Genomic DNA, 57,671 nt, shown 5'->3' with positions numbered 1-57,671 from the left:
TATTCGATAAATATAATCTGCAATTTCCTAAAAACTTTGATGAATTAGTAAGTGATGTAGCAGTATTTAAGAAAAATAATGTTATTCCTATAAGTATGGGGGATAAAGCTCCATGGCTAGCACAATCTTGTATTATGAGCAGTTTAGGCGATCATATGACAGGAACTGATTGGACAAAGAGTGTGGCAGCTAATAAAGGTGCAAAATTTACAGATCCTGAATTTATTAATGGACTAAAGAAATTAAAGCAGCTTGTGGATATTGGTGCATTTAATGAAGATTTTAATACTATTGATGCCACTCAGCAATTAGATAATTTTTGTGCTGGAAAGGCTGCAATGGTAATCGATGGAACATGGGCAGTAGGTGACATCGCAAAAAAAGCTGGTGACGATATGGTGAAAAACTTTGAAGTAGCTTCAATCCCAGGTTTTACTGATGGCAAGGGAGATCAGACTACTATGTCTGGAGCTACAGGTATAGGCTTAGAACTAAATTCAAATCTTACAGCAGAAAAGAAAGCAGCAGCAGAAAAGTTTATTCAGTATATTTTAAGTAAGAGCTCTTTTGAAACAGCTGTAAATAATAGCATAATTGTACCATATGATGTAACCCCTGATGAAAGCAAATTGAATCCACTTTTCGTAAAGTTATTGAAGTTAACTAAAGAGCATACAATGTCTCCAGTATATGATGGTATTTTCGGTGCCCAAACTGCAGATGCAATGAATACTGGTTTGCAGAGCATGATGATTGGACAGGTTAAGCCAGAAGATCTTGCAAAACAAATTCAAGATACAGTAGGAAGTAAATGATTTAACAGAAAATGAAGTAGAAGGATATGTTTTAAATCAGTGTTTTAGCTAAACACTGATTTAAAACAGAACCTAATAAAAAGAAAGGAATGATTTTGTGGATATAATCAGAAGAAATAAAAAATATATTATTGCAGGCTTAGGTCCCGCTTTAATTATTTATATGCTGTTTGTTATAATTCCGATTTTCAGATCATTTTATTATGGATTTATGGATTGGAATGGAATTGGAGTAGCAAAATATATAGGACTTGAAAATTTTAAACAAATTCTAGTTGATCCTTATTTCTGGAAATCATTTAAAAACAATATCTATGTAGTTATAGCATCAATACTTGGACAAATTCCTATTGCTCTTGTACTTGCGATTATTTTAAGTAGAAAACTTAAAGGCGTAAAGTTCTTTAGGACAGTATATTTTCTTCCTATGGTAGTTTCAACTGTTGTAGTAGCTTTACTCTGGTCAAATATTTTTAATTCCCAAATAGGTATTTTAAATAATTTTTTAAAATTTATAGGACTCAAAAGTTTAGCTCAAAATTGGCTTGGAAATCCAAAGATTGCAATATTTTCAGCGTGCATACCAATTATTTGGCAGTTTGTTGGCTTATACTTTATTATTTTTCTTGCAGCAATACAAAATATTTCTGAATCTTTATTTGAAGCTGCTGAAATTGACGGAGCTACAGAAACACAAAAGTTTATGTCTATAACTTTCCCAATGCTATGGGATACAATTAAAGTAGCTGTGGTTTTATGTATATCAGGAAGTATGAAAGCTTTTGACTTAATTTATGTTATGACTGGCGGTGGACCGGGACGTTCTACAGAACTAATGGCTATTTATATGTACAATAAGACCTTTACTGTTTATAAATATGGCTATGGAAGCGCAGTTTCTCTTGTTATTTTTGTAATTAGCTTATTCTTTATATTATTGAGTCAAAAATTAATGAAAACCAAGGATGTAGTTTAAAGGAGGGTGGGAATTATGCAAAATAATATAACTCATAAAAATATAGATAAAGAAAATGAAAGAAGTAGAATAAAAAATAAAATTGTAAAATTACTTATGTATGCTGTTTTAATAATATTTGGAGTACTTAATATCTATCCTTTAATATGGATGCTTTTTACTTCATTTAGGACAAATCGGGAAATTTCAAGAAGTACTTTTGCACTACCTACTGAATTACATTTTGAAAACTATGTACATGCATGGAAAACTGCAAATATTGGAGAGTATTTTATAAATAGTGTAATCGTAGCTGTAATTTCTATCATAATCACCATATTTATAGGTGCAATGGCGGCCTATGTCCTAGCAAAGTTTAAATTTAAATCAAGCGGATTTATATATGCACTTTTTATTTTTGGTATGATAATACCGGTGCATGCTTTATTGGTGCCTTTATTTATTCAAATGAGATCATTGGGTTTGCTGAATACTAGATGGGCGTTAATAATGCCTTATATAGCTTTTGGATTTCCCATAACTGTATTTATTTTAGTGTCTTTTATGAAGGCTTTTCCTGATGATATTGAAGAAGCAGCAGTAATTGATGGCTGCGGAATACCAAGGCTTTTTCTTCAGATTATTCTTCCTATGACTAGGCCAGCAATTGCAACGGTTACTGTATTAAATTTCCTTACTAATTGGAATGAATTTTCTTTTGCATTAGTGCTCATATCTAACGAAAAATTAAAAACTCTCCCTATAGGACTTGTTAATTTCGTAGGTGGATATTCCAGTGATTATTCTCAGATGATGGCTGCCATGGTAATAGCGGTAGTACCTACTATAATATTATATATATTCTTACAAGAATATATAATTAAAGGTATGACTCAAGGTGCAGTAAAAGATTAAAAAAGCTGCCGCATCAGTGAAATTGCATGATATAATAAAATAAAAATATTCACTTAAGGATTTGATACTTATGAAAAAAATAATTGGACTTAGGACTGTAAAAACTGCAGTTGGAGCAAGTATATCAATTATAATAGCCGAATTTTTTGGCTTAAAATATGCAGCAGCGGCTGGAGTTATAACTATACTGAGTCTTCAAAATACTAAAAAAGCATCTATAACTATAGCTTTTCAAAGAATTTGTTCCACAGTGCTGGCGTTATTTATAAGTTCTATTTTATTTGTAATTTTGGGATATAACGCTGTTACCTTCGGAGTATACCTTATTATTTTTATTCCAGCCGCTGTATATCTTAAGCTTACAGATGGTATTGTGGTGAGTTCGGTTTTGGTTACTCATTTGTTAGTAGAAAAATCCATAGCTCTCTTCTGGATGAAAAATGAAATGCTGCTTATGGCTATAGGAGCTGGGAGTGCAATATTATTAAATTTTTATATGCCAAACACAGAGAAAAAAATAAAGAATATACAAAAGGAAATAGAGGAATTAATAAAAAAAATACTGCTTAATATGGCCTATACTCTAAGAAACAAGGCTGTTAATATAGAAGAAGAAAAAATGTTTCGAAATCTAGAAGATAAGCTTAGAGAGGGCAGTGAACTAGCTTATAGAAATGTTAATAATTATATATTAAATGATGCAAAATATTATCTTAAGTATATGGAAATGAGGAAGCTTCAGTTTGATATATTAAAATATATGAGAAAACATTTTACTAAATTTTATATGACCTTTGATCAAACTGAGCTGGTAGCTAATGTAACAGAAAAAATAGCAGCTGAGCTTCAGGAATATAATAGAGGATATGCCTTGATAGAGGAATTAAATAAGCTGCTGAAGGAATTTAAGCTGCAAGGACTTCCAAAGACTAGAGAAGAATTTGAAAATAGAGCCATGCTTTATCAGTTCTTAAATGACTTAGAGTATTTTTTAGAGATAAAAATTAATTTTGCAGAGGATATGCTAGAAAAAGACAGTGACAAAGCATAGCATATATGATAGAATTTACGTGAAATAAATAAAAATTAATAATCTGTGCTAGGGGGGCTGATGTATGTCAGCTGAGATAGGGGACGGTATCCCTTGACTCTTACACCTGAACTGGTTAAGACCAGCGTAGGGAAGCAATGGTGTTTAAAAAATGCAGCTTCTGGCTGCATTTTTCATTAATATAACCTTTTGTTAAAAATAGAGCTGAGAATAAACAAAGCTCCCCTTCACAGATTTGATGAGGGGGATTTTTTATGCACAAAAACAGTAGAATATTTACAGCACTTACTATAGCAGGTTCAGATAGCTGCGGAGGAGCAGGAATACAGGCTGATTTAAAGTCTTTTTCAGCAAATGGGGTTTTTGGCATGAGCGTTATTACAGCTATAACAGCTCAAAATACTCAAGGCGTGTTTGCGATTCAAGATATAACTGCGGATATGATAGAGAAGCAAATTGAAGTGATTTTTGATGATATAAAAGTTGATGCTATAAAAATAGGAATGGTATCTAAGATAGAATCAATTAAAGCAATAAGCAATTCTCTGAGAAAAATAGAGAATTTGCCTCCAGTGGTTTTGGATCCTGTGATGGTATCAAAAAGTGGATTTAAACTTCTTTCGGAAGACGCAAAGGAAACATTGATAAAAGAACTATTTCCTTTAGCAAAGCTTATAACTCCTAATTTGCCAGAGGCAGAAGAAATTTTAAATTTAAAAATAGAAAACATACAGAAAATGAAGAAAGCTGCCGAGGAATTAAAAAAATTAGGACCTAAAAATATATTGGTTAAAGGTGGGCATCTTGAAGATGCGGCTACAGATATATTTTTCGATGGAATAGATTTTATAAGCTTTAAGCAAGAGAGAATAAATACTAAAAATACCCATGGAACTGGATGCACTCTTTCTTCAGCTATAGCCGCAAACCTAGCTAAGGGAATGAATATTAAAACAGCGGTTACTGAAGGAAAAAAATATATAACTATGGCTATAGAGCATAGCATTGAATTAGGAAAGGGAGTAGGTCCAACTAATCATTTTTATGACTTATACAGAAAGGCGGGCATGTTAAATGAATAAAAAAATAGGATTTTTTAATATGACAGCTCTTTGGTTTGGAGCGGCCATATCCTTATCTGAAATGATGACTGGAGGACTTTTAACAGATGCTGGATTCAAAAAAGCTGTTATGGGCATATTGATTGGTCATGCAATAGGTGCGGCTATATTAGCCGCTGGAGCATATATAGGAGCTAGTTCAAAGCTTGCCGCTATGGAATCTACTTCTAGATCCTTTGGAAAGCTTGGAACAAAATTATTTGCATCTCTAAATGTGATTCAGCTTATAGGATGGACCACAATTATGATAATAGTTGGGGCAAGAGCCTTTGGGGATGTGAGCAATGGATATTTTGGTATCCAAACTAATCTGGTTTGGGTATTTGTTATTGGAGCTTTGGTATTTTTGTGGATCTTTATGGGCATGAATGGAATGAAATATATAAATACAGGAGCAGTAATTCTTTTGCTTTTTATGACCTTGGTTATGACCATTCAAATTTTTACTGGAAAAAGCGATATAATTAATGCTGGAGGAAAGGGCATGAGTTTAGGAAGTATAATAGAACTCAACGTATTGATGCCTTTATCTTGGCTTCCATTAGCTGGCGATTATACTAGATTTGGTACCAGTAGAAAATTTTCAACTTTAGGATGCTTTTTAGGATATTTTATAGGAAGTTCCTGGATGTATATTGCAGGAGTAGCTTCAAGTTTGGTTACTGGGGACAGCGATCCTACTAAGATATTTACTACTATGCATTTTGGAATAGTTGCGCTTTTGATAATACTTTTGTCAACTATTACAACTACTTTTATGGATGCTTATTCAGCAGGGGTAAGTATTATCAATGTGAGTGATAAAATAGATGAAAAATTAGCTGCGTTATTCATTACGGTGGCAGCTACATTAATGGCTTTATTTTTCCCTATGGAGCAGTATGAAAACTTTTTATATTTTATAGGGTCTGTATTTGCTCCGCTTTTTTCAATAGTTTTTGCAGATTATTTTATATTTAAAAAATATTCTTCAGAGGATAATAAAATATTTAAAATAGATTTGCTGGCAATAGTTTTCTGGGTACTCGGAGTGATTTTGTATTATGAAATAAAAGATATGGACATATTCCTTGGAGTAACAGTTCCAGTTATGCTTGTTACTGCTGCAGTGTACTCTTTATTTAGGGTAATATTAAAAAGAAAGTTTGAAAAACAAATATAAAAATATTTTAAATATATCATTTATCAAAAAAACTCTGCATATCTTTATAATGATAAACTGTTTGTTCATTGAAGGAGGTATGCTATGAGTTTTAAAGATATTATACAAAGTGACAGAAGCAACAGAAATCATGGCAAATTTGAAGGAAGCTTTCTGGAATACCTAGATATAGTAAAAGATAATCTAGACTTAGTTAAGCTTGCTCATAAAAGAATGTATGATATCATCATGGAAAGTGGCTTTGAGATAATAAAACCTGAGGAAAATCCGAGGATTAAAAAGATATACGGAAACGACATAATAAAGAAATATAATTTTTTTAAGGAAGACTTTTTTGGAATAGATAAGATACTTATGAAAATAATGAATTACCTGTATTCGGCATCTATGAGAGGTGAGGAGTCGAGGCAGGTTTTATATCTAGTAGGACCAGTAGGAGCAGGCAAATCTTCCTTAGTGGAGGCTCTTAAAAAAGCTTTGGAACTAAGCGAACCTGTATATACCTTAAAAGGATGTCCTATGCATGAAGAACCGCTTCATCTCATTCCAAAACATCTCAGAAAAGATTTTGAGCAATTGCTTGGAGTAGAGATTGAAGGAGACCTTTGCCCAGCCTGCAAATACAGATTGCTGCATGAATTTAATGGTGAATATGAGAATTTTCCAGTTACCACTACTTCTTTTTCCATTAGATCAAGAAAAGGAATTGGCGTGGTGCCGCCTGTAGATCCCAATAATCAGGATACCTCAGTGCTTACAGGTTCTGTAGATATTTCTAAAATGGATATGTATTCAGAGGACGATCCTCGTATATTTTCATTAAATGGAGCTTTTAATGTAGGCAACAGAGGAATGGTTGAATTCATAGAAGTATTTAAAAATGATGTGGAGTATTTGCACACCATAATAACTGCAACTCAAGAGAAATCAATACCTTCGCCAGGAAAGGGCTCCATGATATATTTTGATGGAATCATTGTAGCTCACTCCAACGAAGCTGAATGGAATAGATTTAAGTCTGACCATACTAATGAAGCTATACTAGATAGAATAGTGAAAGTAGAAGTACCTTACTGTACGGAATTAAATGAAGAAATAAAAATATATGAAAAAATATTAAAAAAGAGTAATTTCAAGGCTCATATAGCTCCTCATACTTTGGAGATAGCAGCTATTTTTGCTATACTTTCACGTTTAAAACCTTCCAATAAGGTTGATCCGCTGACAAAACTTAAAATTTATAACGGGGAAGAAATAGTGGAGAAAGGTACTACTAAAAAGATAGATATTATGGAACTCAAAGAGGAAGCAGGGCTTGATGAAGGTATGAATGGTATTTCCACTAGATTTATAATCAAGGCTATTGACAATGCGATATCAAATTCTGAGTACGATTGTATAAATCCAATAAGCATGATGGAAAGTATAATTAAATCTGTGAAGGAGCTTGATATATCTGAAGATGACAAGAAGCGATATATGGGATTTATTCAGGATACTATAAGGAAGCAGTACAATAAAACCTTGGAAAAAGAAATAACCAAAGCATTTATACACAGTTATAGAGAGCAGGCGGAAACCTTATTTAATAATTATATAGATAATGCGGAAGCCTTTGTGAATAAAACAAAGTTAAAGGATAAATCAACAGGAGAAGAGCTTCAGGCAGATGAAGCTTTTATGAGATCTATAGAAGAGCAAATAGGAGTTTCTGAAAGTTCTGCTAAAGGCTTTAGAAGTGATGTTACCTCCTATATGTTTTATGTGGTAAGAAATGGAGGAAATATAAATTTTGCTACTTACGAGCCACTAAAAGAAGCTATTGAAAAGAAGCTGACTAATTCAGTTAAGGAGCTTTCTAGAGTAATAACTAAATCCAGGGTTAGAGATAAGGACCAAGATAAAAAATATAATGCCATGGTGGAGGAAATGAAATCCTATGGTTATTGTGACAAGTGCTGCGATGTTATTTTGAAATATGCAGCTAACAATTCGTGGAAGGATTAATTCATGGCAATATTTAGAGATTACAGAACTTCACCAATAGAAAATGATAGAGCTGTGGAGGATATAAGAAGGCACAGACAATTGGTGGAAAAATCTATAAAAGAAAATCTTGGAGATATTATATCTGAAGAAAGCATAATCGGGCAAAGTAAAGATAAAAAAATTAAAATACCCATAAGGGGAATAAAAGAATATCAATTTATATATGGTAAAAACATGCCTGGAGTTGGCAGCGGAGACGGTTCTGAGGAAAGAGGGCAGGTAATCGGCAAGGAAGATGAAAAATCAGGTACAGGGAATATGGGAGCCGGCAATGCTGAAGGAGAAGACGTGTATGAGACTGAGATTACATTAGAAGATGTATTAAATTATCTCATTGAAGACTTGGAACTTCCCGAGATGAATAAAAAGAAGCTTTCAAATATGCTTGTAGTTAGCGGAATAAAAAAGTATGGTTATCAGAAGCATGGAATTAAACCAAGGCTTGCAAAGCGAAGGACTGTAGTTGAGAAAATAAAAAGAACTCAAGGAAAAAAAAGAATACTTAAAGAAGAAAATCAAGAGGAACCCTTAGAAAGGGTTCCCTTTAAGGAAGATGACTTAAGATATTATAGAATAAAAAAGACCTTTAAGAAAGAATGTAATGCGGCTATATTGTGCATAATGGATATCTCTGGATCCATGGATGCTACCAAAAAGTATTTGGCTAGGTCTTTTTTCTTTATTTTGTCTCAATTCATAAAAAGAAAGTACAATAACGTCGAAGTAGCCTTTGTTTCTCACACTACCACTGCAAAGGAAGTTAATGAAATGGAATTCTTTCATAAGGTGGAATCTGGCGGAACATATATTTCCAGCGGACTTAATAAAGCCTTAGAAATAATAGAAAAAAGATTTAATCCGTCTTACTGGAATGTATATGCCTTTTATGTTAGCGATGGAGACAATTGGACCGGTGATGATGAACCCACTATAGAGGCAGCCAAACAGTTATGCGAAAAGTGCAATATGTTTGGATATGCAGAAATAATGGGTGGTTACTATTTCAGCAATTCTATAAAAAGTAAGCTAGAAAAGGAAGTAAAAGCGAAAAATTTTGTGCCTGTAGAGATAAAGCAGAAGCAGGATCTATGGGAAGCTTTAAAAGAAATGCTGCGTAAGGAACAAGTGGGGTGAATTCATTGCAACATGAGTACGGATTTAAGGATTTAGAAAGATGGAATGAGACTATTGAAGCCATAGCTAAAGATATGGGACTGGATTATTATGATCAGGAATTTGAAATGGTAAGCTATAAGGATATGCTGGCTAATGAGGCGTATTTAGGTATGCCTTCAAGATATCCTCATTGGAGTTTCGGAAAGGCCTACGAAAAAAACAGCACCATATATAAATATAATTTAACAGGTCTCCCTTACGAAATGGTAATAAATTCTGATCCCTGCATCGCTTATCTGATGCAGGAAAATACTTTGCTTTTGCAGATACTTACCATGGCGCATGTGTATGGTCATAATGATTTCTTTAAGAATAATAGAATGTTTAAGGAAAGAACTAAAGCAGATTACACAGTAGAAATGTTCAAAACTCACTCGCAGATAGTCAGAGGATATATAAACGATCCAAGTATAGGATATGAGAATGTAGAAAGAGTGTTGGATTCTGCACATGCTATAAAGCTTCAAATCTCTAGAGTGGCAGATAAGAATAGATTAGACGACAATGTGCTAAGAAATAGAATTATTGAAAAATATGCTAAAGAAAATGAAAATTATGATATATTAGGTCAAAAGAAAAAAACAGAATTACCTGATTTGAATAAGATACCCTTAGAGCCGGAAGAGGACATTTTGTATTTTATCATAAAATATGGCGAGCTTATGGATTGGGAAAAAAATCTATTGCAAATTGTAAGGAAGGAAACAGAATATTTTATACCTCAAATAGAGACAAAGATAATGAATGAAGGATGGGCAAGTTTTTTTCATTACAATATTCTAAAAAAATTAAATTTAGAAGAGGGGCTATATTTCGAGTTCGTAAAAAGGCATAATGACGTAATAGCTCCTGGATTTGGCTCCATAAATCCATATTTTATTGGATTTAAAATGCTGGAGGATATAGAAAGAAGATATGGCAGAGAAAAGCTATTTGAAGTGAGAGCACTGGAAAGGGATGAATCCTTTATTAGAAAATATTTAACTCAAGAATTATGCTATGAGTTAAATTTATTTCAATACGCTAATGATAAAGGAAGCTATGTGATAAAGGAAGTTTCAGATGAGGAAGGTTGGAAAAATATAAGGAATACCTTAAGCAGTTCCTGCGGCATGGGCTCAATACCAGTAATAAGAATAATGGATATGTCCAAAAAAGACGGCACACTTTATATGGAACATGTTTATGATGGAAGAGAACTTAATATGGATTATGCTAAGGCTACATTAAAGCATGTATTTAAGCTTTGGGGACATAATGTTATATTAAGAACTAAGCAATCAGAAAAAAATGTAGAATTGTCCTGTGAAAATGGAGATAGGGTTACAATAAAATAAATATTTAGGAGCTGTCTCAAAAAGATTATTTATTTTAAGACATTAAGCTAAGGTTCGTAAGGTACAATTTAAAGTAAGAAGTAAGAAGTAAGAAGTAAGAAGTAAGAGGTAAAAATTAATAGTTATTGAGGAAATCGTCTCTTTATGAGTCGATTTCTTTTGTTTGCTCTCCAATATTTTTACTCATTAACTTGTCCTTATCTATTTCTCTTTAAAATAACTTTATATTCATTGTGAGACAGCTGCTTTTATATATCGTATATACTATAATATTGTGTATATTGACTAGTTAATTTAAATATGAAATAATTAGTAAAATGTTTATGTGAATTATTGTAAGGTGGTATTTGGGTGAAAAAGGATTGTCATAAAGGTGAAAAAACAAGAAAAAATAAAATAGTAAAAAAGGTTTTAATTATGCTTTTGTTTTTTTTGTTATTTAATGCAGTAACATTTCCTATTTACACATTCTATGGTCCCTTTAAAAAAGTAAGAAATATGCTGGTAGGGTTATCAATGGCTACGGGAAATCATCAATATATTGCCAAGTTTTTCTTTAGTGAAAAAGAAATACAGGAGATAATTAAAGAGAATAATAATAAATTAAATTCTGAATCTAATGCAGATAGCAGCGAATCTAAAGCAACTGAAGCGCAAGTGGATATAAAATATACGGATAGCAACATAGAAAGAATCGATATAAGCAACAATAAATTTGATGGAATAGCTTTAATAGTAAAGGATCCCAGCAAGTTAAAAATAGGATATTCAGACAAATTAGGAGAAGTTGGACAAACTGTGACTCAGATGGCTAAAAGATATAATGCATCTGCAGCAATAAATGGGGGCGGTTATTCAGATGTTTCACCTACTGGCAGGACTGGAGGCGTTGGTGGAGTTCCACTGGGAATAATCATATCTGATGGGAATGTGATATTTCCGACCGAAAAGCAAGATTACTATAAAAGCGAAACCTGTGTATTTTATATAGATCCTAATAATGAAGCTCATGTTGGACCAGCTAATGTAAGTGAGCTTATAAAAAAGAATGTAAGACAAGCTATATCTTTTGATCCATCATTGGTAGTTGATGGCAAAGCTTATATATCCGAGACTTCCTTAACGGGACTTAATCCTAGAACTGCTATAGGGCAGAGAAAAGATAAAAGTATAATACTTCTAGCTATAGATGGGAGAAGAGGCATCAAACTAGGTGCAGATTTAAAGGATGTACAAAAAGTAATGATGGATTTAGGTGCAAATAATGCTATGTGTCTTGATGGAGGCGGATCTACGGCTATGTATTATGAAGGAGAGGTAATAAATCATCCATCGAATGTAACTGGCGAGAGGTTCATACCAGATATAATATATGTTCAGCCTTAGGAGGAAAATCATGAGAAAAGCTTTTAATACAATAATTATTATAGCTATCATAGTCTTAATTTCTCTTGGAATGCAAACAGCGGCTTTATACTATGTGAATAATTACTATTTAGCAGATAATACAAAGATACAGTATAAGCAGGTTGTAAAAAATAACGCTAAATCTAACAAAATTCAAATAACAGTTGAAGGTGCCGCATCAAATTTTAAATTATCGCCTAGCGGAAAGTACTGCTTTTATTATGCAAATGATAAATTAAATGTTGTTAATCTAGAAGATGGAAGTAAAAACACTGTACAACTAGATAATCCTTTGGAAAGCTATTTTATTAAATGGCATGATACAGAAGATTCTATTGTAATCATAAGCAATATAGCAAAAGATAATGCTATAAAGGTGTATAAATATGAAGCTGAGGGAAAAAATTTGCAGCAAGCATTAGATTATAATAATAAGGCAAGAGAATATGAATTATATTCAAGCGATTCTAGAGTGATAGACATGCAGCTTAATATAATGAATACCATAATTTATCTCAACACAGCCGATGATGAAAAAAATAATACTTTAATGAGGCTTGATATTTCTGATGGAATAAGCAAACTGCCTATAAATACAAGCTCTATTGGAAAATTTTTTGTAGTTAAGCAGAAGGATGAGATAGTTTATGAAAATACGGTAAATAATAAAATTTATATATATAACGGATATGCAAGCAATCCTTTGAATTTAGATAAGAGTAAAAAATTTAAGCTTTTATATGTAGATGAGAATGATGCTGTGTACCTTGGACAAATTGGAAATGATAACAAAATAAATACCATTTTAAAGAGCAATCTGAATACTGATTCCAAAGATTATCAATGGCAAAGCATTTCTCTAAATTCATACATAGACGAAGAAAATATTTTTATAGCTCCTTCTGGTGAAATCTATGAGGTGAACAGTGAAAAAAATCAGGTTGCAGATATAGCTCAGAACAAGAATATTTCATATGTGGGCCAGTTTTTAGATATGAATGAGGAGGAAGTGATATCAGTAAAGAATAATCAAGTAAATATAGTGAAATTTTAGTATGCTGCCTTATAAATTATACAATTAAAGTTAGTTTTAATCGTACTATAAAGCCTAAAATAAATGTGGTAATAATTTGATGAATAATGTAGAATGTAAGTATGATAGCTAATTTCAGAGAAAATAAAAATATACTTTGTAAGGAGGGCATTTATGAAGCTAAAAGGCAAAATTATTTCTGCATTTACTATTGTTTTGATTTCGTTTTCACTTATTATGTTTTTTCTAGTATTTAAGAGTATAAACAGCATGGTAAACGATAGTTTTAAAAGTGATGCCATGAATAATGCCAAGATTGGATATAATCTCATCGATATCAAATATCCTGGGGAATGGAAAATAGATTCTGGCAAGTTGTATAAGGGTGATACTCTAATAAATGATAATTTTGATGTTGTGGATCAAATAAAAAAAGATACAGATTACTTATCTACTATATTTATGAATGACACGCGAGTGTCCACCAGTGTAGTATCGGAGGATGGAAAAAGGGCTATAGGGACTAAAGCATCTGCAGAAGTAATTAACACAGTGCTTAAACAAGGAAAAGAATACAGCGGAAGTGCTGTAGTTGCAGGGAAAAATGTAGTTACCTATTATATGCCCATTAAAGATTCTGCTGGGAATATAGTGGGCATGTGGTTTACTGGAGTTGAAGTCAGCAAGGTGACTGCTAAAATAAATAGTATGCTTTTAAATATAGCTATAGGAGCTATAGCGGTGCTTATCATAGGAATAATTATTTCTGTAATAATTTCCAGAAGTATAGCAAAACCTCTTGCTGGTGCGGTGAAACATCTATCGGTTATTTCTAAAGGGGATTTTACAATGGAGGCACCTTCAAAGCTTAAGGCAAGGAAAGATGAAGTTGGACAAATAGTTAGAGCCATTGATGAGCTTCAGATATCCCTTAAAAATTTAATAAATAATATAATTCACGAAAGTACAAACATAGGAGAAGCTGTAATCAGCACAAATGAGAGCGTATTTGAACTTAATGGTAATATAGAACAAGTTTCTGCAACTACTGAAGAGCTTTCTGCCAGTATGGAAGAAACTGCAGCTTCATCAGAGGAGATGGCAGCTACTTCTCAAGAAATCGATAGAGCTATCCAAGGCATAGCAAAAAAATCTCAAGAAGGCGCTGAGGAAGCAGCTAAAATTAGCGAGAGAGCTGAAAAAACAAGAACATCTGTGAAAGAAGCTCAGCAGAAATCTATTAAAATTTTAGATGAAACGCGAAATGATGTATTAGAGGCTATGGAAGCGGCTAAAGTAGCAGAAGATATAAAATTCCTTTCTGAAACCATAATGGGTATTACAGATCAAACAAACTTGCTTGCATTAAATGCAGCTATAGAAGCATCTAGAGCTGGGGAAGCTGGAAAGGGATTTGCGGTTGTAGCCGACGAAATTAGAAAATTGGCGGAGCAGTCAAAAGACACTGTGGTTAAGATACAAGATATAACTAGTAAGGTAACTGAAGGTGTGAAAAGATTATCCTTGAGTGCTGATAAAATGCTTGTTTATTTATCAAATGATGTGAACAATGATTATAAGAAAATGATTAATCTTACGGATGCTTACAGCAATGACTCTAAATTCATGGATGAGCTTGTTACAGATTTTAGTTCCGCTTCCCAGCAGCTATCGGCATCAATACAGGAAGTTTTAAAAACTATCGATGGTGTTGCACAGGCTTCTGAAGAATCAGCTGAAGGTACTGTGGAGATTGCTGATAAAATTTCTAAAGTAAGTGAGAAGTGCAGTGAAGTTTTAACACAAGCCACATTGACTAAAGAAAGTTCAGAGACATTAAAAAATGAAATTAGTAAATTTAAAATATAGATAACTATTGACTTAATTTTCTAAAAATAATATAATTTTATTGTCATGTAAAGCTATTATGTATGTGAAAGGAGATGTGTTTTAATGAAAGTTTTAGTAAAGGTGATTTTCATTTAAAACTAAATATAGGCATAATGAAATCTATGTTAGTCTTTTGAGCTGATAGGATTTTGTATGCAATGTATTTGTAGCCTTTTATCACATACTGCATTTAAAGCTGGGAGTATAATTTCCCGCAGAGGGCAGCTCGTTTTGGGGTTGCTTTCTGCGGGATTTTTATGCTCTTTTTGTCTTAAAGAAAATATTAATTAGGAAGGAGAGATGTTTTATGATAAATATATATTTTCAGTTAGATAGACATTTATTAAAATTGGAGGAATTGGATGAATAATAATAAATTACAGGAATATGGTTATGATGACTTTTTTAAAAGTCAACTAAAAGAATTAGGTATAGATGAAGAGGAATTTTCAATAGCTAGAGTGTTGGAGGTTCAGAAGGACAGATATAAGATACTAACAGAATCAGAGGAGAAATGGGCAGTATTAAAGGCTTCTATTTTCTACGATAACAGCAGCGAGATATATCCAGCCGTAGGAGATTTTACAATTATTAAAAATAATGAATTTGGTGATGATGTTATATATCATGTTCTTAATAGAAAAAGTAAATTTTCTAGATTAGATAGTTTTCATGGAAAAGAACAGGTAGTAGCAGCTAATTTTGACTACGTATTTATAATGACTTCCTTGAATTATGATTTCAATGTAAAGCGAATTGAAAGATATTTAACTGCAGCGTGGGAAAGCGGTGGAATGCCTGTACTTGTTCTGACTAAAGTTGATTTATATCCAGATTATTCGGAACAAAAATCTCAGCTTCAAGAGATTGCTCCGGGAGTAGATTTGATAGCCATAAGTTCTCATACCGGAGAAGGAATCTCAGAATTAAAAAAATATATTTCTCCTAAGAAGACAATTGTATTCTTAGGATCATCAGGTGTAGGAAAATCATCTCTTGTAAATGCACTTTTAGGAGAAGATAAAATGCTTGTAAATTCTGTGCGTGAAGATGACAGTAAAGGAAGGCATACCACCACCTTTAGACAGCTTTTAAAGCTTGAAGATGGAGGCATGATAATGGATACTCCTGGTATGAGAGAGCTTGGAATGTGGGATGTATCAAAAGGGATTAGTATAACTTTTTCTGATATAGAAATTTTTTCTGAAAAATGCAAGTTTAGAAACTGCAAGCATGAGAGTGAACCTGGATGTGCTGTTAGAGCAGCCTTGGAATCAGGAGAATTATCCGAAGATAGATGGAAAAATTATAATAAACTTAAAAGAGAAGCTGCTTTTGCTGAAAAAAAAGAAATGCTTAATACGAGAATGAAAAATAAAGCTCTGGAAAAGAGCATGAATAAGTTTCACAGAAAATAGTGCATGTTTTAAAGCAAAGTCCGAGAATAAAATTTTGGGAAAGTAAAATGTGATTTTTAATTTCATGAATAAATGGGAGAATTATCATTAAATTCATATTAAAAAACCATATTTACCTAATTGATTCGCAATAAAAACTTTGATTTATAAATAATATCTGTTTATTCGTTGATAAACAGATATTATTTTGCATTAAAACAATAAATATTTTGATATTGCAATAATAAATAACGTTTACACATATAAAAATAAGAAATAATTCATTATATATATTTTCGAATTGTTAAAATACATTTAGCGTTGTATTATATTAATAATTAAACAAGAAAATTTAGATAAGCGTAAATATTACATAAGTTTATGTGAATGGAACATTTAGGGGAGTTTCATAGCATGAAGAAAAATATATGATTTATGTGATTTTACCTAAATAAAAAGGGGGAAATTTAAATGGTAAAGAAAAAAATAGCTGTAGTTATGACATTAGCATTAATGGTTACAGCGGTGGCTACAGGATGCAAAGCTAAGGGAAGCTCATCAGATGTAATAAAAATAGGCGTAGTTACACCTCTTACAGGCTCAGTAGCAGCATATGGTAAATCTGCTCAAAAGGGTCTCAACTTGCTTCAAGATGAGGTAAATAATGGTGGAGGAATAAATGGTAAAAAAGTTCAGTTTGTTTATGAGGATGATGAAGCTAAAGCTCAATCAGCTGTAAATGCTGGAAATAAACTTATAAATGATGAAAAGGTAGTGGCTATCGTTGGACCTCTTACTAGTACAAGTGCAAATGCTTTAGCACCTATCGCTCAGCAAAATAAAATACCAATGGTTACTGGTACTGCCACTAACGCAAAAGTAACTCAGGCTGGAGATTATATTTTTAGAACTTGTTTTATAGATCCTTTCCAAGGAAAAGTTCTTGCAAATTTTGCAACAGGTACTGACTTAAAGGCTAAAACAGCAGCAGTATTGTATAACAATGGGGATGCATATTCAAAAGGACTTGCAGATACATTCGTAGAATCCTTTAAGGCTAATGGCGGAACTATAGTTTCAACCAAAACTTACAATACAAATGATACTGATTTTAGTGCACAGCTTACAGAAATAAAGGGAACAAATCCTGATGTTATACTGTTGCCAGATTATTATGGTACTGTAGGTATGATTGCTAAACAAGCTAGACAGCTTGGAATAAAATCAACTTTCTTAGGTGGAGATGGTTGGGATTCAGCTGATTTGTTCAAGATCGGAAAAGAATATGTTGAGGGATCCTATATTTCAGACCACTACTCATCAAGCGATACCTCTGATGAAGTTAAAACATTTATAGACAGCTTTAAGAAAAAATACAATAATGAAGTTCCAGATTCAATGGCTGCTCTTAACTATGATGCAGGTAAAGTATTGATTCAGTCTATTCAGAAAGCAGGAAAAACAGACTCTGAAAGCATAAAAAATGCTTTGAAAGCATATGACGGTACTGTTGTATCAGGTCACATAACTTTCGATAAAAATAGAGATGCTGTTAAAGCCGCTGTTGTATTAAAGGTAACAAATGGAGATTACCAGTTCGTTAAAAAAGTAAATCCTTAGTAATTTAAATTCATACAGGTTTAAGCGCCTGTATGAATTTATAATTTATTATTACTTATACCTAGTGAAAATCTTATATGTAGAAAGCAAGAATGGGGGAAAAAATATGGATATATTACAGCAGGTTATAAATGGACTTGCTTTAGGAAGTGTATATGCAATTATAGCACTAGGCTATACCATGGTTTATGGTATAATAGGACTTATAAATTTTGCTCATGGGGACATATATATGATGGGAGCTTATTTTGGCTTTTTTGCATCTACCAGCTTTGGTTTGCCTTTTATACCAACATTAATTGTTGCGATGATTGGTTGTGCAATACTTGGTATGCTAATAGAAAAAATAGCATACAAGCCACTTAGAAATTCCCCTAAAATATCTCTTCTTATAACTGCTATAGCAGTATCTTTATTGTTAGAAAACGGCAGCAGATTGGATATGATTTTTGGACCTAACTTTAGAAATTATCCATCAAATTTATTACCAGCTAAAGAAATTCCAATAGTTGGCTCGCTAAAAATAAATTCTATATATCTTATTATAATATTTGTATGTATAATACTTGCTTCATTACTTCAATTTGTAGTATATAAAACAAAGGTTGGCAAAGCCATGAGAGCTGCTTCTCAGGATAAGGATGCAGCTGAGCTTATGGGCATAAATGTAAACAACATTATCTCTGTAACTTTTGCTATAGGATCTGCATTAGCAGGAGCAGCAGGAGTTTTGGTTGGTATTTTATATTCTACCATCAATCCTTACATGGGAATAATGCCTGGATTAAAAGCCTTTGTAGCTGCGGTTCTAGGTGGTATAGGTATAATACCTGGCGCTATGTTTGGAGGAATAATAATGGGAATTGCTGAAACCTTCACTAAAGCATCGCCGCTTAGCAGCTATTCTGATGCTATTGCATTTGTAATACTTATCATAATATTACTTATAAAGCCTTCAGGAATCCTGGGCAAAAAAGTAAATGAGAAAGTGTAGGTGACAGAAATGAAGGAAAAATTGAAGAAAACGGCTATAGCCTTTGCAGCTTCAGTTATAGTATACATTATTTTGTCTATTATAATTGACCAAGAGATAATAAATAATTACACTGCAGGAATAATAAAGCTTATATGTATTAATATTATAATGGCTTTGAGTTTAAATTTGATTACAGGTTTTACAGGGCAGCTCGCTTTAGGGCATGCAGGATTTATGGCAATTGGAGCGTATACTGCAGCTATGTTAACCATGAAAGCTAATTTTCCTTTTCTTTTAGCACTAATCGCTGGAGGCATTTTTACAGCAGTTATAAGCTTTGTAATAGGTGTACCTACACTAAAGCTTAAAGGAGATTATTTAGCTATAACTACTTTAGGATTTTGCCAGATAATTTCTGTAATCATACAAAACATACCAGCTACTGGCGGTGCAGCTGGATTAGTAGGAATACCTCCTAAAGCTTCGCTAGCTTGGGTATATTTTTCAATGGTAGTAACAGCTATAATAATTTATAATGTAGTAAACTCTTCTCAAGGGAGAGCGATGATATCTGTTCGTGAGGATGAAATTGCAGCAGAAGCTATGGGAGTTAATACTACAAAGTATAAGATAATGGCATTTGTAATAGGGGCTTTCTTCGCAGGATTTGCTGGAGGGCTATATGCTCACTATATAATGTTCTTAGATCCAAAACAGTTTGACTTCTTAAAATCAACAGATTATGTGGTTTATGTAGTTTTAGGCGGACTAGGAAATATCCCAGGAAGCATAATTTCAGCTTCAGTGCTTACTTATCTTCCAGAAGGTTTAAGAGGTTTTGGCGATTTTAGAATGGTAGTATATCCAGTACTTCTTATTGTAATAATGTTACTTAATGCTAAAGGACTTTCTCTCAATAAGCTATTAAAAAGAAAAACTTCTGTAAAAGGAGGGAAACCAAATGGCGCTGCTTAAAGCTGATAAACTTACTATAAAATTTGGAGGGCTTACAGCCGTATCGGACTTTTCACTTTCAATAAATGAGCATGAGCTTGTTGGACTTATAGGACCTAATGGTGCTGGAAAGACAACTGTATTCAATATGCTTACAGGAGTATATGCTCCAACCAGTGGTACTATCAATTTTAATGGTGAGAAAATAGAAGGAATAAAACCTTATGAAATAACAAAGAAAAAAATAGCAAGAACTTTTCAGAATATAAGGCTTTTTAAAAAATTAACTGTACTGGAGAATGTAAAAATATCTTTTAATTATAATGTTAAATATAATATTTTTCATTCTATGCTTAGGTTACCTAAGTTTTTTAAAGAAGAGGCAGAAATAGAAGCTAAGGCAATTGAGCTTCTTAAAATATTTAGCTTAGATAGTAAAAAAAATGAGCTTGCAGATAATCTTCCTTATGGAGAACAAAGAAGATTAGAGATTGCAAGAGCGCTCGCAGCTCGGCCAAAACTTTTACTTTTAGATGAACCTGCTGCAGGGATGAACCCCCAGGAAACACAGGAATTAATGGAATTAGTAAAATGGATTAAAGAAAAGTACGAAATTTCTATACTTTTGATTGAACATGATATGAAGTTTGTAATGGGACTTTGTGAAAAAATTGTGGTTTTAGATTATGGAAAGATAATCGCAGAAGGAACTCCTGTGGAAATCAAAAACAATCCTAAGGTTATTGCAGCATATTTGGGAGGAGAGGATTCGGATGCTTAAAATTGAGGGGTTAAATGTTTTTTATGGAGCTATTCATGCACTTAAAGATATAAGCATGGAAGTAAATGAAGGAGAAATCGTTACTTTGATAGGTGCAAATGGGGCTGGAAAAACTTCTACTCTCAGAGCTATATCTGGGCTTGCTCCTATAAAGTCAGGAACTATAGAATTTGAAGGAGTTTCACTTACTAAACTACCAGCACACAAGCTAGTATCTTTAGGAATATCCCATGTACCAGAAGGAAGAAGGGTATTTTCTAAGCTTACTGTTATGGAAAATCTGGAAATGGGAGCTTATTCGAGAAAAGATAAATCGGAAATTGCAAGTGACTATGAAATGGTTTTTGAAAAATTTCCGAGATTAAAGGAAAGAATGAAGCAGCAGGCAGGAACATTAAGCGGTGGAGAACAACAAATGCTAGCTATGGCAAGGGCATTAATGTCAAGGCCTAAGATACTTCTTATGGATGAGCCTTCCATGGGATTGGCACCTCTTGTAGTTAAAGATATTTTTTCTATAATACAGGAGATCAATAAGGCAGGAACTACCGTCTTATTGGTAGAACAAAATGCTCATATGGCTCTTTCTATAGCAAATAAAGCTTATGTAATTGAGACTGGAAATATAGTTAACCAAGGCGACGCAAAAGTTTTATTAAACGATGATTCCATAAAGAAAGCTTACCTAGGAGAATAGTATTTATCTTTATATAGGGCTTTAAGTTAATTTATTAGCTTAGGGCCCTATATTTGTCTCTTAAATTTCTCCAATAAAATTATACATAAAATTAAAAAATATATAAAAAAAGGAGGAATTGTGTTTTGTTTGGAGAATATATATTGCATAGTTACCGATATAGTTTTCTGAAAATTCTGCATTAATAAGGGGGTATTTGATATGGAACAATTAAGATTTAAAAGAAAAATACTTACCATTTTGAAGTTTGGCATCCTTTTTTTATTAATATTTATAATGGCATATGTACATTTATATCAGAAAAATGTTACCTACATTATAAGATCACCCATTGAAATCAAAGCATATACATTAATGTTTTTACATTTTGCTGTATGCATCCTGTATTTATTTTGGATTTTAGAAAGCATTAGGATAAATAAGAATTCAAGGATAAGCAAGCTAAGGTTTACAGTTGAAAGCATGACTTATATTGTAATCAATTTTTTTACTATTTATTTATTTCAATTTTATAAAGAGAATTGTAAATATATATTTTTATTACTAATAGTAATATCTATAATTAAGTATGGCTTAAAAGCCGGAATAATCGATTCTTGCTTGTTTTCTTTTATATTAATAATTGAAGATATAATACATTTTCAAAGTTATGATGCAATATATGAATTTTTAGAACAAGATTTTATCACTGTTATAGTTTATATGTTTATTGCATTAGTTCTAGGGTATTATGTGAATAATGAAAATAAAAAATATAAGGAAAAAGATAAGGAAGTAAATGCTTTAAATAGCGAATTAGCTATGCAAAGCTGCAAAAGGAAAAAAATAGAGATAGCTCTTTTAAAAAATGAAGTATGCTATGATATACTTTTTGAAAACTCCATAAATGCTATTATAATCCATGAAAGCGGAAGAATAATATATGCCAATGAAAGTGCAGCAAAATTATTAGGTTATGAAAGTCATGAAGACCTAAATAAGAAATCTTTATATAACTATTATAATTCGAAAAATATTGAGCATATTAAAACGAAATATGAAAAAATACTTACTTATGGAGTATCTAAGTTTATTGAAGATGAAAAAATATGCAATACTGCTGGAGATATTATTGAGGTGAGAAATACCTCATCCTACTTTACTTACAATGGAAAACCAACTGTATTGACTTTAATTTTGAATATAACCCAGGAAAAAGAATTGGAAAATTTGAAAAAAGATAGAGAAAGAGAATTAAAACTTTACAATGACACCAAAGAATTTAATATAATGATAACTGAATTTTTTACCAATATATCTCATGAACTTAAAACTCCGGTAAATGTCATATACGCTGCAGTGCAGACTATGGAACTATATTTAAAAAATGAGAGTATAGACAAATGCAAATTTTATTTAAAAACTATGAAGCAGAATAGTCTTAGGATGATAAGACTAATAAACAACCTTATGGATATTACAAAGGTGGACTATGGATTTGTTAAGCTTAAAAAGAGTAAAGCAGACATTGTAGAATTGGTAGAAGATATAAGCAATTCAATAATTGATTATATAAAAACAAAAAATATAGAATTGGTATTTGATACAGAGGTAGAAGAAAAAATAATGTCTTTTGATTGTGATAAGATTGAAAGAATAATGTTAAATTTGCTTTCCAATGCATTTAAGTATTCTCCAGCTGGAGGGAAAATATATGTAAATATTTTGGATAATGAGGATAGCATTGAAATTAAGGTTAAAGATGAAGGAATGGGCATACCTCAGGATAAATTGAATCTTCTTTTTAAGCGATTTGGTCAAGTTGACAGGTCTCTTTCAAGAAATTCAGAAGGTACAGGTATAGGCCTTTATTTAGTAAAATCCTTTGCTGAAATGCATGGAGGAAAAGTAACAGTAAGCAGCCAAGAAGGAAAAGGGAGCGAATTTACTGTAACTTTGCCAGTAGTGTTAGAAAGTAATAGTGAGGATATAGATGAGGAGTTATATAAAACAAATGTGGAGAGAATAAATATTGAGTTTTCTGATATATATTCTCTTCAAATATATACCTAACCCTATTGACAAATAAAAGTAAAATATATATTATTAATCTAATGTATGCGCATACTAAAACTAATTAGGATACTAAAGCTTTGAAAAGAAATAGTAGAATCAGTGTAGTTTTACAGAAAGTTTCCGGGTGATGAGAGGAGCAAAATGAACTGATTTGAATACATCTTGGAGCTGAACCCCAAAAGATAACAACCAGTAGGCGGTTTCCCAGTTGCATAGGTTATAATGCAAGGTATTACTAGATGCTTAAATTATTATGCTATCTACGATACTTTATGAGATTATTATTGAGAGATAATGATAAAAAAAGGTGGTAACACGTGGATATACCTTCGTCCTTTCTATGGGGCGAAGGTTTTTTTATTTTATTGTGAGGTGAATTAAATGAAAAATTTATTTGAAACATTGAGAGATAGAGGATATATTTATCAGTCAACTGATGAAGAGAATATAAAAAACACATTGAATGGGGAACCTGTAACATTTTATTTGGGTATAGATCCTACAGCAGATAGTCTTCACATTGGACATTTTTTTGCACTTATGATGTTTAGATATCTTCAAGATGCAGGGCATAGAGGAATACTCGTAGTAGGCGGTGCTACTGCTTTAATAGGAGATCCCACAGGAAAAAGCGATATGAGAAAGATGCTTTCAAAGGAGCAGGTACAGCATAATGTGGAGGAAGTTAAGGATATAGCAAAAAAATTTATAAAGACTGAAGGGGAAAATGCAGCTATAATATTAAGCAATGAAGAATGGATGAAAGGCTATGACTTCATAGATTTTATGAGAGATATAGGAGTACATTTTAATGTGAATAAAATGTTATCCTCAGAAGTATATGACAGCAGGCTTAAAGAAGGAGGATTAACCTTTTTAGAAATGGGATACATGCTTATGCAGTCCTATGACTTTGCAGTTCTAAATAAAAAATATGGATGTACTCTTCAGATTGGCGGTAGTGACCAGTGGGGAAATATAGTAAGCGGAGTAAATTTGATAAGAAAATTAAATTTAATTAATGAAAATGTTGGCAATAATGTATATGGAATAACTTGCCCGCTGCTCACCACAAAAGAAGGAAAGAAAATGGGTAAAACGGAGAATGGAGCACTTTGGGTAGTTAGAGAAAAAACCTCTGTGTTTGATTTTTACCAATACTTTTACAATGTAAATGATGAGGACGTTGAAACTCTTTTAAGGTTATTTACAAGACTTTCGTTAGAAGATATAAAAAATCAGTGTAACAGTGATATAATTAATGCTAAGAAAACCATGGCTTATGAAATAACAAAAATAGTTCATGGTGAAGAGGAAGCTAAAAATGCAAAAGAAGCATCAGAAGCATTATTTAGCAAAAATTCTGTTACAGAGGATGTTCCCACAGCAGAAATTAGTAAAAATGCTTTGGAGGCTGGAATAGCTATAGTGGATTTAATGACTTCTATTAAATTTACAGCTTCAAAGTCTGAAGCTAGAAGACTTATTGATCAAGGCGGAATAAGTGTAAACAATGAAAAAGTAAATGATAGCTCCATGGTGATTGATGAAAAGTTTTTTGAAAAGGGTTATGTGCTTTTGAAAAAAGGGAAAAAGAGCTATATAAAAGTAGTAGTAAAATAAGCATTATAAATATAAGGCGAAGAGGTGTACATTTTTGTTAGACAGAGCTTTAGAGATATTAAAGGAATATTATGGATATAAGGAGTTTCGAGATGCACAAAAGGGTGTGATAGAAAGCGTTTTGGAAGGCAAGGATACTTTAGCGATAATGCCTACTGGAGGGGGAAAATCCATATGCTATCAGGTACCTGCTCTCTTATTTGAGGGAATAACTATAGTTATTTCCCCTCTCATATCCTTGATGAAGGACCAAGTAGACAGCATAAAAGATTTAGGTATTGAAGCTGCTTACATAAATAGTACTTTATCCTCTGAGGAGATTCGGGTTAATATTGAAAATTTAAAGCAGGGGAATATAAAACTCTTATATCTTGCACCAGAGAGACTTGAATCTCTAGAGTTCTGTAATATGCTGCAAAGTTTAAAAATAGCTCAAGTGGCAGTGGATGAAGCTCATTGCATATCACAGTGGGGACATGATTTTAGAACAAGTTACAGATATATAAGCAAATTTATAAATCAACTTACTGAAAAGCCTATAGTATCAGCTTTTACAGCCACAGCTACAGAGGAAGTCAGGGAAGACATTATAAATCTCATGGGACTTAAAAATCCCAACATATATGTTTCAGGTTTTGATAGAAAAAATCTTAAACTTACAGTGCTAAAGGGCGCAGATAGATTAAATTATATTTTAAGCTATATAAAAGAAAATATAGATCAGTCAGGTATCATATATGTAGCTACAAGAAAAGAAGCAGATAATTTGTATGAAAAATTATCAGATAAAAACATATCTGTAGCAAGATATCACGCAGGACTTTCTGATGAAGAAAGAAGAAAGAATCAGGAAAATTTTGTATATGATAGAACTAATATAATGATAGCTACTAATGCTTTTGGAATGGGTATAGATAAATCTAATGTAAGGTTTGTTATTCATTACAACATGCCTAAAAATATAGAAAGCTACTATCAGGAAATAGGCAGAGCTGGCAGAGATGGAGAAAATAGCGAATGTATCTTGCTATTCGCACCTCAGGATGTAATGACACAGAAGTACTTAATAGAAGTAGGTACACAGAATCAAGAAAGAAAAATTAATGAATATAAGAAGCTTCAAAATATGCTGGATTTTGTACATCATAATGGCTGCCTAAGAAAATTTATTTTAAACTATTTTGGTGAGAATGTTGCTTATGAGGAATGCAATAATTGCAGTAATTGCCTCATCGAAGGAGAGCTGATAGATAAAACTGTAGATGCTCAGAAGGTTCTATCCTGCGTATACAGAATGAAAAGGGACTTTGGTATAACTACCATAGTTGATGTGCTTCGAGGTTCTTCCCAGAAAAAAATACTTCAATACAAATTTAATGAATTATCCACCTATGGTATTATGAAGGATTATTCAAAAGACAAATTGTCTAATTTTATTAATACTCTCATTTCTCATGGATATATCTCTTTAAAAGATGGAGAGTTTCCCACAGTGATTTTAAATAATAATTCTGTTAAGATACTAAAAGGAGAAGAAAAGGTGGTTTTTAAAGAGGCTGTTAAAGCTAAGAAAATTACTCAGAACAATGATCTTTTTGAGCGCCTAAGAGCCTTAAGAAAAGAAATTTCATCAAAGGAAGGCGTGCCTCCTTATTTTATATTTCAAGATAATACTCTAAAAGAAATGAGTAATGAATATCCTTCCAATACTGAGGAATTGCTTGGCATATCAGGAGTGGGAAAAGTAAAATGCGAAAAATACGGAGAGGCATTTTTACAAGTTATAAAAGAATACCTGGCTGAAGGTAAAGAATAGCCAGCTTTACTAAAACATCGCTACCGCACTAAAGGAATGTTTTAAATCAGTGTAAAAATCAACACTGATTTAAAGCAGAACCAAATAATAAATAAAATTAAGGAAGTGAATTAGAGTGCTAATTAAAAATGGAAAAATATTTACTATGGCTGGAGAAAATTATGATAATGGACAAGTACTTATAAGAGATGGAAAAATAATAGAAGTAGGAGAAAAAATTAATGCACCGGAAAAGGAGGAAGTTATTGATGTTCACGGAGCTTGGGTGCTTCCTGGGATAATAGATGCTCACTGCCATTTAGGCATGGAAGAGGAAGGAATGGGTTTTGAAGGCGATGATGTAAATGAAAGAGTTGACCCTATTACTCCTCACTTGAGAGCTATAGATGCTATAAATCCTATGGATGAAGCTTTCTATAGCGCAGTAAAGGGTGGGATAACCTGTGTCATGACAGGACCCGGAAGTGCTAATGTTATAGGAGGACAATTCGCGGTAATAAAAACTCATGGAATAGCTATAGATGATATGGTGGTTTTGGCACCTGCAGCTATAAAAATAGCTTTTGGTGAAAATCCTAAAAGAGTATATGGAAATAAAGGTAAAACGCCCTGTACTCGTATGGGAACAGCTGGCTTGCTTAGACAAACTTTAACGGAAGCGGTAAATTATAAAAATAAAAAAGAAAAAGCAGAGGCTAAGGGCGAGTATTTTGAAACAAATATAAAAATGGAAGCATTAATTCCAGTGTTAGAGAGAAAAATACCGCTTAAAGCACATGCGCATAGAGCTGATGATATATTGACCGCTCTTAGGATAGCTAAAGAATTCAACTTGAAGATTACTCTTGATCACTGTACAGAAGGACATCTTATCGCAGATCATATAAAAAGAGCAGGGGTTCCTGCCATAATTGGACCAACAATGACCTTTAAAACTAAAGTAGAGGTTAAAAATAAGACCTTTAAAACCGTTAAAGAATTGCAGGATAAAGGAATAAAGGTAGCTATTATGACGGATCATCCAGTAATTCAGCAGCATTATCTTCCTATTTGTGCAGGGCTTGCGGTAAAGGAAGGCTTGGATATTGAAGATGGCTTGAAAGCCATCACAATAAATGCTGCTGAAATAGCAGGAGTAAGCGATAGAGTTGGAAGCTTGGAACCTGGAAAAGATGCGGATTTGGCTATATTCACAGGAAATCCTATGGAGACACTAACTAAAACTCTATATACAATAATTGACGGCAAGATAGTTTATAGTTATAAATAGGTAAGAAGTAATAAGTAAGATTTTCACTTAAACTTTTGATTTTTCATTCTTACTTATTATTTGTAAATTATGTGTTGACTATAAACATGTAACATGGTAATATACACAATAAAGGGGAGTAGCTTACAAGCTATAAAGCCAACAACCGGCGAGTGCCTGGCTTTATACTCCAGAGAGAAAGCAAGACCTTTAACCTAGTTCATTTTAAGAGCTAAGTTAAAGGTCTTGCTTTTATTTTTGGCTCTGTTTCAAAAAAATGTAAAAATCAACACTGATTTAAAACAGAGCCTTATCTTTAAAAGAATATTTATTTTGAAAGGAGTTTTTACATTGACAACAAAAAAAGCTTTAAAATGGGTAGGATTTTGGATATTGTTAGCATTGATCTTTAATGCGGGTATATATCTGTTTTTAGGTCCTCAAAAAGCAACAGAATTTTTAGGAGGGTATATAATTGAGCAAAGTCTTAGTATAGACAACCTGTTTTTGTTTATAATAGTTTTCTCTAGCTTTGGAATTCCATCGAAATATCAGAGAAGAATATTAAATTATGGTATATTTGGAGCTATAATTCTTAGACTTATATTCGTATTGCTTGGGGTTACCATTGTTAATATGTTTCATTGGATATTATATATTTTTGGCATAATCCTTATAATAAGCGGAATAAAGATGATGGTGAAGAAAGAGGAAGTCAGTCATTTTGAAGACAGCAAAATTATTAAGCTTTTGGGTAAAATAATTCCTATAACCAAGGAGTTTCATGGTGAGAAATTTTTTATACGAAAAGATAAAGTCCTTTATGCTACACCGCTTTTCGCCATATTAATACTTATAGAATTTACAGATATATTATTTGCTATAGATTCCATACCTGCAATTTTTTCTATAACTACAGATGCATTTATTGTTTATACTTCTAACATATTTGCCATAATGGGGTTAAGAAGTATGTATTTTGTGTTAGGAAGCTTACAGGAAAAATTTAAATATGTTAAATATGGAGTGGCTTTAATACTTACCTTTACTGGAGTAAAGCTAGCATTGTTGTTTTTCCATGTTGAGATTCCAATACTTATTTCATTAATAGTCATATTTGCTATATTAATAGGAAGTATACTTGCATCTTTAGCCATAAGTAACTATGAAAGAGAAGAAAAGAAGGTAGTGTAACGAAAAAAAATAAGTTTAAAAAGGTTCTTGTTAAAAATTGCATAAATAAATTTTCATATGTTATAATAATCCATGAAAAAACTTCTTAAGGAGAATAAGAAAAGATATGGGAAATTTACTTTATCCAATTAAAATCAAAGGAAAATACGGGTATATAGATGAAGAAGGAAATATAAGAGTAGAATGCAAATATGATTTTACAGATGACTTTTATGAAGGCTATTCTATAGTTGCAGTGGGAGATAAATACGGAATTATAGACTTGGAAGGAAATGAAGTTATAGCTATTGAATATGATGACATTTATAATTTCAGTGATGGAATCGCAATTTTTGAAGCTGAAGGTAAGAGAGGTTATGTAGAAAAAAATGGAAAGATTATTGCAGAAGCTAAATATGATGATGCAATAGGTTTTTCAGAAGGTTTAGCAGCTGTTAAAAAAGGATATAATTGGGGATACATAGATAAAAGCGGTAATGAAGTGATAGAACCTCAATTTTTAGATGCTGCGGATTTTAATGAAGGTATTGCACTAGTTCAATATGGAGGCAAAATCGGATATATTGATAAGCAAGGAAAATTCATAATAGAACCTAAATATTCTTATGCAAATAATTTTTCAGAAGGGTTAGCATCCGTTTTAAATAATAAATATGGATATATAGATCTTAAGGGAAGTATGATTATTAAACCAGCTTATGATTCAGCAGGATTATTTAATGAAGGGCTTGCAGCAGTAGAGATAAATGAGAAATATGGTTTTATTGATAAAAATGGAGAATTAGTTATAGCTTTAAAATATGATTGGGTAGATGACTTCAATGGCGGATTGGCAACTGTAGCTGTAGGAGATAAATATGGTTTTATTGACAAAGAAGGTAAAGAAGTTATAAAGGTAGTTTATGATAACGTAGGTAACTTAAGCAATGGACTTATAGCAGTCCAAATAGAAGATAAATTTGGTTTTATGAATGAAAAAGGTGAAATAGTGATAAAACCTGCCTTTGAAGAAGCTTTTGATTTTCAGGGGGATTTAGCAAAAGTATATTTTGAAAAAAGAGAAAGATATATAAACAAAAAGGGTGAGTTTATAAATCCAAAATCAAATTCCTGACTTATGCAATTTCCAAGATAAAAAGCATATAATGAACTATAATAATGAATTTGGAAGGATATTATGTTAGATATAATAGTACAATATATTCTAATTCTTGTTATGGTTTTATGTGTTGGATATTTAATATACTTTTTAAAAGAAAAAGGCATAATACGTCACAATGATTATTATGGCATAACATACACTATACTGGCGCAGCTTGAGAATCATGAAGCCTCCCAGGAGTATGTGAAAAAAGTATTGAATGCGGTGGGTAAAGCTGTAGAGTTTGTGGAAATTAACTATAAAGATTATCCTAATGAGGAAAAAGAAGAGAGAGCTTTGGTTTTATCTAAGGAATTGATACGAGAGCTTGAGCTGGATAGTCAGATAGGAGAAAAGCCTATTCGTTATATAATCAGGCTTGCTTGTGGCTTGAGAGGAAAATATTAAATAGTCTGAAATCGATAAATTGTAAGCAATGTAGAAAAGTTATTCTAAGGAATAACTTTTCCTATTTTTGTAACTTTCTTTCGTGAGTATTGACATTATTCTATTTATCTGTAATTATAGATTTTATGATGAGTATGTGACAATAAGCGCATGCTTATGTTTTGGCGGAATTATTATAGATGTTGCTATGGAGGAAAAGATGATTAACGAGAACATTGAAAATAAAAGTTATGATGTTACCGACCTAACTTCTCTAGAGAAGCTTGAACCGGTAAGAATAAGACCAGGAATGTACATAGGCTCCACAGGAACTAAAGGACTGCATCATTGCATATGGGAAATACTTGATAATGCAATAGATGAAATTTCTAATGGCTTTGGTGATAGAGCTTATGTAATATTAAACAAAGATAAAAGCGTAACTGTTAAAGATAATGGAAGAGGAATTCCAACAGGGATACATCCTGTTAAGAAGAAATCTGGAGTAGAGATGGTGTACACTGAACTTCATACTGGAGGAAAATTCGATAATAAGAATTATAAAACTTCAGGAGGACTTCATGGAGTTGGAGCTTCAGTAGTTAATGCACTATCTAAGTGGCTTGAAGTAGAGGTATGTCAGAACGGAAAAATTTACAGGCAGAGATTTGAATATGCATTTGACAAATCAATGAAAAAAATTATGCCAGGTACTCCTGTAACAAAGCTTGAGGTTATAGGTAACAGCGACGAAACTGGTACAAAGGTAACCTTCATGCCTGATAAAGATATTTTTACATCTACAGAATTTAAGTCTGATACAATAGATGAAAGATTGCAGGAACTTGCCTTTCAAAATAAGGGAATAACCCTTGTTTTTATAGATGATAGAGGAGAAGAAACTATTCAGAAGGAGTATCATTCTCAGAGGGGCTTATTAGATTTTATAGATTATTTAAATGAAAGTAAGACTCCTCTTCATGAAGTACCTATCTTATTTGATGGAGAAAAAAATATCAATGGAATAGATATGTACGGAGAAGTGTGCATTCAGTTCACAGATTCCACTACTGAATATATAGCAAGTTATGTAAATAATATTCCTACTACTGAAGCAGGAACTCATGAAGCTGGCTTTAAAACGGGTATGACCAGAACTTTTAAGGAATGGGCAAAAAAACTCAATATACTAAAAGATAAGGATAAAGAATTTGAAGGTGACGATTTAAGAGAGGGAATGACAGCTATAGTTAGAATAAAGCTTTCAAATCCTATGTTCGAAGGGCAGACTAAGACCAAGCTTGGTAATAATGAAGCTTATACCATGATGAATGAACTTTGCTATATTAAGTTCTCAGAGTGGATAGAAGATAATAAAGAAGTTGCTACTACTATAATATCTAATGCTGTTGACGCAGCTGCCAGAAGAGAAAAGATTAAAAAAATTAATGATGCGGAAAGAAAAAAAATAGGTAAGGGAACGGCTCCCTTAGCTGGAAAAATAGCAGTATGCACCTTTAAGGAAGCTGAGGTAAATGAATTTATAATCGTAGAGGGAGATTCAGCTGGAGGAAGTGCTAAACAAGCTAGGGACAGACGTTTCCAAACTATAATGCCCTCAAAAGGTAAAATAATGAACACGGAAAAACAGAAGCTTGAAAATGTGCTTTCCAGCGAGGAACTTAAAATTTTTAATACTGCTGTAGGAACTGGTGTGCTGGATAATTATAATGAAAAAGATTTAAAATATCATAAAATTATAATATTAAGCGATGCGGATGTGGACGGATACCATATAAGAACCCTGTGGATGACTTATGTTTATAGATATATGAGACCTCTAATAGCAAATGGTCATTTATTTATAGCTCTTCCTCCTTTGTACAAAGTATATAAGCAAGGGAAAAAAGGAGAAATAATAAAATACGCTTATAGCGATGAAGATTTAGAAGCAGCTAAAAAAGAAGTTGGGAAAGGAGCACTTATCCAAAGATATAAAGGACTTGGAGAGATGAACCCTGATCAGCTTTGGGAAACCACTCTAAATCCGGAATGCAGAACTCTTCAGCAGGTTACTATAGAAGATGCTTCAAAGGCAGAAAAGATGGTTTCTCTGCTTATGGGAGATGTGGTGGAACCTAGAAAAAATTATATGTATAAGTACGCTGAGTTTTAAATTGGAGGTAAATTGTGGCGAAGAAGATAGAAAAGATACCTAAGGATAATAATATTATAAGAATACCTATAGAAGAAGCTATGCCTGAAAACTATCTGCCCTATGCGGTAGAAGTTGCTAAGGAAAGAGCACTTCCAGATGTTAGGGACGGTCTGAAGCCTGTTCATAGAAGAATAATATATGGAGCATATATGCTTAGAGCTTTTCCAGACAGACCTTACTATAAATCAGCTAGAATAGTGGGAGATATACTTGGTAAATATCATCCTCATGGAGATGCCTCTGTTTATGATTCCATGGTAATACTTGCACAAAATTTCACCACTAGGAATCCCCTTATAGACGGACATGGAAACTGGGGGTCCATAGATGGTGACAGCGCTGCAGCAATGCGTTATACGGAAGCAAGACTCACACCTATTGCCTTGGAAATGATAAGGGATATAGATAAAGATGTAGTAAATATGGTGCCAAATTATTCTGAAACAGAAGATGAGCCAAGTGTGCTTCCAAGCCGCTATCCTAATATATTGGTAAATGGAGCTTTTGGTATAGCAGTAGGATTGGCTACTAATATACCACCCCATAATTTAAGAGAAGTAATAGAAGCTTTGCTTCATTATATAGATAACAAGGACATGACTACTAAGGAGCTTATGAACTATGTTAAAGGACCGGATCTTCCTACAGGAGGAATACTCATTGGAAGAAAATCCATGCTTAATGCTTATGAGAGCGGAGAAGGTAAAGTAACTTTAAGAGCAAAAACTTCTATTGAAAAGCTGGAAACAGGAAGATTAGGTATAGTTATCACTGAGTTTCCTTATAGAAAAAATAAAGCCAAACTATTGCAGAGCATATCTGAGATGACTGGAGATAAAAAGCATTCAAAAGCTCTAGAAGGTATAATGGACATAAGAGATGAGTCTGATAGAAATGGTATAAGGGCTGTAATCGAATTTAAGAAAAGTATAGATTATGATGCAGCAGATAAGGTGCTTAAATATCTTTACAAGAAGACGGATCTGCAAAGCAATATCAATTTCAATATGGTGGCTTTAGCGGATGGAAAGCCTCAGACCATGGGGCTTAAAACTATATTATATCATTATCTAAACCATCAAAAAGAGATAGTTACAAGAAGAACTCAAAAGGAATTAGTTATAGCAGCTAAAAGATTTCACATAGTTGAAGGCTTCATTAAAGCTATAGACATCTTAGATGCCATAATAGAAACTATAAGAGCATCAAAATCTAAAAAAGATGCAGGAGAAAATTTAGTGTCAAAATTCGGCTTTACTGAAATTCAGGCAGAAGCGATATTAGAATTGATGCTTTATAGGCTTACAGGCTTAGAAATAAAGGTTTTTGAAAAAGAATACAAAGAATTAGAAAAGTTGATTGCTAAGCTTAAGAAAGTTTTAGGCAACGAAAAAGAATTATTAAAGGTTATAAAAAATGAGCTTCAGGAAATTTCAGATAAATATGGTGATGATAGAAGAACTGAGATAGTAGAAGATGATGCTGAAGCTAAGATTGATATTGAAGAGATTCTAGTTGTAGAGGACATAATAGTAACTTTATCTAAGGAAGGATATATAAAACGAGTTCCTCTAAAATCTTATACTAGATCTGTTACCAATGTGGAGGATATAGAATATAGAGAAGGGGACTCCATAAAGCAGCTTTTCTCATCTAACACTAGAGATACTATAATGTTTTTTACCAGCAGCGGTAATATGTATCAAGTAAAAGGCATAGATATACCCGAATATAAATGGAAAGAAAAAGGCGATAAGCTGGATAATATAATTAGAGGATTAAACTTAGAGAATGAAAATATAGTAGCAGCCTATAGTGTACCAGCCGCAGAGAGCAAAGAAAGCTTTGTATTTGTAACTAGTGCAGGACTTGTAAAGAAAACTTCTTTAGATAAATTTGCAACAAATTATAGTAAAATTATGGCTCTCAAGCTTAGAGATGGTGAAAAGCTTATATTTACAGAAAAAATCTCATCTGAGCGAAAAGATATTTCTATTAATTGTACTACAGAAAAAGGATTAGTATTTGCAGTGAAGCGCAGCGGGCTTGAGAATTCGGACAGAAGTGTTCTTGGCATAAGTGCAGCAGTTTTAGGAGATATGGACAAAATAGTTTCTGTAGAAATCACAGATAAAGAATCAAATAATCATTTTAAAATAGGACTTAGCTCCTCAGGAGATATAAGAATTTTAAAAGATGGCAGAAGTAAAGCTGAGTTTGAAATAAGCACAAATTCTAAGGAAGAGCTTCTTATATTAACAAATAAGGGAATCGCTTATAAGCTTCCAGCTTATTTATTTGAAAATGTGGAGGGAAGTATAAAACTAGGAGAGTTACTTCAAGGCTTTAGTGAAAATGACGCTAAAATATTAGAGGCTGCCGCTGTAAAAGAATATTCTGATAAATATTATATGATGTTTATGACTAAGAACGGAATGATTAAGAAAACTTCCTTAAAGGACTTTGAAGGAGCCTATATAAATACTCAAGCTTATAAATTTAAAGGCGAGGACGAATTGGTCGCAATAAAACTTTCATCCGCAGAAAATCATAGTGTAATTATGGTAACCAAAAAAGCTATGTGCATAAGATTTGATGCAGAAGCTGTAAGTATCATGGGTAAAGTGGCTTCCGGAGTAACTGGCATAAGCCTTAAAGAAGATGATGCAGTAGTATATTCAGATGTTATGGAAAATTCTGCTTTGGAAAAGGGCATAATAAAATTAACTTCAAGCAAAAGTATAGAAAAGGATGTTAATCTATCTGAAATAAGACTCCAAAACAGAGCTGGAAGAGGAAACAGCATAGTGCTTATAGTATTTGACGATTATATTAAAGATGTTAAAATTGTATGAAATAATCAGTGATATTATTGAAGATAGATAGAAATGAGACTATAATATGAGGGAATCGGTGACGAGCCGATTCCTATTTAAAATTTACATCAAAACGTTTTCAAGACTTTTAATTGGGGAGTGATTTTGTGAATAAAGTATTATTGTTTTTAGTGGATGGCTTTGAAGAAATAGAAGCCCTTACTATAGTTGATGTTTTAAGAAGAGCAAATGTTCAATGCGATATATGCTGTGTTAAAGATTATGAAGTTACAGGCTCTCACGGCATTGCGGTAAAAGCAGATATAAATATAGATGAAATAGATGAAAGAGAGTATAATGGAGTTATACTTCCGGGCGGTCCTGGAACTGAAAACCTAAAAAATAACATAAGAATCGTAAATCTAGTTAAGGATTTTTACATGAGCGGCAGACTGACAGCAGCTTTGTGTGCAGCACCTCAAGTATTAGCAGAGGCCGGTATAGTAGATGGAAAAAACATAACCTCCTATCCAGCAGTAAAAGAAAGGCTTAAAAATTGTATTTATCAAGAAGAAGTTGTGGTGCAGGACGGCAATATCATTACAAGCAGAGGTCCAGCAACCAGCCTTCCTTTTGCCTATGCTATTTTAGATTATCTTGGAGAAGGAGAAAAAGCAGAAGAGCTTAAAGAAGGAATGATGTATAATTTTTTAAAGCAGAATATTCAATAAAGCAATAAAAAATATAAAAACTTTGATATAATAAAAGCGGATACATAGTTTAGCTAGCTATAAATCCGCTTTTTATTTTTATTAGAAATGGGGACTTTTATGGAGTGTTGCTTTTTAGATAATGGAATTAAATTTATATATATGCACAGAGATACAGAACTTTCTTCCTTTTGCATAGGGTATAATGCTGGTGCCTTGGAAGAAAAGGATTATGAGTTAGGTACAGCCCACGCAGTAGAACACATGCTGTTTAAAGGAACTAAAAAGAGAGATGAGCAGCAGATAAATGAGGAGTTTGATAGATTATTTGCCTTTAATAATGCTATGACTAACTATCCTTATGTAATATATTATGGCACATTAAGAAGCAGGGATTTTGCTGCAGGCTTTGAACTCTACAGCGATATATTGCTCAATGCTGATTTTAAGGCAAAAGGCTTTGAGGAAGAGATGGATGTAATAAGGCAAGAGCTTGTGGATTGGGAAGAAGACTATAATCAGGTATGTGAAGATGAATTATTTTATAATTCTTATAAAATGAGAAGAATAAAAGAGAAAATAATAGGAACTAAAGAATCAATTGATAAAATAAGTTTATCTTCAATGGAAGAATATTACAATAGATATTATTGTCCAGGAAATTGTGTTGTAAGTGTAGTTTCCTCTCTTGAATTTAATGAATGCTATAATGTGGTAAATAAAATTTTTGGAAGCTGGGGAAGACCCTTTAAAGGAATATACCCATTGCAGGAAGAAAAAAATATACCAGGTATATATAGCAAAGGTAAAGGGATACAGGGAGCTAAGATTAAATATATATTCGATATACATAATTTAAATCCAAAAGAGCTTTGTGCATTACACATATTCAATATGATCTTTGGAGAAGGGGTAAGCTCTATGCTCTATGATGAGGTGAGAACTAAAAAAGGAATGGCTTATGAAGTAGGAAGCCGAATTAAAAATGAGCGAGGGATAAAATTATTTTCTATAGATGTAAGCACTTCCAAGGAAAACTTGAATCAGTGCCTAAAAAGCATAGATGAATGCATAGAAAAAGCTAAGAATATGTTTTTTGAAGATAACAGAATAGCTGATACCAAAAATAGACTTCTATTAAAGAATCTATTAACTGAAGAAAGATCAGTGGAGCTCTGTAAAAAAGTAACAACTTATGAACTTATGTATGGAGATTTTAATGTTTTTAAGGAAGAGTTCAATTACAATGTTACTGGAGAAGATATAAAAAATGTGATAAACACAGTATTGCAAAAACCATCAATACAATTGATATTATAGGAGTGAAACAATGGAAAAGAGATGGATGCTCAAAGGAAGCAGCTTGGATATAAAAAAACTGGCATCCGAAGCCGATATTGACTTAATACTAGCCAATATATTAGTGCATAGGGGGATAAAAAATCCAAAGGAAATGAAGATGTTTCTTAATGTAGATACTTCTGAGTTACATAATGGAAGCAGCATGAAGGACATGGATAAAGCCGTAGCTATGATAAAAAACGCCATATTTTCTAAAAAGAAAATATACGTATATGGTGATTACGATGTAGACGGAGTTATGAGTACCTATATATTATATAGAGGGCTTAAAGAATGCGGGGCAGATGTAAGATTTCACATACCTCATAGAGAGAATGAAGGCTATGGCATGAACACCGAGGTGGTAAAAAGAATAAAGGAGGAGGGCTGCGATTTAATAATTACCTGCGATAATGGTATTGCTGCTTTTGAACAGGTAGAAGAAGCTAAAAAATTAGGCATGGAAGTTATAATAACAGATCACCATGATATACCCTTTGTAGAAGAGGGAGAGGATAGAAGATATGTTATTCCAGCTGCAGATGCAGTAGTTAATCCTAAACAAAAACAGTGCGAATATTCCTTCAAGTATTTATGCGGAGGAGGAATTGCCTATAAATTTATTGAAAAACTTTATGAGCAAATGGATATAAGCAAGCTAAAAACCTATGAATTGATGCAATATGCAGCTATTTCTACAATATGCGATGTGGTGGATTTAGTGTCTGAAAATAGAGTTATTGCTAAAACAGGACTAGAAATGCTGAATACCACAGAAAATATGGGGCTTAGAGCCTTGATAAAGGAATGCGGACTTGAAGATAAAAGGATAAGCGCCTATCATATAGGTTTCATAATAGGACCTTGTATAAATGCTACTGGAAGGTTGGAAACTGCTAAATTATCCTTGGAGCTTTTGCTTAGTCAAGATGAAGAAGAAGCCGCAGAGCTGGCTAAAAAACTTAAGGAACTTAATGAAGAAAGACAGATAATGACTAATAAAAGCGTAGAGAGAGATATAGATATAATAAACAGAGAAGGTATGCTCAAAGATAGAGTGCTGGTTATATATGATGAGGAAATACATGAAAGTATAGCTGGAATTGTGGCGGGAAGAATTAAAGAAAGATATAATCTTCCGGCTATAGTGCTTACTAAAGGTAAAGAGATGGCTAAAGGTTCCGCAAGATCCATCGAGGAATATAATATGTTTGAGGAGCTAGTTAAATGTAAAGAGCTCCTGTCAAAGTTCGGAGGACACCCTATGGCAGCAGGAATGTCTATTGAACAGGGAAAAATACCAGCTTTAAGAAATATGCTTAATGAAAACTGCAGTCTGAAAGATGAGGATTTAATTCCTAAGGTAAGAATAGATCAAAAGCTGCCTTTAAAATATGTATCTTTTTCACTGATTAATGAGCTGAAGCAATTGGAGCCTTTTGGAAAGGGAAATCCATCTCCAATATTTGCAGAGAAGAATATTATTTTAGAGAAGATATATCTTTTGGGGAAAAATAAGAATGTTATAAAATTTATATTTAGGTTTAATAACAATAGAAACTCTATAAACGGTATCTACTTTGAAGGGGAAGAATTTAGAGAAATGATTGAAGCTGCTCATGGAGAAGAATATTATAAAAAATTTATAAACGGATATATAAATGGAGTGAAAGTAGATATAATATATTATCCCGAAATAAATGAATACAATGGCAGCAGTACACTTCAGCTTATAATAAAAGATATCAGGTTATCAGTGAATATATAATTTGAAAATTATTTTTGGAGGGGAATAATGAAGAAGTATAAAATTATAATGACAGGCGGAGGTTCTGCAGGTCATGTTACACCTAATCTAGCAATAATTCCAAAGCTTAAAGAGAAGGGCTTTGAAGTACAATATATAGGAACCTTTGACGGTATAGAAAAGAAGATAATATCTGATGAGAATATAAAATATCACGCTATTTCCAGCGGTAAACTTAGAAGATATTTTGATGTGAAAAATTTTACAGATCCCTTTAAAGTGGTAAAAGGCATATTCGAAGCTAAAAAAATAATAAAAAGAGAAAAGCCGGATGTGGTGTTTTCAAAAGGCGGATTTGTAGCTGTGCCTGTGGTAATGGGTGCTTTCTTTAACGGTGTGCCAGTGGTAGCACACGAATCTGATATTACTCCTGGACTTGCCAATAAGCTTTCGCTGCCATACTGCACCAAAATATGTGTAACTTTTCCGGAAACTTTGGAGCATGTTAAGAAGAATAAAGGAGTGATAACTGGAACTCCCATAAGAGAAGAGCTTCTAAAGGGAAGTAAATTGAAGGGAAAAGAAATATGTGGATTTGATTCAAATAAGCCTGTTTTATTGGTAATAGGAGGAAGTCTAGGTTCCAAGGTTATAAATGAAGCTTTAAGAGGGCATATTAGTGAGGTAACTAAAAACTTTTCTGTGATTCATATATGCGGTAAAGGAAATTTGGATAAATCCATAACCAATAAAAACTATGTACAATTTGAATATGTAAATGATGAACTTCCTCATCTGATGGCTTATGCTGACATAGTTTTATCTAGAGCTGGGGCAAATTCAATATATGAACTTTTAGCATTGAAGAAGCCTAATCTGTTAATTCCTCTATCCAAAAAATCCAGCAGAGGGGATCAAATCTTAAATGCTAGATCCTTTGAAAAGAACGGATATAGTATGGTGCTGGAAGAGGAACAGGTGAATGGTGAAGTATTGCTGAAAAATATAAATAAATTATATGAAAATCGTAATAAATTTATTCAAAATATGGCTAAAAGCGATTTGCAAAACAGTGTGGAAAAGATCGTGGATATAATTGCAAATTCTATCAAGTAGCATCAACTATATAACTAGATATCTAGTTATATAGTCATGTAGTTGAAATGAGCAAAAATAATTTAAAAAGGGGAAGAGATACTATGAAGATAAGGTGCTTGGGAGCAGCTGAAAATGTTACTGGTTCTTGTCATATGCTGAATATTATGGGTAAGACAATCCTTCTAGATTGCGGAATGTATGTAGGCGAAGATGAAAATGAAGTTAATAATAGTGAATTTAGCTTTGATCCTAGCAGTGTGGAATGCGTTATTTTATCTCATGCCCATATTGATCATAGCGGTAGAATACCACTTCTTTATAAAAAGGGGTATAAGGGAAAAATTATATCCACAAAAGCTACAGAAGATCTCTGCACAGCCATGCTTCCGGATAGCGGTCATATAGCAGAAATGGAGACAGAATGGAAGAATAGAAAAAGAATAAGAAGAGGACAAGAACCTCTTGAACCCTTATATACAGCTAAGGATGCTGCAGAATGTATAAAAAATTTCGAAGGGCATAGCTATGAAGAATTTATAGACATCTTTGAGGGTGTAAGGATAAAATTTAGAGATGCGGGGCATCTTTTGGGATCAGCCTTTACAGAAATATATGTAAAAGAGATAGGGAAAAAAGAAATTAAATTAGTATATAGCGGAGACATAGGAAATACTAATATTCCTATAATAAAGGATCCAACATATATTGACAGTGCGGATTATGTAATTATGGAAACTACCTATGGCGATAGGGTCCATGAGGCTTTAAAAAATGAATTTGAAGCTCTATCTGATATAATAAAGGACACCTTTAAAAGAGGAGGGAATGTTATAATACCTTCCTTTGCGGTAGGAAGGACTCAGGAAGTATTATATGCTTTAAACAAATTTGTAGAGGAGGATATGACAAATTTAAAAGTTTATGTAGACAGTCCCCTTGCATACGAATCCTCCGTGGTGTTTCAAAAGAATACAAATATATTTGATGAAGATGCTGCAAGAGCTCTAAAAAATGGCGATAATCCCATAGATTTTAAGGGACTTGTATATACAAGAAATGCAGAAGATTCCATGGAAATAAATAAAATAAAATCTGGAGCCATAATAATATCCTCCAGCGGTATGTGCGAAGCAGGAAGGATAAAACATCATTTAAAGCATAATCTTTGGAGAAAAGAGTGCTCTGTTGTATTCGTTGGATATCAGGCAAATGGAACACTTGGCAAAAGCATATTGGACGGAGCTAAAAAAGTAAAAATATTTGGAGAAGAAGTGGCGGTAAATGCAAAAATATACAATCTTCACGGGTTGTCTGGTCATGCTGATAGAAATGGTCTTTTAAAGTGGATTTGCGCCTATAAAAATAAACCTAAAAAAGTCATACTGGTGCATGGAGACAAAGGGGCCCAGGAAAGCTTTCTGAAGGAATTAATTAGAAAGGGATTCAATGCTGTTATAGCGAAAAAAGATGCTGTTATAAATATAAATGAAAGTGTTGAAGAAAATGAAGCACTTAAAAATAAACTTATGAAATATATTCAGTCCATAGACGATTACTCAAATATCAGCAAAGAAGAAGTTATTAGGCATATAGAAAATATATTTAAAGAAGCTTAGCTAAATAAAGCTAAATGGATAAAAATAAGCTAACAATCAAATAAATTATATGAAACAGGCTCAAAGAACTATTGAAAAAATTAAATAATAGTTTATAATTGTATATGATTACTTCTTAAATAGATGTAAGAAAGGGTGATTTTGTGAAAAAAGTTAGTATTATTTATTGGAGTAACGGCGGAAATGTTGAAGTATTGGCTGATGCAATCTTCGAAGGAGCTAAGGAAGCTGGAGCAGATGTATCTATAAAACTAGTTTCTGAAGCAGAGGTTGAAGATGTTACAAAAGCAGATGCAGTGGCATTTGGAAGCCCATCTATGGATAATGACAGGATTGAACAACAAGAGTTGGAGCCCTTTATAAACAAGTTTAAACTTCTCCCTAATAACGGAAAATCTTTGGTGCTTTTCGGTTCCTATGGCTGGGACAATGGAAAGTTTATTGAAGATTGGAAAACCAAAATGGTTGACTATGGCTTTAACGTTGTAGGTGAGCTAGCTGTAAAAGAATCACCAGATGAAGCTCAACTTGCTAAAGCAAAGGAATTAGGAAAGTTGCTATCAAAATAATAACAAATTTTTAGAAAGAAGGAATTTGTAATGAGAAAAATGAAGACAATGGATGGAAATACCGCAGCAGCTCATATATCTTATGCATTTACTGATGTTGCAGCAATCTATCCTATAACTCCATCTTCTCCAATGGCTGAACATGTTGACGAGTGGAGTTCTCAAGGAAGACTTAACGTTTTTGGACAAAAAGTTAAGGTTATGGAAATGCAGTCAGAGGCAGGTGCTGCTGGAGCAGTTCATGGTTCACTACAGGCTGGAGCATTGACTACTACATATACTGCATCACAGGGTTTACTTTTAATGATTCCAAATATGTACAAGATTGCTGGAGAATTGCTACCAGGAGTATTCCATGTAAGTGCTAGAGCATTAGCAACTAATGCGCTAAATATATTCGGAGATCATCAAGATGTTATGGCTGCTAGAGCAACTGGTCTTGCAATGCTTGCAGAAAGCAGTGTTCAGGAAGTTATGGATCTTTCAGCAGTTGCACATTTAGCTGCTATAAAAGGAAAAGTTGGATTTATAAACTTCTTCGATGGTTTCAGAACTTCTCATGAAGTACAGAAAATTGAAATGCTTGAGTATGATGAATTAAAAGAGCTTCTTGATATGGATGCTGTTAATGAATTCAGAAGAAAAGCTTTGAATCCTGAACATCCAGTAACAAGAGGTACAGCACAGAATGGTGATGTTTACTTCCAGAGCAGAGAAGCATCTAATAAATACTACAATGCAATTCCTGAAATTGTAGAAAATTATATGTCTGAAATAAGCAAGCTAACTGGTAGAGAATATCATTTATTCAATTACTATGGTGCTGAAGATGCAGAGAGCATAATAGTAGCTATGGGCTCAGTATGTCAGACTGTTGAAGAAACTATTGATTACTTAAGTGCTAAGGGAGAAAAAGTTGGACTATTAAACGTACATCTTTTCAGACCATTCTCATTAGAACATTTCTTTAAGTATATACCAAAGACAGTAAAGAAAATCGCTGTTTTAGATAGAACTAAGGAACCAGGATCAGCTGGAGAACCATTATATCAGGATGTTAGAAATGCATTCTACGATGCAGCAGAAAAGCCAGTTATAGTTGGTGGAAGATATGGATTAGGTTCTAAGGAAGTAACTCCAGGAAGCATACTTGCAGTATTTGACAACCTTAAGAGCGAAAGTCCAAAGAATGGTTTCACTTTAGGAATAAATGATGATGTTACATTCTTATCATTACCTATAACTGAAGAAATAGATGTTACTGTTCCAGGAACAACTGCTTGTAAGTTCTGGGGACTTGGATCAGATGGTACTGTTGGTGCTAACAAGAGTGCTGTTAAGATCATAGGTGACCATACAGACATGTATGCTCAAGCTTATTTCCATTATGATTCAAAGAAATCTGGTGGAGTAACAATTTCTCACTTAAGATTTGGTAAGTCACCAATAAAATCACCTTATCTAATAACTAAAGCTAATTTCATAGCTACTCATAATCAGTCATATGTTTATAAGTATGATGTATTAGCTGGATTAAAGGATGGAGGAAGCTTCTTACTTAACTGTATATGGGATAAAGAAGAAGTTGAAAAGCATCTGCCAGCAAGAATGAAGAGATATATTGCTAAGCACAATATAAACTTCTATACATTAAATGCTGTTAAGATAGCTCAAGAAATAGGTCTTGGCGGAAGAATCAACATGATAATGCAAGCTGCTTTCTTTAAGATAGCTAACATAATTCCTGTTGAAGATGCTGTTAAGTACTTAAAGGATGCTGTTGTTCAGTCCTATGGTAAAAAAGGTGAAAAAGTTGTTAACATGAACAATGCAGCTATAGATAAAGGAATAGATGCTTTAGTTAAGATAGAAGTTCCAGCAAGCTGGACAGATGCTAAAGATGAAGAAGTTGTTAAGAAGGATGTTCCTGCATTCGTAAAAGATGTATTGGAACCAATGAATGCTCAAGAAGGAGATAAACTTCCTGTAAGTGCATTCTCAACTGATTTAGTTGATGGATCTTTCCCAAGCGGAACAGCTGCTTACGAAAAGAGAGGAATAGCTATTAATGTACCTGAATGGCAGATTGATAACTGTATCCAATGTAACCAATGTTCATATGTATGTCCTCATGCAGCAATAAGACCTTTCTTATTGAATGAAGAAGAAGTTAAGAATGCCCCAGAAACATTCAAGAGCAAAAAAGCTGCAGGCGGAAAGACATTTGAAGGCTTAAACTACAAGATACAGGTAACTACTTTAGATTGTACAGGATGCGGAAACTGTGCTCAGGTATGTCCAGCTCCTAACAAAGCTCTTATAATGAAGCCAATTGAAACACAGGAAGAACAAATTGCAAACTGGGATTATGCTCTTAAGCTTTCACCAAAGGCTAACCCAATGGGCGAAGGCAGCGTTAAGGGAAGTCAGTTCCAGCAGCCACTTCTTGAGTTCAGCGGCGCTTGCGCAGGTTGCGGAGAAACTGCATATGCTAAGCTTGTAACTCAATTATTTGGTGATAGAATGATGATTGCTAATGCTACTGGATGTTCATCAATATGGGCTGCTAGTGCACCAGCAACAGCATATACTCACAACCATGAAGGAAAGGGTCCAGCTTGGGCTAACTCATTATTCGAAGACAATGCTGAATTTGGACTTGGTATGTATCTTGGAGTTTCTCAGTTAAGGGACAAATTATTAGATACTGCTAAGAAGATAGTAGCTGGAGAAGCTCCTGCTGATCTTAAGGAAGCATTAGAAGCTTGGGTTGCTGGAAAAGAAGATGGAAAAGCTTCAAAAGCTGCAGCATTAAAAGCATTACCACTTCTTGAAGCAAACAAGGATAAATACGAAGATGTTGCTTACATCTACGAAAACAGAGATTTCTTAATAAAGAAATCACAGTGGATATTCGGTGGAGACGGTTGGGCTTACGATATCGGATACGGCGGATTAGATCACGTACTTGCTAGCGGTGAGGATATAAATGTTCTTGTATTTGATACAGAAGTTTACTCAAACACTGGCGGACAGTCTTCTAAATCGACTCCAACATCTGCTATAGCTAAATTCGCTGCTTCTGGTAAGAGAACTAAGAAGAAGGATCTTGGAATGATGGCTATGAGCTATGGATATGTATATGTAGCTCAGATATCTATGGGTGCTGATAAGAATCAGACACTTAAGGCAATAGCTGAGGCTGAAAGCTATCCAGGACCATCACTTATAATAGCTTATGCTCCATGTATCAACCATGGACTTAAAGCTGGTATGGGTAAGAGCCAGTTAGAAGAGAAGAAGGCAGTAGATTCAGGATACTGGGCATTATATAGATACAATCCAACTTTGAAAGAAGATGGAAAGAATCCATTTAGCTTAGATTCTAAGGAACCAACTGAATCCTTCAGAGACTTCTTATTAGGAGAAGTTAGATATGCTTCACTTGCTAAGGCATTCCCAGAACAAGCTGAAAGCTTATTCGAGAAAACTGAACAAGATGCTAAGGAAAGATTGGAAGGCTACAAGAAGTTAGCTGGAAAGTAATTCCTAGTTATGGGAGGACACGTCATTAGACGTGTCCTTTTATATTAAAAATAATTATTTTTTAATAAAGTTTTCAAAAAAAGCTTTTATTATTTACGGATTAAGGGTAAAATGTTAACATGAAGCTTTAAAGGAGGTGCAATTCGTATCTGCTTAGATGCGAAGAAATATATGGAAAAAGAAAAATTACACAACTGTGGTTGTGAAGACGAAGGTTGCGGTTGCAACGAAAACTCAGCTAATAGCTGCGGATGTGGTGACAGTGAAGAATCCAGTTGTGGATGCGGACACGATCATGCACATGAAGAAGATGGATGTGGCTGCGGTCATGATCATGGTCCATTACTAGTAGAACTAGAGGACGAAAATGGAAACACAATTCAATGCGAAGTCGTTGATGGTTTTGAATACAAGGACAATGAATATGCTTTGGTTCAGAATCCAGAAGATGGTTCGGTATATCTTTTCAAGGTTGTTGGTGAAGGTGAAGAAGCTGAATTAACTATTCCAGAGGATAGTGAATTCCAAGAAGTTTCTGCTTACTATCAGAGTACACTTGAAGAAGAATAAAATAAAGAAAAGGAACCTAAGGGTTCCTTTTGTTTTATATAAAATTTTTGGAGGTATATATGGAAAAGTTAGCTATATTTGATGTGGACTATACTTTGACTAAAAAAGAAACACTGGTGGAATTTTATAAATTTATATTAAAAAAAAATCCTAAACTTTTATTAACGCTTCCATATGTTTTGAGAAGTGGCGTTATGTACATATTTAAATTTATAGAATTAAAAAAAGCTAAAGAAGGCTTTATGAGATTTGTAGAAAATATTCATGAAGAGGAAATGAATAAACTGGTTAAGGCCTTTTACAGCGAAAAGTTAAGTAAATTAATATATGAGGATGCCATGGCAAAGATTAAAGAATTAAAAGAAAAAGGCTTTAAGGTGTATTTAATATCCGCTTCTGCAGAATTTTATTTGAAGGAACTTTACAATATAAAGGAAGTAGATAAAGTAATAGGTACCAGATATAAAGTAGAAGATGGATATCACAGCAGCTGCATGATAGGAGAAAATTGCAAAGGCGAAGAGAAGGTAAGAAGACTAAAGGAAGAATTGAAAAAAGAAAATATTGAAGTGGATTTTGAAAATTCATATATGTTTTCTGATTCTTTATCTGATTTGCCCTTATTTAATCTTGTTGGCAATCCATACCTAATAAATTATAAAAAAAATCATCCCACAATAAAAATATTGAATTGGAAATAAGGAGGCAAAAGTATATGAGTGAATGCTTTTCTGAATATTATATTGATAATGGTGAGATTAAAGAAAAAATTGAATTTAAAGATGATTTCATTAAAAAAGGTAAGTCTGTTTATGAAGTTATAAGAATAAAGGATGGTATTCCACTATTCTTAGAGGAGCATTTAAACAGGTTAAGTAATTCGCTTAAGCTGGTAAGCAAACCTATGATTTCAAATGAAAACAATATCAAAAGAGATATGGAAAAACTAATAATTAAGCTTAAAGTTAAAGAAGGAAATATAAAATTAGTATTTAACTATGAAGCTGAAGATCATGAGTACATATATATGATAAAACATAATTATCCTGCCCCAAAAGTGTATGAAAAAGGAGTGGATACTATTTTTTATCATGGAGAAAGAGATAATCCTAATGCTAAAGTTATTAATAGCAGCTTTAGAGAAAAAGTTAATGATGAGATAGAAAAAAATAGAGCTTTTGAGGCTATATTAGTCGATAATAATGGATTTATGACAGAAGGAAGCAAATCAAATATTTTTATGGTTAGCAATGGGACTGTGATTACTTCGCCTGTGAGTCAAGTTTTGCCTGGAGTGACTAGAGGAGTGATTATAGATTTATTAAAGGAAGCTGGAATAAGCTTTAGAGAGACTCAAGTGCACTATACAAATATCGGAGAACTTGATGGCTTATTTATATCAGGAACATCTCCGAAGGTGCTACCTATAGGTAAGATTGAAGAGAAAAGATTCAATTCTGCCAGCAATGATATAATAAATAAAATTATGATTTTATATGACAAAAAAATACAAGAATATATAGACAATTATTCTGGTACATCAAATAAATAAGAAATATATGAATTAAATACAAAATACTCCATAAAAAATATATTAAAAATAGTAATTTTTTAATAAAAATATTAAAGGATATTAAAATTATTACGATATATAATATAAGATTTAAATAAACAAAAAGTATGTAAAAATATAGATATATATGGTACCGTATGATATACTTAATTTATAATATGCTTAAATTTTCAATTAAATAAGTAAGGAGTGTGCCATAATCATGGGGACACAAAAATATAAAGGTAGTACACTTAGGCAGTGCCTCAAAAAAGCTAGTGAAGAACTTGGTATTTCTACTGAAGATTTGAAGTATAAGATTCTAGAGGAAAGAAGAACATTTCTTAAAAAAGATATCACTATAGAGGTAGAAGTTCCAAATGAAGAAGTCGATAATCTGCAGATAGATGAAGAGTCTGTAGAAGAAAAGATAATAGATGGAACTGCTGCAGTTGAAAATGGAAGATTGGTTGTTAAAAATCCTGAAAATGGAGGAACACAGCCTACGATTATAGCAGGTGTTGGTGTTTTTGTAGCAGTGAATGGAGAAGATATCCATGGCCCGACTCAAATTAGCGAAGAGGATACTGTAGATGTGCAGTTTGCAGATTATCAAGCTAAAAGATATCTAAATATAAAGGTATCTGAGGATGACATGAAAGCATTTGCTACCATAAAATACGAGCCACAAATTAAGTGTAATTTAAAGGATACCGAAGCAAATACCAGAATAATATTAGAATTTGTATCCTGCGAAAAAATATTTCCTGATAAGTATACAGTAAATGAGGTAAAGGAAGCACTTATAAAAGAAAAAATAATCTATGGAATAAAGAATGAAGGCATTGAAAAATGTATAGAAGCTTCAACCGATGAACCGATTTTAGTGGCGGAAGGAGTTTATGCTAAGCCTTCAATTAATGATACTATTATATATAAATTTGATGGCGGTAATAAAAAAAATTTTGTGGATGATGGCAGCAGAATAGATTATAAAAATTTAAATATAATCAATTCTGTTAGAAAAGGTGAGGTACTAGCAGAACTAATTACTGGAGAGGATGGAACTAATGGCATAAATATTCATGGGCGCCAATTAAAAACATCTCAAAGGAAGATATTGGAACTTAGAGCTGGTACTGGATGCACAGTTGAAGAAAATAAGGTTATTTCTTCTATTGAAGGTAACCCATGCATTAAAAATAACGTCATATGCGTTAATGAAATATATGAAGTTTCAGGGGATGTTGATATAAAGAGCGGAAACATTAATTTCATTGGTGATGTTAAAATTAATGGAAATGTTTCAGAAGGTATGAACGTTAAATCTCAATCCTCTATTTATGTGGAAAGAGATGTACAAAAAGCTAAAATAGTTGGACAAGGATCTGTGATAATTAAAGGAAATGCTATTTCATCTGAGATTTATTCTGGAGGTACTGATGTAATTGTACTTAAAAGGATAAATGATATGATAAGCTTAAAAAATCATATGGAGCTTATGAAAGAAGCCATTAATGAAATAAAGAATTATGGCATTTTGGGGAAAAATAAGAGCGATGGTGAAATAATTAAATTATTAATTGAAAGCAAATTTAAAATTATAAGCAAGAACTGTATTGATATTATCAAAGATTACATATATGATGATAATGTAAACAATGATAAATTACTTCCATTAATAAAAACTAGGCTTATTGGAGCTGCTCCATTATCAATTAAAAAATATAGTGAATTAAATGAACTTTTGTCGGAATTAGAAGAAAAGATTGAATTGTTAAAGAAGAATCTGACAGCGGAAGTTGATACCACTATATCCTATTGTCAAGAATGTAAGGTAAGCAGTTCTGGGAATATATATATAAGCGGAAAGGGCTGCTATATATCTGAATTAACTGCTAATAAATCTATAATTTTTACCAATGATAAAGGTATTTTGCGTGGAGGTGTTCTGTCAGCAGCAGAGGAAATAAGATGTGCTACTGTAGGCAGCAACGGAAAAGTAGTTACAAAACTTAAGGTGGGAAAACATGGACATATTTGGATTGATACAGCCTTTGAGAATACTACTATAGTTGTTGACAATAGAGAATATGTTATTGATATGCCCTGCAGGCAAATTCATGCTTATTTAGATAAAGATAATGAACTTATGGTGGAAAAACTGAAGCTGATTTAGGAGGTACAAGATGGATAATGAATTAAAAGTATTAATCTTTACAATAGATGATGAATACTTTGCAACAGACATTATGGAGGTTGAAAGGATAATTGGGTATGAGCCCACTACAAAACTTCCGGATTCACCTGAATTTATTGAAGGGGTTATAAAGAACTCTGATAATATTTTACCGGTAATGAATCTTGCCAAAAGATTTAAGCTTAATTCTATAAAAAATACAAAAGATGCAAAAATTGTAGTAGCTAAAGAAGAAAAGGGTAAAATAGGTATCGTAGTAGATGCTGTATCCGAGGTTAAAAACATAAAAGAAAGTGATGTAGAAAGCGCTCCAGAGGTGGTATCAGGCATATCAAAAAGATACATACGCGGGTTGATAAAACTTGAAGATAAAATAGTAATATTTTTAAATTTAGTATCTATCCTGACAGAAGAAGAAAAAGAGAAACTTTTATAGGGTGAGTATTATGGAGAATAAAGAAATCAGAGTAGGAATTGCTGACTTGAATACCGTATCTTCCCCTGGAAAATTAATAACTGTTGGATTAGGATCCTGCGTAGGAATAGCTCTTTATGATTCTATATCAAAAATAGGAGGCTTATCCCACATAATGCTTCCAGACAGTACCCAGTTTAACAATGTTGCTAATCCTTATAAATTTGCTGATTTAGCCATACCTATACTTATAGAAAAACTTTTATCGCTGGGGTGCAATAAAAGAAACCTCAAGGCCAAAATTGTTGGCGGAGCTTCAATGTTTAATTTTTCTGATAAAAGTATGACTATGGACATAGGAAATAGAAATGGAATTGCAGTTAAAGCAGCACTTCAAAAGCAAAATATACCTCTAATTTCAGAAGATTTAGGAGGAAATAGAGGCAGGACTATGATATTGGATGCAGATAATGGAAGTGTGTGTATAAGGACTGTGGGTTTAGATATAAAAAATATATAAAGGGGTGATATGTTATATGAAGGAAATAAAGGTTATGGTGGTAGATGATTCAGCTTTGATGCGAAGAATAATATCTGAAATGTTAAGCAACGAAGCTGACATAGAAGTTATAGGCACAGCTAAAAACGGTGCAGAGCTTCTAGAAAAATTGGAAAGTGAAAAACCACATGTAATCACCCTAGATGTTCAAATGCCAATAATGAATGGAATAGACGCGTTGAAAGAGTTAAAGAAAAAAGGAATTAATATACCAGTAATAGTTCTAAGCAGCGTTTCGGAAAGAGATACAAAGCTCACTATGGAATGTTTAGCCGGAGGAGCATTTGATTTCATACCTAAGCCTTCAGGAGAGATTAGTTTGGATATTAATAAGGTACGGGACTTGTTGATTGAAAAAATAAGACTGGCATATAATCAAAAAAAATTAAAAATCGAAGCTGATAAAATCCCAGTAAGTGTTATTAAAGAGAATATTAATACTAATATATCTCAAAAAATAAGAAAGAATTTTGAGGCCATTGTTATAGCAGCCTCCACAGGAGGACCAAAGGCTTTATTTACAGTTATTACTGCTTTGCCGAAGCATATAGGAGTGCCAGTATTTGTAGTACAACATATGCCAGCAGGCTTTACCAAAGCTTTTGCGGAAAGAGTTAATGATAATTCAGATATAAATGTAGTAGAGGCTAAGGATGGAGAAAATGTTGTAGCTGATACTGTATATATTGCTCCGGGCGGATTTCATATGGAGGTATGGGATGACAAGAAAATACATCTTAATCAGGAGCCTTCCATGCATGGGGTAAGACCTGCAGCGGATAAACTGTTTTTCAGCGCTGCTAAAGTATACCAAGGAAGTTTAATAAGTGCAGTGCTTACTGGCATGGGAAAAGATGGCGCCATGGGAACTGCAGAAATTAAAAAATCTGGAGGAGTAACACTGGCGGAGCACTCTTCTACTTGTACAATATATGGCATGCCAAAGGCAGCCTTTGAAACTGGAATGGTAGATGAAATGCTGCCTTTACAAGATATACCCATTCAGGTGGTAAAGCTACTCAAAAGATAAAGGAGGCATTGAATTATGATTACAGACTTTTCTTATTTTCAAGAATGGGTTCTTAAGGAATTTGGAATAAATCTTTCAGCCTACAAATCTAATCAGCTGCATAGAAGAATAAATAGCCTCATGTCTAGAATAGGTGTGGAGACTGATAAAGAATATATAGATTTGCTGAAAAAAGATAAAGCTCAAAGACAAAAATTTCTTGATTTTATCACTATAAATGTTACAGAGTTTTTTAGAAATCCAGAAATCTTTGAAGAATTCAAGAAAAAGATCATTGATGAAGTACTTCCATATAACAAAAATCTAAAGATTTGGAGTGCTGCCTGTTCCATAGGTGCTGAGCCTTATTCTTTGGCTATGATTTTAGATGACATAGCTCCAACTGGAAAGCATAATATAATAGCCACTGATATTGATTCAACCATATTGGAAAGAGCCAAAAAAGGTGTCTATGATGAAGGTGAGCTAAAGAATATCAGGCCAGAATATATGAAAAAGTACTTTACAAATGAAGGTGATAAGTATGCTATTTCTCAAAAATTAAAACAAATGATATCCTTTAAAAAACATGATTTGATATTAGAAAAGTATGACAATAACTTTGATGTTATAGTTTGCAGAAATGTAGTAATATATTTTAACCAGGATGTAAAGAACAATATATATATGAATTTCAGTAATTCCTTGAAAAAAGGTGGACTCTTGTTTGTAGGAGCCACTGAAAGCATATATAATTATAAGGATTTTGGATTTGAGAAAGCATCAACATTCATATATAAAAAAATATAAGGTTAGGAGGAGAAGGATATGGATACTCAACAATATATGTCAATGTTTTTAGAGGAATCAATGGATAATTTGCAGACACTAAATGAATCTTTACTTGAGCTTGAGCAGAATCCAGATGATAAAAATAAACTTAATGAGATATTTAGAGTAGCTCATACTATAAAGGGTATGGCAGCCACAATGGGGTTTAGTCAAATGGCTGAGCTCACACACAAGATGGAGGACGTATTAACAGAATTTAGAGAAGGTGTGCTTTCTGTAAACCAAAATGTTGTAACTGTTCTTTTTCAGTGTTTGGACACTTTGGAGGGTATGGTAAATACTATACAAGATGAAGGCAGTTTAAACAATGTGGATATTGAAAAAATAATGCAGTCCCTTCAATCCATAAGCGAAAGCAAAAATGATGAACCTATAGAAAGCAAAGAAATAGAAAAAGAAGCTGCACCTGTAAAAGCTGCAGTGGAACCTGGAGCTAAGCCAACTATTGCTTTAAATGAGTATGACGTAAATGTTATCCGCCAAGCTGGCTACAGAGGGTACAATGCTTATGAAATAAAGGTAATATTAAATAAGAATACTTTATTAAAATCCGCAAGAGCCTTTCTTGTATTTAAAACTTTAGAGGATAATGGTGAAATAATAAAGTCCATACCAAATACAGAGGATATAGAGAATGAGAATTTCGATTTTGAAATAGATCTTGTTTATGTATCTGAGAAAAACAAAGAATTTGTGTACAACAATATTAAGGGCATATCTGAAATTGATGAAGTAATAATTTCTGTGTTAGATTTAGGAAAACCATCAAGTGCTCCTGCTAAAGAAAATGCAGAAGTTAAGACCGAAGCTAAAAAAGCGGAAGCTCCTAAGCCAAAGGCTGATGCAAAGAAGCAGCCTGAAAAAGAAGCTTCTCCACAGCATAAAAAGGCTCATCAATCCGTAAGAGTTGATTTGGAAAGACTAGATAAATTTATGAACATGGTTTCTGAGCTTGTAATTAATAGAACAAGATTAGAAAAGATAAGTTCTAACTATAAATTAGCTGAACTTAACGAAACCTTGGAACAGGTAGCAAGAACTACATCAGATTTACAAGATCTTGTTATGAAGATAAGAATGCTTCCAGTGGATATAGTATTCAATAGATTCCCAAGACTTATCAGAGATTTATCTGTGGAGCTTAACAAAGAAATTAATTTTGTAATGCAGGGTGCTGATACTGAACTTGACAGAACAGTTATTGATGAAATTGGAGAACCGCTGATTCATCTTTTAAGAAATGCAGCAGACCACGGTGTTGAAAGTAAGGAAGACAGAGAAAAATCTGGTAAGAATCCTGTAGGAACAATAAAATTAAGCGCTTATCAGGAAGGAACTAAAGCTGTTATCAAGGTTGAAGATGATGGTGCTGGCATAAACTTAGAAAAAGTAAAAGCTAAAGCCGAAAAGGTTGGTATAAGCACCGAAGGAATGTCAGATAATGATATAAAAAATCTTATATTTGCCCAAGGATTTAGTACCAGCGAACAGGTAACAGATATTTCTGGAAGAGGGGTTGGTATGGATGTTGTAAAAACTAAAGTATCTAGCCTTGGGGGAACTTTAGATTTAGTAAGTGAAGAAGGAAAAGGTTCAGCCTTCATTATAAAACTGCCTTTGACTCTTCAAATAATTCAATCCCTATTGGTTAATATAGGAACAGAAACCTTTGCTATTTCTTTAGCTTACATTGACAGAGTTATTGATTTCAAGGAAGAAATGGTTAAAAAGACTAACAATAAAGAGGTCATAGTATATAGAGATAGTGTAATTCCGTTTGTAAGAGTTAATGAAAAATTAAAAATAGATAGCGGCGATAACAAGAACAAATATGTTGTTATTGCTAAGGTTGGAGATAAGACTACAGGACTTTTAGTGGATTCACTTCTTGGACAGCAGGAAATAGTAATAAAACCTCTAGGCAAGACCTTAAGCAAGGTAAAAGAATATATAGGTGCTACTATTTTAGGAGATGGTCTCGTTACTCTTATATTAGATGCAGCAGCTATGATTTAATTTATCTATAAACATCAAGGAGGATATTTATGGAGAGTTTAGATTTTAATGATGCACAGTTGGATGCCTTGGCAGAAGTGGGTAATATAGGAGCAGGTAATGCTGCAACGGCTTTATCACAGCTTATAAACAAAAAAGTTGATATGACAGTACCATCAATAAACGTTATTCCTTTCACTGAAATATTTAATAGAATAGGTGGAGAAGAATTAGTAATTGGAGTTATTGTAAGAGTTCTTGGTGATGCACCTGGAAATATATTGTTCATTTTTGATTTTGATACAGCCATGAATCTGGTAGAGCTTTTAACAGGTAAAAGAGATACCGAGCTTACTGAGCTTGGCACATCTGCCCTGTGTGAAGTAGGAAATATAGTGTCAGGATCTTATATGAACGCCATATCAAGATTTGCTAATGTTTCAATAATGCCATCAGTACCAGCTATAACATATGATATGCTGGGGGCCATACTTTCAACTACTTTTATTGAAGCAGGACAGTATGAGGAGTATGCTTTAGATATTGAAACTATGTTTTTAAATGAAGATGCAAAAAACATTGGAGGACATTTTTATTTTGTCCCTGTTCCAGGATCCCTGGAAAAAATATTAAGCTCTTTAGGAGTAAAGTAATATTATATAATTCAAGGAGGATTAAAAATGGCAAAAGTATTAATTGTTGATGATGCTGCTTTTATGAGAATGATGATAAAGGATATATTAGAGAAGAATGGATATGAAGTTGTTGGAGAAGCTAACAATGGTATTAAGGCTGTAGAACTATATAAGAAAGAGAAGCCTGACATAGTAACTATGGACATAACAATGCCTGATATGGATGGAATTGAAGCTGTAAAGCAGATTAAAGCTTTTGATGGTGCGGCTAAGGTTATAATGTGCAGCGCTATGGGGCAGCAGACTATGGTTATGGATGCTATAAAAGCAGGAGCAAGAGATTTTATAGTTAAGCCATTCCAGGCAGATAGAGTTTTAGAAGCAGTTAAAAAAGCTTTGGGCTAAAATAAAATAAGAATCTATAAAGATTTGGGAGGTGAGTCGCATGCAAATTATTATATTTAAGCTAAATGAAGAACTATTTGCAGTTGAAACTTCTAAGGTTCAGGGAATAGAAAATTCTATGGAAATAACAAAGGTGCCTACAGCTCCAGGCTACATAAAGGGACTAATCAACTTAAGGGGAAATGTTATTTCTCTTTTGGATATAGATATGCTTTTGGACATTAACAAATTGGATAAAGAAAAGAACAGCATTATTATATTGAACATGAATGAAGAACTAGTAGGAATAGCTGTTGATGATGTCAGTGAAGTCATGGAAATATCTGATAAGAAGATAGAAAAGGTTCAGGAAGATAGGACTAGACCATATATTAAAGGCGTTATAAATCTAGAGGATAATTTAGTTACTCTAGTGGATGTTGATGAACTAAAATTAAACTAGTTACGAAATGAGGGAAAACTATGGCAGAAGTTTTATCGCAGGGTGAGATAGACGCTCTATTATCTGCTTTGTCATCTGGCGAATTACAGCCGGATGAACTTCCTGGTAAGGATGAAGAAAAACAAAAGGTAAAACTATATGATTTCAGAAGCCCACAAAAGTTTTCTAAAGATCATCTGAGAACTCTAGAACTTATACACGACAATTTTGCAAGAATCATATCAAATTATTTAACAGCACAAGTTAGAACGAATGTAAAAGTTAATATTGAATCAGTGGAGCAAATCACATACGAAGAATTTATACATTCAGTACCTAATCCAACTATTTTGACTATATTTAAAATGCCTCCGCTTAATGGTACAATATTGTTTGAGACTAATCCAGCCTTCGTATATCAGATTATTGATATACTTTTAGGAGGAACTGGAGATAAGAAATCAAAAGTTAGAGAATTTACGGATATCGATAAAAACATAATAAGGCATGTAAATGAAGGATTAATATCTAATTTAAAGCTTGCGTGGGAAGAAATTATGCATGTTCAGCCAGAAATTGAAGGAATAGAAACTAAT

Annotated in this window: 46 protein-coding genes, 1 pseudogene, 1 riboswitch and 1 other annotated feature (2 of these 49 only partly in view); all 47 genes and pseudogenes read left to right on the top strand. The window is 33.0% G+C overall.

The window, feature by feature from the left end; genetic code table 11:
- Positions 1-815, top strand: the 3' portion of a protein-coding gene (locus IAI10_RS08670) for an extracellular solute-binding protein (protein WP_315672907.1). 499 nt of this gene lie to the left of the window's left edge; 815 of the gene's 1,314 nt are visible here — the last part of the coding sequence; its start codon lies off the left edge, out of view; its stop codon occupies positions 813-815.
- A gap of 97 nt (positions 816-912) precedes the next feature.
- The gene (locus tag IAI10_RS08665; protein WP_315672906.1) at positions 913-1,791 is read left to right on the top strand and encodes a sugar ABC transporter permease; all 879 of its coding nucleotides are present in this window, start codon (positions 913-915) and stop codon (positions 1,789-1,791) included.
- A gap of 15 nt (positions 1,792-1,806) precedes the next feature.
- Positions 1,807-2,685 carry a carbohydrate ABC transporter permease gene (locus IAI10_RS08660; protein WP_315672905.1) on the top strand — a complete coding sequence of 293 codons (879 nt, stop codon included), beginning with the start codon at positions 1,807-1,809 and terminating at the stop codon, positions 2,683-2,685.
- 70 nt (positions 2,686-2,755) lie between these two features.
- Positions 2,756-3,736 carry an aromatic acid exporter family protein gene (locus tag IAI10_RS08655; protein ID WP_315672904.1) on the top strand — a complete coding sequence of 327 codons (981 nt, stop codon included), beginning with the start codon at positions 2,756-2,758 and terminating at the stop codon, positions 3,734-3,736.
- Between the two features lie 40 nt (positions 3,737-3,776).
- A riboswitch (TPP riboswitch) is annotated at positions 3,777-3,886 on the top strand.
- A 122-nt stretch (positions 3,887-4,008) separates the two neighbouring features.
- Positions 4,009-4,818, top strand: a complete 810-nt coding sequence (gene thiD / locus IAI10_RS08650; RefSeq protein ID WP_315672916.1) for a bifunctional hydroxymethylpyrimidine kinase/phosphomethylpyrimidine kinase — start codon at positions 4,009-4,011, stop codon at positions 4,816-4,818.
- Positions 4,811-6,019 (top strand): putative hydroxymethylpyrimidine transporter CytX, encoded by a 1,209-nt coding sequence (gene cytX / locus IAI10_RS08645; protein WP_315672903.1) that lies wholly within the window; start codon positions 4,811-4,813, stop codon positions 6,017-6,019. The genes thiD and cytX overlap by 8 nt, the downstream gene beginning before the upstream one ends.
- Before the next feature lie 84 nt (positions 6,020-6,103).
- Positions 6,104-8,026, top strand: coding sequence for a PrkA family serine protein kinase (locus IAI10_RS08640; protein WP_315672902.1), 1,923 nt, complete (start codon positions 6,104-6,106; stop codon positions 8,024-8,026).
- Positions 8,027-8,029: 3 nt separating this feature from the next.
- Positions 8,030-9,202: a sporulation protein YhbH gene (gene yhbH, locus IAI10_RS08635; RefSeq protein ID WP_315672901.1), complete on the top strand. Its 1,173-nt coding sequence runs from the start codon at positions 8,030-8,032 to the stop codon at positions 9,200-9,202.
- Positions 9,199-10,581 carry a SpoVR family protein gene (locus IAI10_RS08630; RefSeq protein WP_315672900.1) on the top strand — a complete coding sequence of 461 codons (1,383 nt, stop codon included), beginning with the start codon at positions 9,199-9,201 and terminating at the stop codon, positions 10,579-10,581. The genes yhbH and IAI10_RS08630 overlap by 4 nt, the downstream gene beginning before the upstream one ends.
- Before the next feature lie 351 nt (positions 10,582-10,932).
- The gene (locus IAI10_RS08625) at positions 10,933-11,967 is read left to right on the top strand and encodes a phosphodiester glycosidase family protein (protein ID WP_315672899.1); all 1,035 of its coding nucleotides are present in this window, start codon (positions 10,933-10,935) and stop codon (positions 11,965-11,967) included.
- Between the two features lie 10 nt (positions 11,968-11,977).
- Positions 11,978-13,042 carry a hypothetical protein gene (locus IAI10_RS08620; RefSeq protein WP_315672898.1) on the top strand — a complete coding sequence of 355 codons (1,065 nt, stop codon included), beginning with the start codon at positions 11,978-11,980 and terminating at the stop codon, positions 13,040-13,042.
- A 153-nt stretch (positions 13,043-13,195) separates the two neighbouring features.
- Positions 13,196-14,890 (top strand): methyl-accepting chemotaxis protein, encoded by a 1,695-nt coding sequence (locus IAI10_RS08615; RefSeq protein WP_315672897.1) that lies wholly within the window; start codon positions 13,196-13,198, stop codon positions 14,888-14,890.
- Positions 14,891-15,273: 383 nt separating this feature from the next.
- Positions 15,274-16,329: a ribosome small subunit-dependent GTPase A gene (gene rsgA, locus IAI10_RS08610; RefSeq protein WP_315672896.1), complete on the top strand. Its 1,056-nt coding sequence runs from the start codon at positions 15,274-15,276 to the stop codon at positions 16,327-16,329.
- Positions 16,330-16,779: 450 nt separating this feature from the next.
- A complete protein-coding gene (locus IAI10_RS08605; protein ID WP_315672895.1) occupies positions 16,780-17,928 on the top strand; it encodes an ABC transporter substrate-binding protein in 1,149 nt (382 codons plus the stop codon).
- A 106-nt stretch (positions 17,929-18,034) separates the two neighbouring features.
- Complete coding sequence (locus IAI10_RS08600) at positions 18,035-18,922, top strand: branched-chain amino acid ABC transporter permease (RefSeq protein ID WP_315672894.1); 888 nt, start codon at positions 18,035-18,037, stop codon at positions 18,920-18,922.
- Positions 18,923-18,931: 9 nt separating this feature from the next.
- Positions 18,932-19,879, top strand: coding sequence for a branched-chain amino acid ABC transporter permease (locus IAI10_RS08595; protein ID WP_315672893.1), 948 nt, complete (start codon positions 18,932-18,934; stop codon positions 19,877-19,879).
- Positions 19,866-20,639 (top strand): ABC transporter ATP-binding protein, encoded by a 774-nt coding sequence (locus tag IAI10_RS08590; protein WP_315672892.1) that lies wholly within the window; start codon positions 19,866-19,868, stop codon positions 20,637-20,639. Before IAI10_RS08595 ends, IAI10_RS08590 begins: the two co-directional genes overlap by 14 nt.
- Positions 20,632-21,336 carry an ABC transporter ATP-binding protein gene (locus tag IAI10_RS08585; RefSeq protein ID WP_315672891.1) on the top strand — a complete coding sequence of 235 codons (705 nt, stop codon included), beginning with the start codon at positions 20,632-20,634 and terminating at the stop codon, positions 21,334-21,336. The genes IAI10_RS08590 and IAI10_RS08585 overlap by 8 nt, the downstream gene beginning before the upstream one ends.
- A 201-nt stretch (positions 21,337-21,537) precedes the next feature.
- Positions 21,538-23,388, top strand: a complete 1,851-nt coding sequence (locus IAI10_RS08580; protein ID WP_315672890.1) for a PAS domain-containing sensor histidine kinase — start codon at positions 21,538-21,540, stop codon at positions 23,386-23,388.
- A gap of 71 nt (positions 23,389-23,459) precedes the next feature.
- Positions 23,460-23,731: a binding site (T-box leader), on the top strand.
- A gap of 41 nt (positions 23,732-23,772) precedes the next feature.
- Positions 23,773-25,014, top strand: coding sequence for a tyrosine--tRNA ligase (gene tyrS, locus IAI10_RS08575; protein WP_315672889.1), 1,242 nt, complete (start codon positions 23,773-23,775; stop codon positions 25,012-25,014).
- 34 nt (positions 25,015-25,048) lie between these two features.
- Positions 25,049-26,812, top strand: a pseudogene (gene recQ, locus IAI10_RS08570) (DNA helicase RecQ); the annotation flags it as partial.
- A gap of 133 nt (positions 26,813-26,945) precedes the next feature.
- Entirely contained in the window at positions 26,946-28,100 is a 1,155-nt protein-coding gene (locus tag IAI10_RS08565) for an amidohydrolase (RefSeq protein WP_315672888.1), read from the top strand.
- A gap of 330 nt (positions 28,101-28,430) precedes the next feature.
- Entirely contained in the window at positions 28,431-29,273 is an 843-nt protein-coding gene (locus tag IAI10_RS08560; RefSeq protein WP_315672887.1) for a TerC/Alx family metal homeostasis membrane protein, read from the top strand.
- Between the two features lie 106 nt (positions 29,274-29,379).
- Positions 29,380-30,387 carry a WG repeat-containing protein gene (locus tag IAI10_RS08555; protein ID WP_315672886.1) on the top strand — a complete coding sequence of 336 codons (1,008 nt, stop codon included), beginning with the start codon at positions 29,380-29,382 and terminating at the stop codon, positions 30,385-30,387.
- Positions 30,388-30,450: 63 nt separating this feature from the next.
- A complete protein-coding gene (locus tag IAI10_RS08550; RefSeq protein WP_315672885.1) occupies positions 30,451-30,822 on the top strand; it encodes a hypothetical protein in 372 nt (123 codons plus the stop codon).
- A gap of 199 nt (positions 30,823-31,021) precedes the next feature.
- Entirely contained in the window at positions 31,022-32,977 is a 1,956-nt protein-coding gene (locus IAI10_RS08545) for a DNA topoisomerase IV subunit B (RefSeq protein ID WP_315672884.1), read from the top strand.
- Positions 32,978-32,991: 14 nt separating this feature from the next.
- On the top strand, positions 32,992-35,874 hold the full coding sequence (locus IAI10_RS08540; protein ID WP_315672883.1) for a DNA topoisomerase IV subunit A: 2,883 nt from the start codon (positions 32,992-32,994) through the stop codon (positions 35,872-35,874).
- Between the two features lie 128 nt (positions 35,875-36,002).
- On the top strand, positions 36,003-36,566 hold the full coding sequence (locus IAI10_RS08535; RefSeq protein ID WP_315672882.1) for a DJ-1 family glyoxalase III: 564 nt from the start codon (positions 36,003-36,005) through the stop codon (positions 36,564-36,566).
- Between the two features lie 99 nt (positions 36,567-36,665).
- Positions 36,666-37,865, top strand: coding sequence for a pitrilysin family protein (locus IAI10_RS08530; RefSeq protein ID WP_315672881.1), 1,200 nt, complete (start codon positions 36,666-36,668; stop codon positions 37,863-37,865).
- 10 nt (positions 37,866-37,875) lie between these two features.
- Positions 37,876-39,654 carry a single-stranded-DNA-specific exonuclease RecJ gene (gene recJ, locus IAI10_RS08525; RefSeq protein WP_315672880.1) on the top strand — a complete coding sequence of 593 codons (1,779 nt, stop codon included), beginning with the start codon at positions 37,876-37,878 and terminating at the stop codon, positions 39,652-39,654.
- Between the two features lie 27 nt (positions 39,655-39,681).
- The gene (locus IAI10_RS08520; RefSeq protein ID WP_315672879.1) at positions 39,682-40,749 is read left to right on the top strand and encodes an undecaprenyldiphospho-muramoylpentapeptide beta-N-acetylglucosaminyltransferase; all 1,068 of its coding nucleotides are present in this window, start codon (positions 39,682-39,684) and stop codon (positions 40,747-40,749) included.
- A gap of 83 nt (positions 40,750-40,832) precedes the next feature.
- The gene (locus IAI10_RS08515; protein ID WP_315672878.1) at positions 40,833-42,347 is read left to right on the top strand and encodes an MBL fold metallo-hydrolase; all 1,515 of its coding nucleotides are present in this window, start codon (positions 40,833-40,835) and stop codon (positions 42,345-42,347) included.
- 143 nt (positions 42,348-42,490) lie between these two features.
- Entirely contained in the window at positions 42,491-42,916 is a 426-nt protein-coding gene (locus tag IAI10_RS08510; RefSeq protein WP_315672877.1) for a flavodoxin, read from the top strand.
- A gap of 30 nt (positions 42,917-42,946) precedes the next feature.
- Positions 42,947-46,462: a pyruvate:ferredoxin (flavodoxin) oxidoreductase gene (gene nifJ / locus IAI10_RS08505; protein WP_315672876.1), complete on the top strand. Its 3,516-nt coding sequence runs from the start codon at positions 42,947-42,949 to the stop codon at positions 46,460-46,462.
- Between the two features lie 171 nt (positions 46,463-46,633).
- The gene (locus IAI10_RS08500) at positions 46,634-47,032 is read left to right on the top strand and encodes a DUF1292 domain-containing protein (protein WP_315672875.1); all 399 of its coding nucleotides are present in this window, start codon (positions 46,634-46,636) and stop codon (positions 47,030-47,032) included.
- A gap of 59 nt (positions 47,033-47,091) precedes the next feature.
- Entirely contained in the window at positions 47,092-47,733 is a 642-nt protein-coding gene (locus tag IAI10_RS08495) for an HAD-IB family hydrolase (RefSeq protein ID WP_315672874.1), read from the top strand.
- A 14-nt stretch (positions 47,734-47,747) separates the two neighbouring features.
- The gene (locus IAI10_RS08490; RefSeq protein ID WP_315672873.1) at positions 47,748-48,584 is read left to right on the top strand and encodes an aminotransferase class IV; all 837 of its coding nucleotides are present in this window, start codon (positions 47,748-47,750) and stop codon (positions 48,582-48,584) included.
- 223 nt (positions 48,585-48,807) lie between these two features.
- A complete protein-coding gene (locus IAI10_RS08485; protein ID WP_315672872.1) occupies positions 48,808-50,763 on the top strand; it encodes a flagellar assembly protein A in 1,956 nt (651 codons plus the stop codon).
- Between the two features lie 10 nt (positions 50,764-50,773).
- Complete coding sequence (locus tag IAI10_RS08480; protein WP_315672871.1) at positions 50,774-51,220, top strand: chemotaxis protein CheW; 447 nt, start codon at positions 50,774-50,776, stop codon at positions 51,218-51,220.
- A gap of 10 nt (positions 51,221-51,230) precedes the next feature.
- On the top strand, positions 51,231-51,719 hold the full coding sequence (locus tag IAI10_RS08475; RefSeq protein ID WP_315672870.1) for a chemotaxis protein CheD: 489 nt from the start codon (positions 51,231-51,233) through the stop codon (positions 51,717-51,719).
- Positions 51,720-51,735: 16 nt separating this feature from the next.
- Positions 51,736-52,788: a chemotaxis response regulator protein-glutamate methylesterase gene (locus tag IAI10_RS08470; protein ID WP_315672869.1), complete on the top strand. Its 1,053-nt coding sequence runs from the start codon at positions 51,736-51,738 to the stop codon at positions 52,786-52,788.
- A 15-nt stretch (positions 52,789-52,803) separates the two neighbouring features.
- The gene (locus IAI10_RS08465) at positions 52,804-53,577 is read left to right on the top strand and encodes a protein-glutamate O-methyltransferase CheR (RefSeq protein ID WP_315672868.1); all 774 of its coding nucleotides are present in this window, start codon (positions 52,804-52,806) and stop codon (positions 53,575-53,577) included.
- Positions 53,578-53,595: 18 nt separating this feature from the next.
- Entirely contained in the window at positions 53,596-55,635 is a 2,040-nt protein-coding gene (locus tag IAI10_RS08460; RefSeq protein WP_315672867.1) for a chemotaxis protein CheA, read from the top strand.
- 29 nt (positions 55,636-55,664) lie between these two features.
- Positions 55,665-56,267 (top strand): chemotaxis protein CheC, encoded by a 603-nt coding sequence (locus tag IAI10_RS08455; protein ID WP_315672866.1) that lies wholly within the window; start codon positions 55,665-55,667, stop codon positions 56,265-56,267.
- Positions 56,268-56,294: 27 nt separating this feature from the next.
- Positions 56,295-56,654, top strand: a complete 360-nt coding sequence (locus IAI10_RS08450) for a response regulator (RefSeq protein WP_315672865.1) — start codon at positions 56,295-56,297, stop codon at positions 56,652-56,654.
- Positions 56,655-56,694: 40 nt separating this feature from the next.
- Complete coding sequence (locus IAI10_RS08445) at positions 56,695-57,096, top strand: chemotaxis protein CheW (RefSeq protein WP_315672864.1); 402 nt, start codon at positions 56,695-56,697, stop codon at positions 57,094-57,096.
- A 20-nt stretch (positions 57,097-57,116) separates the two neighbouring features.
- A protein-coding gene (gene fliM / locus IAI10_RS08440) for a flagellar motor switch protein FliM (protein WP_315672863.1) crosses the window boundary here: on the top strand, positions 57,117-57,671 show its 5' portion. 444 nt of this gene lie beyond the right edge of the window; only the first 555 of its 999 coding nucleotides appear in the window; it begins with the start codon at positions 57,117-57,119; its stop codon lies beyond the right edge, outside the window.

Origin of the sequence: Clostridium sp. 19966 (assembly GCF_032335695.1) — a bacterium.
GTDB lineage: Bacteria > Bacillota > Clostridia > Clostridiales > Clostridiaceae > JACTOJ01.
This window is presented reverse-complemented; position numbering and strand designations above follow the sequence as displayed.

Coding starts and splice junctions, on each gene's coding strand:
- IAI10_RS08470 (WP_315672869.1), top strand. CDS start 51,736: ATGAAGGAAATAAAGGTTATGGTGGTAGATGATTCAGCTTTGATGCGA.
- IAI10_RS08555 (WP_315672886.1), top strand. CDS start 29,380: ATGGGAAATTTACTTTATCCAATTAAAATCAAAGGAAAATACGGGTAT.
- IAI10_RS08515 (WP_315672878.1), top strand. CDS start 40,833: ATGAAGATAAGGTGCTTGGGAGCAGCTGAAAATGTTACTGGTTCTTGT.
- IAI10_RS08655 (WP_315672904.1), top strand. CDS start 2,756: ATGAAAAAAATAATTGGACTTAGGACTGTAAAAACTGCAGTTGGAGCA.
- IAI10_RS08490 (WP_315672873.1), top strand. CDS start 47,748: ATGAGTGAATGCTTTTCTGAATATTATATTGATAATGGTGAGATTAAA.
- IAI10_RS08445 (WP_315672864.1), top strand. CDS start 56,695: ATGCAAATTATTATATTTAAGCTAAATGAAGAACTATTTGCAGTTGAA.
- IAI10_RS08640 (WP_315672902.1), top strand. CDS start 6,104: ATGAGTTTTAAAGATATTATACAAAGTGACAGAAGCAACAGAAATCAT.
- IAI10_RS08475 (WP_315672870.1), top strand. CDS start 51,231: ATGGAGAATAAAGAAATCAGAGTAGGAATTGCTGACTTGAATACCGTA.
- IAI10_RS08590 (WP_315672892.1), top strand. CDS start 19,866: ATGGCGCTGCTTAAAGCTGATAAACTTACTATAAAATTTGGAGGGCTT.
- IAI10_RS08585 (WP_315672891.1), top strand. CDS start 20,632: ATGCTTAAAATTGAGGGGTTAAATGTTTTTTATGGAGCTATTCATGCA.
- tyrS (WP_315672889.1), top strand. CDS start 23,773: ATGAAAAATTTATTTGAAACATTGAGAGATAGAGGATATATTTATCAG.
- IAI10_RS08495 (WP_315672874.1), top strand. CDS start 47,092: ATGGAAAAGTTAGCTATATTTGATGTGGACTATACTTTGACTAAAAAA.
- rsgA (WP_315672896.1), top strand. CDS start 15,274: ATGAATAATAATAAATTACAGGAATATGGTTATGATGACTTTTTTAAA.
- IAI10_RS08615 (WP_315672897.1), top strand. CDS start 13,196: ATGAAGCTAAAAGGCAAAATTATTTCTGCATTTACTATTGTTTTGATT.
- IAI10_RS08500 (WP_315672875.1), top strand. CDS start 46,634: ATGGAAAAAGAAAAATTACACAACTGTGGTTGTGAAGACGAAGGTTGC.
- IAI10_RS08605 (WP_315672895.1), top strand. CDS start 16,780: ATGGTAAAGAAAAAAATAGCTGTAGTTATGACATTAGCATTAATGGTT.
- IAI10_RS08620 (WP_315672898.1), top strand. CDS start 11,978: ATGAGAAAAGCTTTTAATACAATAATTATTATAGCTATCATAGTCTTA.
- nifJ (WP_315672876.1), top strand. CDS start 42,947: ATGAGAAAAATGAAGACAATGGATGGAAATACCGCAGCAGCTCATATA.
- IAI10_RS08480 (WP_315672871.1), top strand. CDS start 50,774: ATGGATAATGAATTAAAAGTATTAATCTTTACAATAGATGATGAATAC.
- IAI10_RS08520 (WP_315672879.1), top strand. CDS start 39,682: ATGAAGAAGTATAAAATTATAATGACAGGCGGAGGTTCTGCAGGTCAT.
- IAI10_RS08530 (WP_315672881.1), top strand. CDS start 36,666: ATGGAGTGTTGCTTTTTAGATAATGGAATTAAATTTATATATATGCAC.
- IAI10_RS08580 (WP_315672890.1), top strand. CDS start 21,538: ATGGAACAATTAAGATTTAAAAGAAAAATACTTACCATTTTGAAGTTT.
- IAI10_RS08600 (WP_315672894.1), top strand. CDS start 18,035: ATGGATATATTACAGCAGGTTATAAATGGACTTGCTTTAGGAAGTGTA.
- recJ (WP_315672880.1), top strand. CDS start 37,876: ATGGAAAAGAGATGGATGCTCAAAGGAAGCAGCTTGGATATAAAAAAA.
- IAI10_RS08455 (WP_315672866.1), top strand. CDS start 55,665: ATGGAGAGTTTAGATTTTAATGATGCACAGTTGGATGCCTTGGCAGAA.
- IAI10_RS08550 (WP_315672885.1), top strand. CDS start 30,451: ATGTTAGATATAATAGTACAATATATTCTAATTCTTGTTATGGTTTTA.
- IAI10_RS08545 (WP_315672884.1), top strand. CDS start 31,022: ATGATTAACGAGAACATTGAAAATAAAAGTTATGATGTTACCGACCTA.
- yhbH (WP_315672901.1), top strand. CDS start 8,030: ATGGCAATATTTAGAGATTACAGAACTTCACCAATAGAAAATGATAGA.
- cytX (WP_315672903.1), top strand. CDS start 4,811: ATGAATAAAAAAATAGGATTTTTTAATATGACAGCTCTTTGGTTTGGA.
- IAI10_RS08465 (WP_315672868.1), top strand. CDS start 52,804: ATGATTACAGACTTTTCTTATTTTCAAGAATGGGTTCTTAAGGAATTT.
- IAI10_RS08485 (WP_315672872.1), top strand. CDS start 48,808: ATGGGGACACAAAAATATAAAGGTAGTACACTTAGGCAGTGCCTCAAA.
- IAI10_RS08595 (WP_315672893.1), top strand. CDS start 18,932: ATGAAGGAAAAATTGAAGAAAACGGCTATAGCCTTTGCAGCTTCAGTT.
- IAI10_RS08460 (WP_315672867.1), top strand. CDS start 53,596: ATGGATACTCAACAATATATGTCAATGTTTTTAGAGGAATCAATGGAT.
- IAI10_RS08660 (WP_315672905.1), top strand. CDS start 1,807: ATGCAAAATAATATAACTCATAAAAATATAGATAAAGAAAATGAAAGA.
- IAI10_RS08450 (WP_315672865.1), top strand. CDS start 56,295: ATGGCAAAAGTATTAATTGTTGATGATGCTGCTTTTATGAGAATGATG.